Raw genomic sequence first — 56692 nt, 5'->3', positions numbered from 1 at the left:
GAGGGAAATACATTACTTAGCATATTATGATTCTTTAACAGACCTGCCTAATCGCAATTTTTTATATGATTACCTTAAACAAGCATTAATGCGTGCGAGAGAGAACAAACAAATGATAGCTGTTGTGTTTTTAGATCTAGATCGATTTAAAATAATAAATGATACGCTCGGGCATAGCTTTGGTGATCTGCTATTGCAGCAGGTATCTAATAGACTGAAGGAGTACCTCCGTGAAGATGGTATGATTTCACGTTATGGCGGCGATGAATACATTATCATATTGGAAGGTAAAAAGGTGGAGGAGTTATCCAAAATAGCAGAACAAATCATTGATACCTTATCTGTCCCATTTTCCATTTATGGTCGCCAATTGTTTATTTCACCCAGCATGGGAATAAGTATGTACCCAATGGATGGAGATAACATAGAATCACTTATTAAAAATGCAGATATTGCAATGTATCTCGCTAAAGAAAGTGGCAGAAATAACTATAAATTTTATACATCATCTTTAGACGCTATCAATAGCAGGAAAATGGATTTAGAACATGGGATAAGAAGTGCAATAGAAAATAATGAATTTACATTATATTATCAACCTCAAGTTGATCTAGTTACCAATAAGATAATTGGATTAGAGGCTTTAATACGTTGGAAACATCCTGAGCATGGGTTCATTTCTCCTGCAGAATTCATTCCTGTAGCGGAGGAAACAGGACTTATTGTCCCTATTGGTAAATGGATTCTAGAAACAGCCTGTAAGCAAAGCAAACGATGGGAGGAAAACGGCTTTCCTCCAGTTAATATTGCCGTAAATGTGTCAGCTGTGCAGTTTCGAGATAAACATTTTGTAGAAACAGTAGAGCAAGTGTTACGGGATACAAGGTTTGAAACATGCTGCTTAGAACTAGAAATTACTGAAAGTGTCATGCAATATGTAGAAGAATCCATGAACATCATGAAAGCTTTAAAGGAACTGGGCGTCCAACTCTCAGTAGATGATTTTGGCACGGGATATTCCTCGTTAAATTATTTGAAAAATTTTCCTATAGATAAATTGAAAATTGATAAGTCTTTTGTAGATGGAATCAGTAATTACTTAAAGGATGAAATTATTATAAGAACAATTATTGACCTGGGAAACCGCTTGGGATTTAAGGTAATTGCTGAAGGTGTAGAAAATGAAAAGCAAGTATCCTTTCTAATCCAAAACGAATGTTATTTAGGACAAGGGTATTTCTTTAGTAAACCATTGCCTGCAGAAGGAATAGAAGGAATGCTTAGTATTAGATGAACTCTTCTAGCTGCCTTCTCAAAATGAGTCCTATGCAATTTTCCTGATTTTAGAGAATGTGCGGAGGATTTGAATAAAAAATCGTCATACTGCATTCACAGATTTCATCGCTTAGATTTTGATATACCTGAATGATATCTGTAGAGAATGAAGTAGCATCTCCTTTCTCTAACGTATGCGTTTCGCTGCCAATTTCAATGGTTAAGCAGCCTGAATAAACTGTTAAAGATTTTATCGCCCCTATTTCAGCAGGTTCAGAGAGATATCTACAACCCGGCAATAGGCGGATCCGATAGATTTCAACCGGCAGACCGGGCGAGGCAAATGTATTGTAGGCTTCAAAAAGTCCGTTATGTTCTTGGAGCGCTGGTTGTTCCTCTGCCCGAAGAAGTTTGATAGAGGGATTTCTGCCAAAAAATGAAGCGAAGGGAACTTGTAATCCAGCTGCTATTTTCCATAGAATTGCTACAGTGGGATTAGAAGTACCGCGCTCAATTTGTCCTAACATTGGCTTACTCACACCAGTGAGTTCGGAAAGAGCATCTAAGGATAAGTGACGTTGTTGCCTGTAATATCGTAAACGTTGACCAATTTCAATTGATAAAACATTTTTCTCCATGAGAATTCTCCTCGTTTACAATGAATTATGTATAGTGAAAAAGTTTGATAATTAAGAATTTATATGCTATACAATATAGTAAGAATATTATAACATACAAACTTGAGAGATAGGTCGTTTTATTTTTCGCTTGTCCTGCTTGTATTCTCTGAGAATCTCCTGTAGATGTATAAATTAATATTCTGGACTTCCATTTTTTTGAATGAAAGTACAATATCTGTGTTTGTTTTTATATTATGAAATCAAGAAAGAAGGATGTTTAGATGAATTATTCATTTGCGGAACAAACGAAAAGTTTTAAATCATCAGCTGTAAGGGACATATTAAGCGTGATTCAACAAGGGAATGTCATTTCATTTGCAGGTGGACTTCCTTCTGAAGAGCATTTTCCTTTAGATGAGGTGCAAGCAGCATATGAAAAGGTGTTTGCGTCAGGAAAATCATCTTTACAATATGGTTTAACAGAGGGATATAAGCCGCTTAGAGAAGCAATCCAAACAAAAATGGGATGGAAGGGGATCAGTTCGAATCTAGATCGTATTCTCCTGACAACAGGATCCCAACAAACCATTGACCTCTTTTCAAGAGTCATGCTTTCTTCAGGAGACGTTGTATTAACCGAAGATCCTACCTATTTGTCAGCTTTACAGGTATTTCGCTCATATGGAGCGTCTGTAGTGGCTGTAAGCGGGGATGAACAAGGGATGAATCCTGAAGATTTAGAAGAAAAGATGAAAACATTACAGCCGAAATTTGTTTATATTATTCCTACATTCTCTAATCCAAATGGAAAGGTTTGGAGCATAGAGCGCCGTCAAACACTTTTGAACCTTTGCTATAAATACAATGTACTTGTTTTGGAGGACGATCCATATGGAGATATTCAGTTTCATGAAGGCGAGGAATACCCACCTGTAGCATCCTTTGATCAACATCAAAGCCATGTAGTGTATACAAGTACATTTTCTAAGTCTGTTGTTCCGGCTTTAAGAACAGGCTGGGTTACCGGTCCTTCTGAAGTTATTCAGATGATGACACAAGCAAAGCAGATGGCGGATTTGCATTCCAGTTCGATTGATCAACAAGCACTTTATTATTTATTGCGTGATTTTGACCTCAATAACCATATTCAAGTATTGAGAAAAGAATACTATAAACGAATGATTATCATGAGAGATTATTTACATAAGCTGGAGCCAGGATTGTTCACTTGGAAGGAACCAAAGGGCGGAATGTTTATTTGGGTAGAAGGGGCAAAGCATTTAAATACAACTCTTTTGCTGAATAAAGCCGTTGAAAATGGTGTTGCGTTTGTTCCCGGTGCGCCTTTCTACGTTGAGAAACCGGAGCTCAATACATTCCGGTTAAACTTCAGCCACTCCACACCTGAAAATATTAAGCTGGGCATGGATCGGCTGGTATCGGTTTTATTGAATCCTGTAACTGTCTAAACACTTGCCTGTTTCATGATGGATAGGGGTAAAATATTTGTGTTATGAACAAAAGACAGAGAGCTGCAGAATAAGCTCTCTGTCTTTTTGATTGGGAAAAGAAAGCTGCAGTAAGGGACGCCCCTCATATATAGCCAATCACAAATGTAACTAAACAATAGCCATTTATCTTCTGCCTAACTCCTTTAAGGTTTTATCCAGCACATGATACACTACATCCTGCTTTAAAACCTCTACCGATGAAAATTCATTAACGGAGCAATTTAGTGCAATTACTGTCCATAAAAAATTAAAAATAGGAGAATCTATAAACAAAAAGTTTTCATTTAGGATGGAAGTTTATGATGCGTTTAATATTCATTATTTTAATGTGGATAACTGCCTTTTATATAAGTGATTGGAGGGGTTGGGAAAAATTTCATTCCACTATTTTATTCATGATTGCAGGAAACTTCATGATTGGTCTTATCACTTATAATCACACTCTATGGGATTTAACCTCTGAATTAGGCGGACATGTCTTAAATGATTTTTTGCTTTCTTTCTTGTTTTTTCCGCCATCAATACTTGTATATTTTACCCATTATCCAATCAATAAAGAAGTTATTCAAAAATTATTTTATATATCCTTTTGGGCAATATTATATACATTTATAGAGGTGATAGAATATTCTTTGGACAATATCAACTATTATAATGGTTGGAGTATATGGAAATCATTTTTAGTGAATATAGGAATGTTTTTGGTTTTGACCGTGCATAATGTCAAGCCGCTTTTAGCTTATGTTCTTTTTTTCATCGAAGTAATTTTATTAATTTTAATTTGCGGTATTTCAATTGTTGAATTTAAATAATATTTCACGAACGGGTGATGTTAATATAATTACGAATCGAATACAAGAGAAGATTTTTGATCTTGAAATCAGATTATAAATAAAAGTCTGATCATATGGTTTGGTTGGAGTTTTATTTCAAGTAATTTTTCTTTCGCCTGTTTTTTTATTGCTTTGGATTTTTTAAGATTTCTACAAGAAATTTGGCCACAAGTAATGAATCCTACAGTAATTGGAGGTTTAGGAGGAGAAGGAGGCAAGCCAAATCTATTTACTTTTAACAAATTTTCGACTTGCTCGATTTCTTGTTTCATACTCCACATCATATCTTCAAGGAAATTTTCTAAATCCCCATCGCCAGCATGATTATAAAACGTTTAGCATCCAACTAGAAATTCACGATTCAATACTAATTAAAAACTCAAACATAGAGTATTGCATGCAGACTCAATAAAGAGCAGATACGTCTCCTAGCTATCAGCATGCCGTATAAAATATAGATGCCATTTTAGGAATAAACACGTAGCTGGATAGGCTGGTATTGAATACCATGTGTGCCACCCCTTGTATTGTAGAAAGCCTACCTCTACACTAATTCTCTCGATTGCCAGCCCCATGACAGTCCAGAACAGAGCATAGAGAACAAAGGGAGCTTTAGATTTAGGCATAAAGTTTAGACAGATAATTCCGTATACAGGTGTTAAGGTGATCTCAATGAAGATATCGAATACTGAAACACGTTCGCCTCCAGTATAGTCAAATAAATCAAAGGCAGCACCCAATAGCAAATCAACAGTTAAGGTGAGGAGGGCGATAATCGACCAAGAGACATACATTTCTTTTAAGGTAAGAGATTTTGGCATAAGGAAAATGATGAGAATCCCGATCAATAACAGAAAACATGGAAACCAGAACATATAGCACCTCTAAGGGGGGAGTTATTGTAATTTTGCTCAATTTCCTATTGAATTAATCAGCAGTTTCTTTTTTCGTAATAGGTTCCGGTTTATCTTTGACTAGTAGGAAACATGATGAATTTGATTTATGAAAAATGGTCATCAAATCATGAATAAAACCAAACGGATGGAGGAAAAGTAATGTTGACATGAAACCAAAAGGTGTTATATCATTGTAAATGAAACCAAAAGGTTTTATTTTTTCTTAGAAAAGGAGAGAGAATAGTATGGAAGCAAATCATACATTACAGGATATTAAGCAAACTATCGTTTTGGAAGCGCCTATTCAAAAAGTATGGGATACAGTATCAACTTCAGAAGGTATTGCATTATGGTTCATGCCAAATGATTTCCAGCCGAAAGTAGGACATGAATTTTATGTACAGTCGCCTTTTGGCCCATCCCCATGTAAAGTATTAGAAATAGATGCTCCTCATCGACTTTCTTTTGCATGGGATACAGACGGCTGGATTGTTTCGTTTATTCTACAAGAGGTGGGAGACAAGACGGAGTTTACACTTATTCATAGCGGATGGAAACACCCTGAGACGATTCTTCCGAAAGCGAACGAGAAAAGCTCTATTATTCGCGATAGAATGGAACAGGGTTGGGCAGGGATTGTCCATGAGCGGCTTCGAAAGGCTGTTGAGGGTTAAGTGTTATCATCAGCAGTAAAACATGATGTATTTCAAGCTATTGCTGACCCAACTCGTAGAGAGGTACTTCGATTACTTGCTGAAAAAGAATTACCTATTTCAGAAATCACATCCCATTTTCCTATAAGTCGTACAGCCATTGCAAAACATCTTCATATACTTTCAGAAGCAGAATTAGTCAGTGGACGAAAGGTAGGAAGAGAAAAACTTTATCGATTGCAACCAGAGCCCTTAAAAGAATTAAAACAGTGGCTTTCTTTTTACGAACAATTTTGGAATAACAAGTTGTCAATGCTTAAACATGTGGTTGAAAATGAAGCGGGAACAGGATTAAATCTTATTGAAACAAAACTCGATAAACAGGATAAATAAAACATCTTTCCACGAAAGACTTTTTTCCATGTCAATTATAATGATGCAGCTTATTAGGCTAACAGAAGCCATAGTGGGAAACAGGGCAAACTGTATCGTTCGCTCTGTTTTCTCTAATCTTTTTATGGGGTTTAAGTTTAAAACGTTGTTACCTCATACGCTTATTTCGCTTTCCCCAAGGCTTACATACAGAAATCACAAACATTGATGCCAAAGAAAAAATCTGAACCTCGATACCTGCTAATAACTGTAAATGGTTTGTCATAAAATCTGTAGATACTTCATTTGGCAGTACCAACACTTGCTTGACTTGGGAGAAGGTAATCTCTAACAGCATGAGCTGTATCAGGTGTTGTCCTACAAAAAAATGAGCATAATCCGAAGAAAATGGCACTCAAATTTCAATGAGTGCCATCATTGTTTCTATTTATCAACTTTTTAATCGCTGTTTTTTCTAAAGCAAATCTAGTGTAAAAACTTTGTGATTTGTACGGTAACAGGGTCGATGACAATGTTCTTAAAACAACTGCGGCGTATGCTTAACGAGTTGTTGCTTTCGATTAGAAACCGTCTTCGTACGGCGTAAATGGAACTCCTAACCTGTTTTCGAGGGTACGCAGACGTTGATTTAAACGATTTAAGCGGCGAGTGTGACGCTCGACTGTTTCTTGAAGCTGATTCACTTCTCTATTCAGCCGGTTTACTGTTCTAGTCAGTTCGTTATTCCGCTGCTCCAATTCACTCACCCGACGCTCCAAAGCACGCAGCTGCGGCAGCTGTCTGTGGTCGAATTGCTCTGTATGCAAATCAAATTGCGGGTGTGTATATGGATGCTGGTGTTGCACAAATGGATGAAAAGTAACGTATGGATTCATGATGTATCACTCTCCTGGATATGGGGTATTTTACCATACAGACTATGTAGGAAAGAGTAAGGGCGACACAACCAAAAAATAAAGAGATGCCGGGCCATCGGCGGTTTACAGAATTTTACTCGAAAAGAAAGCGCGGGATCAATTAAACAAGATTGCCTATAATCATTGGGTACATGATGATCTATGGAGTTTCAATTGGTGGCTTCTCCTTGTCACCACAATCGTACCTTGGGTAATCTGGTTTAAAGTGGTAGATAGAAACAGGGTGTTTGAGGTTTTTAGCTATGCAATGGGATTCGGTGTTACAGCAACCATTCTGGATGTCATGGGGGTTGATTATGAATTGTGGGGTTACCCAGATAAGCTATTTGCTTCGACTTTTACATTGTTACCTATAGATATAACGATATTACCTGTTTTATTCAGCTTGATTTATCAGTATAGTACAACATGGAAGAAATATGTTTTGTATAGCACCCTTGTTTCAGCTTTGTTTGCTTACGCTCTTGAACCACTTTTGAAAATGATGGAGATATACGAAAATCCACATTTCACACATACTATGTCCTTTTTCGGGTTTATCATTATCTGCCTGATAATAAAAGGAATAATGGAGCTTGTAAAAAGATTTAAAGCGGTTGGAACTTAGTAACCTAAATTTTATAAATGTAAATACTGTTCTTTGTTTTAATTGTTAGGAGATGTAAATAAATGGTGAACGCAATCTATGCTTTTATAGGGTTTTAGCGTGGTTACTTTCTATCGGAGTTATTGTGATTTTGTGGCATACATTTGACTTGACGTTCCTAAAGATGTCTTTAGATAAACAACAAAAATTATTCCTTATTGTGCACTGGTGAGTGAAAAATGGTTATACAAACAATGCAAGTGCATTATATTTAAATAACCTGCAAATCATTGTTAAAGGGCTGTTTTAATAAGAACCCGTTTCTTTTGTTTCTGAATCTAAAAAAATATATATAGTGAAATAAGGATTGTATGCTTATAGATATATACTTAGATATTCCATAATTTTTATTAAGAAATTTCTTGATATTTACAAACAACGATTTTACAGGATTTAACTTTCTATAAGGATGTTAATAATATTAATGATTAGGAAATCGAGTTATCGATAAGAGCCATAGAGAAAGGATAAAGTAAAAGTTGAATGTAACAATTGGAATCGTATTGATATTCATTGCTTGGCGATGGGGAGATTGGAAAAACTGGAGATGGTATTATCCGACGATTGTATATATTGTCGCTTTAAATCTTTTATATAAATACTTCGCTTTAACTAAATTTCATTTGTGGAAATTTAGTTCCGGTGATTTTTTTCTCGAGAACCATACAAGAATTTTTTTGTGGCATACATTCCTTATAAATCCCTTAATTACTTTGATTTATTTATCTAATTTTCCCAAAGGGTTGTTAGGACAAAAAGTTTTATATATTGTAAAATGGATAGCTGTTTTTACTTTATATGAAATGCTGTTATTAAAGTTCGGTCAGCTTTATTACTATCATGGATGGAATGTAGGATGGACAATATTTTTTTACATGGTTATGTTTCCAATGCTATGGCTTCACCATACAAATGTACTATGGGCAATTCCCTTATCGGTGTTTTTTACCTTGTTCTACTTAACCGTTTTTGGATACTTAAAATGAAAGTTAGTAAGGGGCGAACAGTTTAGCTCACGGGATTTTATTCCATGGGTACTTACGTTCTGCCCCATCTCCTTTTTGCTTAAGTGGTGTCAATTATTATTTCATCCCGCTTATTTTTACATCGAATGCGTTTAAAAAGAAAATAATAACAATAATCGATAATCCCCATGCTATTAATGGACGTTTATGATGGATAGGCAGCATGATGAACAAAATGATATCAAACAAAGCCGACCACCACATATTCCAACCATTAAAGTGATCGATAAGCCCAAAAACATGAAGACCTAGAAGTTCACCGAAAACATATATCATCGCCCATAACAAAATATAGAGAATCTGCTTGATTTTCTCTTTTGGAAAGTGAGATAAGTATGTAATGGCGGTAGCAGGATATATCGTTATCATAATCCATAAATTAATTAAGGTATGATTGGGAAAGAGCCAGTCTTTGCTGTAACTCCATGTTGGTTGATTATACGTTAACACGTTATACAATAAATCTCCAATGATGAAAAAAAGAATAGTTGGGTAATAGTTTTTCCAATTTTTCCAATCTCCAAATCTCCATCCAATGAATAAAAACATTGCCCCAGAAATAATGTGCATCATATGAAAAAATCCCCCTGAATCTGTATATAAGTTGTTATCTAAATACATTTTCTTTTCTGAATATTATACCAAACGGAAATCGATTCCAATAAATTTACTGAATTGTAAAATATTTGAAAACGTTTTATGTCGATGATTTTTTGTAACAATATTTTAATGTGACATATGTAAAAAGAACTCGTCTCTTATGATGCGAGTTCTTTTTACATATGTCACGGTGTCAAGTTGTGTCAGTGTCCTAATCCGTTTTCAGGAACTTGAGGTGATGGTTACGGAAGTTATAATTTACAAAAAGAAAAAGACCACAATAAAATGGTCTTTGGCTGCTTATTCAAATACAGGCCGCATGAAACTTCTTTCGTAGCTGAGAATACACTTTGTTTCTTCGGCAAACTTGTACGCTGCTTGGCATTCTTCATCCTCTGCCATTTTCAAGCGGTACTCTTCGTATGCTGTCAGGCTTGGAAATGTGAAGAGAGCATATGCTATGTTATTTGCGCCTTCATGCGGGAGGTAGTAGCCTTGATGTGTGCCTCCTAACTTATTTACCAATCGAATCCACATCTTACCGTATTGTTCAAATTCATTGACTTTGTAAGGATCAATCACATACTTCAAATAACATGTAACCATTTTAAACCTCCATAATATGTATTTGTGATGCTATGTAGCAAACCTCTCCTCATTTTGGAGAAGGGCTTGTTCTCCAATTATTACGTGGTGATCAAGAGATTCAAGATAAAAAGACCGCCGAAGATGCTGCAAAGAATTGCGATGCGGGCTGCTTTACTTTAACAAATATGACATGGGGGTAAATCTAATACCATTCACTGTCTGTTCTTTGTCTGTATCAATAAAACCAAGACGATGATAAAATTCTATTGCATATGGAGATGAATTAACTGTAATCTTGCTAATATGATTCTGGCTTTTACAACTCTCTTCAACTGTTTGAAATAAACTTCTTGCGATACCTCGCCTATGATACTCTTTTTTTACAAACAGCATGCATATATGATTAATTTCTCTAGTTGCTATTACCCCTGTTAAATTATCATTAGCTATGCATCCCCAAAAGAATAACTCTCCTTTATCAAAATTTTCAATGGTAGAATTGTATGATATAAATTTCCTGAATTGTTCAATGCCTTCTTGTGAGTAATCAGGTGCTTCGAATTCTAGAAAAACTGTCCATACTAAATCAAGGGCATTTCTGATATCATTTTTCTGCAACTTTATAATTTCCACACAAATCCACCTGCCTAATAAAATATATTACTTGGCATTTATTACTAAATTGCAGCCTATTAATGATTAGATTATATTTTCTTTTTATTGAACACTGCTTATGTCATTTATAAATTAATTTATATTGATTACAAGGCGGTGATTTAAAGGCATCTAAGGAATTGATATGTTGTTATGCCTCGTATAATGTCAGTATTGATTAGATCAATATCCTGTATGGTTACCATTTATAATATGTTTTCAAAAGGGAGAATTTCAGGAAGGTTTTATGTTAACTAATTATATAAAATATACCAAACACCCTCTTGTTGGTAAAGCAGATAAGAAGGTGTTTAACATTATGGGAAAATTTCAAACTTCAAAGTGTTTGGCCATTATCAATTGTAAAAACTTGGCCTGTGACAGATTCTTGAGTTAATTGAAAAAGAATAGCCTCTGCAATATCATCTGGTGTTGAAATTCTCTTAAGCGGTAAATTGCCCGCAAGTTGATACATCTTTTCTTCATTACCAGACCACCACCTTGTATCAACTGCACCAGGAGATATACTATTCACTCTGATATAAGGTGCCAATGCGATAGCTAATGACCTTGTCATTGTGTGAATTGCTGATTTTGTTGCTGCATATGGGATGGATGAGCCTATTCCGGTCATTCCTGCCACGCTGCCCATATTAACAATCACACCTGATTGCTGCTTCTTCATATGAGGGACAACAGCCTTTACGCAATGAAACATCCCTTTCACATTTACGCTGAAAAGGGAATCCCACACTTCATCTGTTACGGCGTCTAAGTCATCCATATCTATTTGAGCTGTAATACTTGCATTGTTTACTAAACCATCGACTGTCCCGAAAGATGTAACAGTATGGGATACTAAATCATTCACTTCTTTTTCTATCGCTACATTCGCTCTATAAGCGAATGCTGTTCCTCCTAGCTGTGTAATCTTATTAACGGCTTCGTTAGCTTCTTTTTCAGATCGGCTATAATTAATAACAACTTTTGCACCTTCAGCTGCTAATTTCAAAGCTGTTGCTCTTCCAACACCAGTACCACCGCCGGTTATTATGAACACCTTATCTCTTAATTCCATGTTAAGTCCCCCTTACTTTATTTGATTTAATATGTTCTATTATATTTTTATGAGTATGAAGAGTATAATACTGAATAATGAAGAAGGTATCATTTTAAATGATATCAGTGAGAGGGATGTTATTGTTGGAAAGTCATGACTTGTGGATTTTTAAACATGTTGCAGAATTACAATCAGTATCTAAAGCTGCTGAAAAATTGGGCTATGTACAACCTAATGTCAGTCAGCGAATTAAGAGTTTGGAAGAGGAACTAGGTGTCAGATTATTTACGCGTAATAATAGAGGAGTAACATTAACCGAGAAGGGAAAAATTTTATTAGAGTATACAAATCAAATTATATTATTAATGGATGAAGCCAAGTTCTTAGTTAATCCTAAAAAATGGAGGGGATCTTTAACAATAGGAGCATCCCAAACGATTTCTGCAGTTAGAATTCCTCAGCTGTTTTCTTCTTTTTTTAGGGAACATAAAAATATTGATGTAAAAGTAAGAACAAATGATAAACAAACGTTACAAGAAATGCTTTCCTATGGGGAACTTGATGGTGTTTTTATAAATGGTGTGTATAACTGCTCGCAGTTCGAAACCGTTTATAGTTATTTCGAGAAAATCGTACTTATTTCATCTAAACATAGGCATTTTGAAAAGCAACATGACCAAACGTTAATTGTTAATAGTGATACTAATTGCATATATAGAAATAAAATGTTGGATTTTTCCAGGGAGAATAACTTCCATGATCCGGTTATCATAGAGTTTGATTCGCTTGAATCCATTCTGCAAGCGGTTCACGATGGACTTGGTATCAGTATAATGCCGGCAGACGTGGCAAATAGCCGAAAAGAAATACAAGCAATTCAATATAAAGAACTGTCTGAAACAATCAAGATAGATTTTATAATCAAACAAAGAAAACAGCAACCGCAAAGTCTGCAAAAATTTATTCGTTTTTTGCAGAGAACATAATTCAATAATACTTATTGTGCAGCTCAACATGGAACCAATGAGGCAATTTCGGGGAAGAAGAAAATCAAATAGCATAGCCAACAAAAAAAGAAAGCAAACTAAAATCGTGGATGCTGATAATGAAAAAATATCACTACGATATTTTTTTACATGGTGTATTTATAATGTCCGGCATCTTTCAAGGAGTAACTAAATCAAACTATAAGGGTGGTGAAAAAATGGCTAAAAATAAGAATAACCAATTTAAGAGCAATAAAAGTGCTCCACCAAAAGCAGATGTAGAATTTGCGGGAGAAAATGGACTTGAAAAAATAGCATTAAGAGCTCAAAAAAGGCCAAAATAAGTAAACAATACGGGACAGTTAACCTGTCCCTCTACCCCTTAAAATTAATCGGATGTTTTTAGGGATACTAAAAGTAGAACGTCATAAGGCGGTCTTTTTATTTTAGGTAAATATGTGGAACTCACGGATGCTTGAGTTGAAGAATGGGGATTGCTGCGGCGATCCCTTTTTCTTATTGAAGTAACGGGGGAGGTTAGTGCAATAAAAATGATAAAATGAAAGAAATGACAAGATTATTAAAGGAGATTAATAATGAATATTAGAAAACTCAACAAAGGTGAAAAACCTCCAATGGAGTTGTTATTATTGACTGACCTTCGAAAGAGATTGTTGAGGAATATGTTAATAGAGACGAATGTTTTGTAGCTGAAAGTGAACAGCAAATTGTCGGGATTTATGTACTGCTTCCAACAAGACCTGAGACAGTGGAGTTGGTGAATGTTGCAGTTATAGAAGAGCAGCATGGCAGAGGGATAGGGAAAAGGTTAGTAATGAATGCAGTGTCGACAGACGAATAGAATCCGCTTAGGGGCCTAGATTATAAAGATAAGCGTCAAATAATCCCCACCTATATAATCAGGAAGGGATTATTTGATACTTACGGCTATGTGATCGCTTGTTGCTAATTTTACGCCCAGTTCAAAATACAAAACCACCTAACAGTAGATCGTTTTGTACTTTATTATGGTTTTATTCTTTACCTATAGAGAGTTTTATAGAAACCCTACTTTTTGTTGGATTTTTTTGTACTTTTATTTGCTAATTCAGCCTTTTTAGCTAATTCAGCCTTTTTAGCTAATTCAGCCTTTTTAGCTAATTCAGATTTTTTAGCTAGTTCAGCCTTTTTAGCTAATTCAGCTTTTTTAGCTAGTTCAGCTTTTTTAGCTAATTCAGCCTTTTTAGCTAGTTCAGCCTTTTTAGCTAGTTCAGCCTTTTTAGCTAGTTCAGCCTTTTTAGCTAGTTCAGCCTTTTTAGCTAATTCAGCCTTTTTAGCTAATTCAGCCTTTTTAGCTAATTCAGCCTTTTTAGCTAGTTCAGCCTTTTTAGCTAGTTCAGCCTTTTTAGCTAGTTCAGCCTTTTTAGCTAGTTCAGCCTTTTTAGCTAATTCAGCCTTTTTAGCTAATTCAGCCTTTTTAGCTAATTCAGCCTTTTTAGCTAGTTCAGCCTTTTTAGCTAGTTCAGCCTTTTTAGCTAGTTCAGCCTTTTTAGCTAGTTCAGCCTTTTTAGCTAATTCAGCTTGTTTTTTGGCTAATTCAGCTTGTTTTTTGGCTAATTCAGCTTGTTTTTTGGCTAATTCAGCTTGTTTTTTAGCTAATTCAGCTTGTTTTTTAGATTTTGCTTTCTCTATAGCTTGAACGGCTTTTGGATTTTTCACATGAGTAAGTGCATTGTCTAGACCATGCTTTTTATCGATAACAGGAGTCTCTTGTTCTTGAGCAGCTTCTTCTTGTTCAGGAGTAGACTCTTGTTGTTCAGGAGTAGACTCTTGTTGTTCAGGAGTAGACTCTTGTTGTTCAGGAGTAGACTCTTCTTGTTCTTGAGCAGCCTCCTCTTGTTCAGGAGTAGACTCTTGTTGTTCAGGAGTAGACTCTTGTTGTTCAGGAGTAGACTCTTCTTGTTCTTGAGCAGCCTCCTCTTGTTCAGGAGTAGACTCTTGTTGTTCAGGAGTAGACTCTTGTTGTTCAGGAGTAGCCTCTTGTTGTTCAGGAGTAGACTCTTCTTGTTCTTGAGCAGCCTCCTCTTGTTCAGGAGTAGCCTCTTGTTGTTCAGGAGTAGACTCTTGTTGTTCAGGAGTAGACTCTTGTTGTTCAGGAGTAGACTCTTGTTGTTCAGGAGTAGACTCTTGTTGTTCAGGAGTAGACTCTTCTTGTTCAGGAGTAGACTCTTCTTGTTCAGGAGTAGACTCTTGTTGTTCAGGAGTAGACTCTTGTTGTTCAGGAGTAGACTCTTCTTGTTCAGGAGTAGACTCTTCTTGTTCAGGAGCAGCCTCCTCTTGTTCAGGAGTAGACTCTTGTTGTTCAGGAGCAGCCTCCTCTTGTTCAGGAGTAGACTCTTGTTGTTCTTGAACAAACTCTTGTTGTTCTGAAGTAGATAATTCTTCAGCACCTACCACAGAAGTTCCAACAGACAGAGCAAGAAGTAAGGATGCAAATGTTGTTTTTTTCATACGATTTTGATCTCCTTTCGGTAGCTGGCTAGCATAGTCTTCAAGACCTTAGCTCCATAGCTTTGCGTCTCCTAAGTTTCCTCAGGGTTGCCTTTTCGTTTGGATATTGTAAATTTAGTATATATTAGTATATTTAGCGCAACAATAGTAACTAATTCCTATTTTTATATTGAGAAAAATAGGAATATTAATATTTCTGCTTATTTGGATGAAAATGATAAAAAAGTAGAAAAATGGCTAAAGGCTTCTCCAAAGAGAGAGAAAATATTAGTATCAATACTAACTTTAATTGAGTATATTAATTAATATATAGCAGTATTTATCATAAGAAGTTCCGACAAATACCTTAGACGTAAAGAGATATTGTTAAGGCAAAGGGAGGGGTGTTGCCGAAGGTTATTTGTCATCACATTTATTATCCCTTTATTTATGTTACGGTGCTTGAGATAAACAAAGAATGAAATAAAAGAGAAGTTTTATTGATAAAAAAATCCGACCTTATTGTTTGGTCGGATTTTTGCTTAATTTCTCTCACTTATTTTTATATCAAATACAGTTAAACAGCAATCTTTTTAATATGTTTGCAATTCGAACATCTGTGAATATGAATTTTTTTGTACTTAGTGTCGAGCGGGCCTTCAAATAGGTACATATGACCATTCTTAAAATAACATAGAATACTTTTAAACCATTTCATAACAGGATCACTCACTTTCATATATTTGGAGGTTTTAAACATTTATTTTCTGTTTTATGGAATTTCAATGAAATTTTAGGAATTAGTTCAAATAACTTGTGAAGTTTTCTTATATAAAAACTTGCTATTAAAGAAGCTAAAAAGATAAAGTTTTTATGATAAAGCCTTTCTACTGAATGTAAGAATGTTTTCAAGGATGAATGTTCTGGCTTTTTCTGCTCCACGTTTATTAAGTTCTCTAAACAAATTTTTATAATCAGCAGCGGACAATTCGCCGCAAGCGTAACTTTTTTTGAGGTAGTCTAGTAATTCATTTACATGTAATGGTACTCGTTTTTTTACTAGTATAAATTGATGTATGAAGTCTTGTAACAACACTGTAACTCAGCTCCTGGATAGCATGTTTGATATGCAGAATCATAACATGAAATCGGTTACAATTAATTATTTTGAAAATTCTAACTTAAGACACATTTCAACATTGTTCTCGGTTTATTTCAATAAGAAGGAGCAGGTTACTCCTTAAACCACAAAAGACCGATGAAAGCCAGGAAGCGGTCTTTCATCGGTTCATCACTTAGCTAGATGTTAATAATTATCTTTTCTTTAGGAGACATTTGAATCAGTTACATTAGAAGTATTGTTAAGTTTATACGTAATGCGGCCATCAAGGGCGTCTTTCGCACGGTTAATATCTAGTAGTCCTTCCCAGCGTGCAATGATGAACGAGGCAACAGCGTAACCGATAATGTTTACGGTTGTACGATAATTTCCCATGAAACGGTCTGGGGCGAGCATCAGGGCAACTGCCGCGACAGGAATTGAGCCGGTTGCCGCTGCGGTTGCTGACAGTGCAACGAAAGCAGAACCCGGGATACCTGCCATCCCTTTTGAGGTTAATAAGAGAACTCCTAAAATCATGATTTGGTCTGTAAGACTTAGATCAATACCAATCGCTTGTGCAAGAAAGACCAGTGCCAGTGATAGATAAATAGAAGCGCCATCTAAGTTGAATGAATACCCAGTTGGAACTACCAAGCCGACAACAGCACGGTTACAGCCAGCATCCTCGAACTTGTCCATCAGTTGAGGCATGACTGCTTCTGATGATCCTGTTGCAAACGCAAGCATAATCTCTTCTCGAATATAAAGAATTAACTTCCAGAGACTAAGACCGAGAAATACTCGCATGATGATAGCCAATACAAGAAGAAATGCAAGGCATGCAATAGTCATAGCGACAAAAAGTTTACCAAACGATAAGAGTGTGTCAATTCCATACTGACTAACGGCGAATGCCATTGCACCGAATGTAGCTACTGCAGTAAGCTTCATGATATAATCCATAATTTTAAATAAGACCTCATTAAGCTTTTCTAAAAGATCAAGAATAGTCTCCGAAGTACGTCCTCCCACCTGTACGAGTGCAAAACCGAACAAACAAGAGATTAGAAGGACCTGTAACATAGAGTTATTTGTAAACGCTCCAACAGCACTATCTGGAATAATGTTAAGTAAAAATTCCGCTTCACTTGGAAGGTGTGCACCCTGGGTTTTTGCTTCTACTTCTGTTGTTGTTAGACTAGCAGGATCGATATTCATTCCTTTGCCAGGGTTGGCTAAGTTCGCTACAACCATACCGATAATTAATGCAAGTGTGGTAATGATTTCGAAATAAAGAAGTGTTTTTCCGCCTATTCTACCAACAGTTTTAATGTTGCCGACCTTTGCAATGCCCACAACAACAACACTAAAAACAAGGGGTGCAATAATCATTTTAATCAATTTAACGAAGCCGTCACCAATTGGTTTTAATGCCATGCCAAGCGCAGGGAAGAAATAACCTACTAAGATACCTGCAGCTATTGAGACCATAATTTGAAAGAACAGTCCTTTATAAAAAGGGAGGCTTACTTTTTCTTGTTTCATAATTTTTCTCCTTTCGTGTTTGCCTATTCTTAATTGGTTTTCGAAAACTAATAATGTTATAAATGTTAACATTATATGTAACTTAGTTGTATATTAACCTAGAGTGAATCTTTTTTCATTGGCTCTTTTAACTAAAATTAAAAAAAATAATTAGTTATTATATATAATGAATGGTTTGATGTACCTTTTGGATGTAATATAATTTAACATCGTGTTACGTGATATGGTTATGTTGGGAGAAACAAGCAAGATTGTTTACTGACTAAGCAGTAGTTGGAGCAAGGGTGGCATGAACTTAACACAGGCTTTGATGTGAAACGTGAGAACCTACGATTTCGATAAAATGGAAAAGATCAAGTAAAAGGACTTATGAGTGTTTAAAGTAGATAGTACACAGTTTTCTGTAAATATAGATTAAAGAACTTTGTGCTATTTTGTTTTTAGAAAACGAAAATCTATTAATTAACTCGTAATGCAAAGAGGATATAAACGCCTAGGGAGGGATAGGAAATACCTATCTCTTTGTTTATATCGCAGAGGATAGGGGGATATTTTCCGAAGATTATAGCCCTCTTGCTGTGAAAATGGTAGATGGCACGTTAACTCACATAACATGGTGTAAATAAAGTCTGATACAAGATGAATGATTTATGGGACAAAAATTGGTAAATTTAATTTTCGTATTGTAATAAAAGTAAAATAAATGTAACTTTAGTTAATGTAGTAAATATATAAATTTATTGTTTTTTAACAGGGGGGACTAGAATTGCAAAAGTTTATAGGGGTTATTGCTCTACTGCTTTGTTTTGTTTTTGGTTCTGCTGTGCAAGCCCATTCAGGGAGAACTGATAGTAGCGGAGGACATAATTGCAGTGATGCATCTAAAGCAAAGGGACTATGTACAGGATACCATTATCATAATGGAGGTGGTTCGTCGTCGGGCGGCAGTTCTTCGCCGGGTACATCCACGTCTTCAAATTCTAACGCTAGCTATCAATCAGGAGATAAGGATTGCTCTGATTTCTCAAGTTATGATGAGGTAGTTGCATATTGGAACGCTAAGGGATATACAAAGGATAATGATCCAGAACGATTAGATGGTTGGGGCAATGTAGTAGATGACGGTATTCCATGTGAAGCTTTATTTAACTTTGAATTGGCATAATCTTGTAACACTTTAATGGCAATCCCAATTATAAATGACGTTTGAAAAATCTAAGTTTAACAAGTCTTCTTTTCTAATGAAAAAATTAGCTATACCACTATCACCCCACATAATATCCTTATCAAAATCACTATCTATTTGGAGCAATAGAACGTCGTGTCCCGCAAATCTTTCCTCATAGTCCCTTGGATCACTTTGTGTAAAATAAGGGTATCCACCAATCTTGTGACCTTCTCCTAAGAATGTCTCGCAATAAACTTCCCAAAGTTCTTTTTCATCTTCCCCGTCGCTTACGTGAACAGAAAGGTCAACTGTATCACCTAGTAACTCGCTGTATTTGTAGTCCTCGCTAGATACTGGCTCGTAAGCTATACTAAAGGTTAGTGCCAACTCTCGTTGTATTGGAAAATATTCTGTATTAAGTTCGTTCATATACGAAAAATCACTAACTAATAACGACTCATCTTTTTCAATATTGGGATGGAATAAAATCCTAAAATTTTGTTGATTTGTCATATTATCAAGATCAATACCCATAACATCATCCTCTGCTGAAATGAAAAACTGTAATATCCCGTGTTTTGGCATTTCATTCAGTGTAGGAATTTCCTCAAAATTCAATTGGGCTAACAATTTCATTGGTTTATTATTAGCATCCCTTGGGTGTTCCATTGTTTTAGGAAGATATGGGTTACCTGCAAACTTGCTTTGATAAATTTTTGTTCGGCTTTTGGATGTAGATATTTTTACGTATGGTTTTACTGTACTTTCAATTTGCTTTCGATAAACTTCCAATTCATTCGGTAATTTTAGTTTCGGGATTTCACTCATAATTATCCTCCATTTTAAACTCAAATTTAATTTGTAATCCTTTGCTAATTTTTAAATTTAAAACAATTAGCCTTCTATGAGGGGCAGTCTTCGTTATAAAGAATGGTTTTATCTAAAATAAGTAATTTCTTTTAAGGAAAACTGTTTATCAGTTATTCCTAATCATTGTGCTGGCGTAGTAACAACTTCATTCGATTTGAGAGGTAAACCATAAGTTGTAATAGGTTCTAAGGATTGCTATAGCCATTTGGACATATTTAAGGTTAAAGTTTAAATAAATAACGGAACCAGTTAATATGTAATACTGAATCTATAATTAGTATGAATTATACAGTATCACTACACGACGACGCATGTTGTTAAACAATGTAGTTTTAAGGCGTATCAACAGTTTGGTTGATTTATAGTTTTCCTGTCCTTTTATCACTACATTTAGCGATTTTATTACCACCTTTATCACTACATTTGTTAATACATTCATTTAGGTTCTGCCAGACAATAGTGTTGATTTTTTATCAAAAGAAAAAGGACCCTTTTGGATCTTTTTGATTGTTCTTATTCAACTGACGCACCCGTTCGTTAAAGAACCACTTAATCTTCAACCACTTAATCTTCAACCACTTCAATCAATTCAGTATAAATACTAACAAAATAAGTTTCTAATAAATCACCCAATTTCCTATCGAGTTTTTCATATTCATTATCCGCCTTCTTGAGAACACTGATAAAATCATCTTCTTCAATTTCATCATTTTCCAATGCGTTGAATAGTTTCCATAATTCCTCACCATATTCTTTTTCAATTTTGGAATAATCATAAGCGCCAATTTTTTCAAGAATACTTGTAAGTTCCTTCAAGTAATTGGTTATTCCTACTTCCTCAATATGCCATGAGAACCAAGTGAACAAACCTTCGTGACCTCCACTTTCCATTTCTGAATAGTAATTAAAAACAATAAATACTTCATTAGCAATTTGGTTTTCTGTTGGGAAGTCATATTTACCTATCATTTTAATAGTTGCGTTCCAGATATCCTCATTAGTCATTAGGTCTTTTCTTTTGTTTTCTGTCGGCGAGTCATATTCATCTAGTTTTTCGATAAGTAAGTTCCAAATCTCATCTTCAGTCATTTCATCAATCGTTTTATTAGTCACTAGGTCTTTTCCTTTTTTTATATCTTTCACAACACATCCCCCTAACAAAGTACAATTACATTTCCATCTTATCATAAACGTTTTTTAAAGGATTCTGCCCTGTTCTTGCCATTCCTTAAAGAGTGAAGCAGGGTCCCCATAAAATAAAAAAGCCTTACTCCTTACGAAGTAAAGCAATCATTAATTAAATAGAGGGTGTGTTACCGCTTGTTTTTTTATCATCTAATAATCCTCTAATGCTTCTTCATCAAACCAAATATCCTCAATCGTACCATCCTTATAAAATCGAAACCCAAAAGGTAAAGCAAGAAATTTCAATAGTTCGGGTCTTTCAAATGCCACATGATAAAAATGCACAACCATTAGTGAATCAGTATTCCCATCATATAAATCTGTTATTAACCACCATCCAGACATATGTTCAGGAGAAGGATATCTAACGGCATCCACTTTATACCCTTCGTAAACTCCTTTTGATATAACGATTTTTTGATTGAAGTTAGGAAAAACAGGAAAAACATCATATTCATTACACTTATTAATCTGTTCTTGCGTAACTTTTAATACGTAATCAACTCCTTCAACAAAACTCGAACCATCATTCTTAGCTTCCCATATTTCTAAATAATGTGAATCGCTTGTTTGACAAAATTTCAGTACCCATGAATGGTAACCGATAGTTTGGCCAGGTAAAATTTCAGGAGAGTAGTCTAAAACATAGTCTATCAAATATTGTAATACGTTTATGCAACTATCGTCTTGACATAAAATACGGAATTCGCTTCCGATGATTGGTAGCAATCCTTCTGTAATAAAATAACAATCTTCTTTGGATATGGTTATACTTCTGTATATATAAATTGAATTCAACTCTTGGTGAACTTTCTCTTTTTGTGTGGGATTCGCTTTATTCAAAAATCTAGATATTTTATTAATCTCCTTACGCATGTCCCTGCGATCCTCCCAAAAAGTTGTAATACCTTGATTGTAACAGGATTCCTGACATGAATCAAAATCAACAATCATGTTTGAACAGAGACTTATAGTAAGAAATATTCTCCTAACCTTGTAAACATATACACAAAGATACTCAGAATGATGTTCAAAAGACAAATAATGAAGTTTATCAAAATGCATTAAAAGGCGCAGGAATGTTTTACTAAACTCCCATGTAAGAACTGATTTTCTTACATAAAGGAGAAAATGAAAGATGGGTAGTTGAACATCAGACACGTTTAATCGGAACTGAGGTAGGAGTTTTTTCTCGATATATATGTTGTTATATATTGACAGTTTTATCTCACAGAATTTATAATCCATATTAATCATCCATAAGAACCGTTGATAAAGAATAGTACACATACGTGGGAGTGTGCAGAGAGCCAATGGTAGGTGCGAATTGGTCACAGCGTGTGGGGAAGTTACGTCTTTGGAGGTATAATGGCGTGAGTCATTATCGGGTTATACTGTTATCTATAAAGAGTGATTGGCATTTGGTCAATAAGCTGGGTGGTACCGCGAGTAAATCCTCGTCCCGCATGGGATGAGGATTTTTTGTGTTTGTAAAAAACATTTAGATCATAAAAGGAGGAGGACATTATGAAACCAGCGTTAGTGATCTTTTTGGCTGTACTATTTCAATACTCTTGTGGAAATGCAATAAATCCTCTTATGGCACCATTAGCACGCCAAACTGGTATAGGCGAAATACAAACAGGATTGTTTTTTACCTTATCCTCTCTTATGTGGTTAGTAGCTAGCCCATACTGGGGGAGACAAAGCCAAAGAATTGGCAGAAAACGTGTCATGTTAATGGGTTTAGGAAGTTGCTTTTTACTATACATGTTGTTTGCTTTTATCGGTGATTGGGGGTTATCTCACCAAACTCCAACTCTTTTGTTATTCCTATTGTTATTACTCACTCGAATTACCTCTGGAGTATTTTTTTCAACTGTTCCTGTCGCTGCACAGGCTTATATTGCGGATACAACAGAAGGTAAAGAAAGAACTGCTGGTATTACGTTAGTGTGGATGGGCAGTGGGTTGGGATCAATTATAGGACCTTCGTTGGGAGCTCTTTCAGGGAATCATCTTATGACTCCTCTCTACCTTGCATCTTTGTTACCTTTACTTGGTTTTATTATAGTTTGGATATATGTACCACAACCCAAAAATGTATCTCACTCTAACAGTAAAATCAGTATAAAAATTAGTCCATTCGACAGTCGAATCTGGCAGTACCTGTTTATTATTACTTCTCTCCAGGTTTCTGTTCTTGCTATGCAAGTTACTACAGGTTTTTTTGTTAAAGATCATTTCCATGTTTCTCCGAGCGAAACAGTACATACTGTAGGATTCATTTTTATGCTTGCTGGACTTACTTCTGTAGTGTCGCAAATTTTGTTTGTGAGAACGTTAAAATTATCATCGAATACACTCCTTAAAATCGGAACACCCATCATTTTGCTGTCCTTTGTTAGTTTGTTCTTCCAAGATCATATTCAGAGTATTTATATTGCTTTCGCACTATTAGGATTGGGAATAGGAATTGTTTTACCTGGAGCGTCTTCAGGGGCATCCTTATCTGTAACACCTATTGAGCAGGGGGCTGTTGCGGGAATGATTACCGCTGCACAAGGACTGGGAACTGTATTAGGACCTATTGTTGGCACAAGTCTTTACCATTTCAACTCCAGGTATCCATATGTATTTATAAGCATCCTATTTTCAATTGCTACTATTTTGGTTTGGAAAAGGTTACAGCAACATATGCAGAACAGGTCATTGGCAGGCGATGAAGTGGATATATGAATAAAGTGATTTGTTAGTAATGATAAATTATTACTTTCAAGCATGAGTGATTATGTTAACTCGATTTGAATAGAGGATACAATGCATCATTTAGATCCTTCTTTTATTCCAAAACTTGAGGAACTTCCCAGATACATACCAACATTGAACAGGTATCCACTATCCTAACTCACTACCATATTAAATCTGACAAACTAGATGAACATATAAGTAAAGAGCCGTTTAGTGAAATTGTTCAACCAACCCTAGAGCATCTTGCTGACTTATTCCAGGATTATAGAGCAAAGCTTATTTGTTTTGGACATCATCATCCCGTTCATTTATTTCGAATGACCGCTAAAGTCTTTGTAAATCTAGGTTCATTAGGGTGTAATCATGAACTATTAGCCAAATACGGTATTGGCAATTTCAATCTAGGAAGCATTTCTATTGAGCTAAAAGAAGTGCAATATGACAACACGGAATTTCTTAACCAATACAAAAAGTTACAGGTACCAGATTATAAAGCTATTTTAAAGATTTTCTATGGTAAAGATATATAGTTCTTTATGCAAAATAAACTGACTATCTACGTTTTGAGTAAAAATAGAGTAAGAGACAGGAGAGAGATTAGAATGCATATTTTACAAACAAATCGTTTAATTTTACGTTCATACGAGATTAGCGATGCTTCGAGGGCTTAGGAGCTAGGTGGAGATATGGGGATAGCAGAGACTACCTTGATGCCCCATCCGTATACGTTGGAAATAGCCGAAAATTGGATTGAAACTCATTCAAAGATTATTGAAAACGGAGACGCTTATCCATTTGCTATTGTAATGAAAGATGAAAATGTATTGATTGGAACAATGACACTCCGTATTGATAAACAGCATAACAAAGGAGAACTTGCTTATTGGATAGGTAAGGAATATTGGGGAAAAGGTTATGCTACAGAATCAACAAAAAGGATAATGGATTTTGGCTTTTTCGAACTCAATCTAAATCGAATTTGGGCACCTGCAATGAGTAAAAATCGGGCATCAACACAAGTAATGAAGAAAATTGGGATGGCTTATGAAGGGACATTAAAACAAGATATATTGAAATGGGAAACCTATGAAGATGTAGATATTTATGGGATATTGAAAAGCGACTACACGAATCGCAGATAGAACATATATATGTATTTCTGCTTTCGGATGGATGTTGTGGAACCTCTCTTTAGAATAGCGGAAGGGGTTTGTTGTTAGACAATAAGAGGAGGTATGTTATGGAGATTAGGTTAGAAAAAGCAATAGAATCTGATGCACAATCCATCTTTGATATCCAAATAGCTGCATTTATGCCGTTGTTAGAGAAATATAAGGATTTTAATACCAATCCTGCAAATGAGACAATCGATAGAGTAATAAAAAGAATAACCAATCCTTACGGAGGATTTTATAAGATATTTGCTGACAACATTTTGGTTGGTGCTGTATGTATGTTTTGGAGGGAAGGAACAACGCAATTCTGGATTAGCCCTATGTTTATTTCGCCTGCATTTCAGGGACAAGGGATTGCCCAAAAAGTGATACGCCTAATAGAGGAACTATTTCCTCAAGCAACTACATGGGAACTGGCAACCATTTTAGAAGAAGAACGCAACTGTTATCTGTACGAAAAAATGAGCTATGTCAAGACGGGTGTAACGAAACAACTCAACGACAACGCCACTCTTGTTTTTTATAGGAAAATCTGTTAGTGGTAAACTCATTCGCAAATTCACTTTCTATATTAAGACGTTATGTTAACCTCAATGAACGTGATAGAAGAAACCTTATTATGGTAAAAACGGATTATTCCGGTCATTCTAAAAGGTCATCTAAAATGGGAGGGGTTTATATGAATAATCAATACCAGGTTTATATGGCAACTCTCCAAGACATAGACGAGATTACTGGTTTACGAGTAGCTCTTTTGAAAGAAGTAGGGGAAATACAATCTGAACAAGACGAAGAACTTGTAGTAAATGCTACTAGAAAATATTTAGAGGAAACACTACCTAACAATGAATTTATTTCATACATAGCCAAATCAAATGGGGAAGTTGTAAGCATAAGCGGTGTCGTGTTATTTAAAAGACCACCTTACTTAGACAATGTAAAAGGGATCGAAGCTTATGTGCTTAACATGTACACACTTCCTCAATTTAGAGGAAAAGGATTGGCTAAAAGGTTACTTGAAGAGTGTATAAAGCATTGTAAGCAAAAAGAAGTAAAACGAGTTTGGTTACATGCTTCGGAAGATGGAAAACCGTTATATAAAAAAATGGGGTTTACTTTTAAAAACAATGAAATGGAATTATTTTTGTAGACCACATATTCCGCTTGTGGGTACTGTGAAACTTCTCTTTAGAATGGTGGGAGGGGCTTGCTGTACATGTTGTGATAAAAGGATCGGGGGAGAAGGATATTGACCTTTATAATCTCAAATGATTTGTCTGAAATAAATTGGACAGAGATAAAAGCTGTGTATCATTCTGTTGGCTGGATGGAACATGATGAAGACAAAATAAAAGAGATTTTTAGTGCAAGTACCATAGTTGCACTTGCGTACTATGAAGGACGAATTGTGGGTCTTGGAAGGGCGCTTTCTGATGGAGTGTTTAATGCTGCTATCTATGATGTTGTAGTTCATAAACAATTTCACAAGCAAGGCATAGGAAAAATGCTTATAGAGAATCTTCTTGAACATCTTCAAGATATATCCTGTGTCCATTTGATTGCGACTACTGGGAACAACTCTTTCTACGAGAAATGCGGATTTAGGAATGCGAAAACAGCTATGGCACGTTACCTGAATCCTGCATTAGCAAGAGAATACTTAGATTGAACAACTTCCGCTTTGAGCGAGTATGTAAACCTTAAATGAATACGATATGCATTATTCTTTAAATAATTGGCTCTGTTAAATCTTAATGTTGAAAAATTGCATAATTAATAAGGGAAACCCCTTTTATCAGGGTTTCCCTTCGCTTATAAAGTAACGCTCAGCTTAATAAGAGAAAACTTTGTTGAACGTATAAAATTTTTAAACTATATTATTTTTCTGCTGAAATTATTAAGAACATCGGTCTTCGGAGTTCATCTTTCATTTCGGGAATACTCTTTAACATTTCTTCAGAAGGAATCGGTTCCTTGACTTCCCTTATAATAAAACCAGAATTAATTAAGTCATTTATATAGGTCGAAAAAGTCCTATGATATTTTATAACATTCTCAGCAAGGAATGTTGTTTCCCGCAAACCTTCTGATTGGTAATTATCAACTGCCCAATGTAGACGATTCCCTTTATCATCATAATACCAATCTTGTTCATTCCGAGAAGTGAAAATTGGATGTTCAACTGAAAATACAAAAGTTCCTCCAGGTTTTAGATAATGATATACTTTTTTACAAATTTCTTCAAAGGACTTAATATAGTGAAAAGCCAATGAACTAATGACAACATTAAATTGAGAATCTGAAAAATTGATGTCTTCAATTGGCATTTTAATGTATGAAATCGCAGAATCATCTGTCATGTCACGAGCTTTTTGAAGCATTTTTTCAGATATATCAACTCCAATAACAGAACTTGCTTGCTGTTCACGAGCATAACGGCAATGCCAGCCGAAACCGCATCCTAAATCGAGTACACTTTTATTTCGCAGTTCAGGTATCATTTCTTTTAATACGTGCCATTCACCCGCACCTTCAAGTCCTTTAACTGAACGTGGCATTTTTCCATACGCAGAAAAGAAATTAACATCATCATATTTATTTTGTTTCATATATATACATCTCCTATAATTTAAGATAGCCTCCTAAAACTATAACAACATCTATTTTAGGAGGCTATCTATCTCCTCTAACCAATTCTTTCACCTCATTAAAAATAGTTATAAATATTATTACACAAATTCCTTTTAAATTAAACTGACCTTCGAAGAAGAACTATACATTGAATTTTGACAACCGTAAACTATCATAAGTATGTGTCATTTCAAAAACAAATGATGTTAATAAAAATTCTTTGATATTATGCTTTGTACTTTCGTTATTACAACTATCTATAAACAAAAACCAAGCGAGGTAATTGTCAAGATACTTGGTAGCTACACCTTTAAATCGGTCTATCCATTGTTTCAAACGAGAATGGAGACCATTGACGTTTTGAATGTGATACAAGCCTTAATAACGTGTTTGCCATCATCTGATTTAATTCAATAATGCTCTAAACCTTTTTCTTTTGCATAGGTTTTATACGCTCTCCAAGCATCAGTTACAATCACGTTTTCCTTAGACAGTTTAGAACTAATTAAAGAATCGACTTTTTTTATTTAACGTGTGCTAATGTTGAGTAAATCAAATATATTTACTTCCTCTAACGCAAATTATATAAACAAAAGAGAGGATTTTCAGAAATATGGATAGAAATCAGAGGGCTAAAAGACTTTACGAGCTTCTTGAAATAAACAGAAAAAAGCAAAAACCTAATTAGGAAGCTTTTCTTTCCACATAAATAACTTCACATTTAGGAACAATGAATGTAAGGTGATGAATATTGAAAACACTCTTAATGACGTTATTTCTAATAACTATGGGAATGAATCAAGCTTCTGCTAATCCTACAACCGAGATTTTACATTTAACCCAGAAGGATGAGATACAGAATGATGTGCACAAAAACCTTATAATAGACATCTTAGCTCAACCGATGGTTCATGCCCGTTCTAAATATTATGCACAACATTATAAATTTCGTGATCTTGGTTCATCGTATTCAGATGATAAAAGAAAAATATGGATTGTTCCGAGCCATGATGCAGAATACACACATATTATAAAAATACAACTTCGTAACGTACAGGTCGAGTTTGATCATGAAAAAAGAATAAATACAACAGAGACCTATACATATGCTATCAAAGCTGGACAACTCATGACATACTCAAAAAGCAAGAGAGAAGGAATAGATCTTGTAAAATTATTGGATTTTCAATGTAAAGTGAAATAATGATTATAGAGAAATATAACTCCATTTTAAATACAAAGATGTATAACAAAAGTAGTTTATCGTTTAGTTGAAGGAAAGGTACGAACGAACACAATTAGTTAAAGTTCTTGTTGAATTAACAGGGGCAAGAGTTCAAGAGCAGAGGTTGCTACGGCAACCTTTTTTATTATGCTAACGGTGCAAGTTAGTTTGAGTTAAATTAGAAATAAGAATTATTAAAAAGAGGAGATATTAATGGATAGTGATGATGGAGATTTAAAAAGACATCAAACATACTACCACAATTACAATTCTATGTAGAACACAATGAGCTTTTAAATTTACATTGGCACCATACTATTTCTAAAGTAATAAGGCTAATTTAAATATATTTATGAGAAATATGAGAGAAAACATATTTTGATACGTTATATAAGGTATAAGAGCTTTTACAGAAAAAACAAGGGGAGTTGTTGCATGAAATCTAATGATAAAAATTTTATAAAACGATTACAGCGACAAAAGGAGGATGCATTGGAATTTATTGTTGATACATACTTACCTCTAGTAAAAGGTGTCACTTATAAGATTCTTGCACCTATTGGAAACAAAGGCGTTATAGAGGAATGTATTAATGATATATTTCTTTCCGCATGGAACAATGCAAATAAGTTCCATGGAGATGCAGATGACTTCAAGAAATGGATTTGTACTATCGCTAAGTTTAAAGCGTTAGATTATTACAGAAAGGCAAGCAAGAGCGTTGAACTTGTTCCTGCTTGTCTAGACGTAAGTACGGAGAAATCAACAGAAGATGAAATCATCATAAAGGAAAATCAAAATGAACTCATTCAACTTATTAATCTACTAGACCCTGTTGACCAGGATATCTTTATTATGAAGTTCTTCCTTGGTTTCGGAACTGAGGATATCTCCATACAGCTCGGTCTAACCAAAGCCGCCATAGATAATCGCATTTATAGGGGAAAGAAGAAGCTCCACAACAAAGCTGCGAATTTGGATATAGGAGGTAGTATGATATGAAAGATATTTATGAAGTGTTGCGTCACATAGACATAGATGAGAATGAATTTACAGAAATGGAAGTTACCGAGTTGGAGAAAGCAAGAGTCAAACAAGCCTTGAAGAAATCCATACGGGGGAAAGCGACAAAGAAAGGACAGAGAAAAAGGGTTATGGCAGCTTCTGTTCTTATAGGACTGTCGCTCACGACAATTGGATTGACTTTTCCTGTTTCTGCTGACGGCATTCCTGTAATAAGAGATATCTTTCGATTTTTTGATTCAGAAAAAAATGAGCTTCCTAAGAATGTCGATACTAAAAATAATGCAAAAAATGGACTGTATCATGATTACAAGAAATATGCCCAGGGAATTAATATTACAAAACAGAGTAACGGAATTACATTTTCAATACGTGACGCGGTTTATGACGGAAGAACACTATCTCTCACATACTCAATTGAAAGCGATCAAGACTTAGGGAACAATCCCTTCCCTTCAGGAAGGTTACAGATACAAGGCGGCAAAGCTTTAGGCTCCACGGAGGGTATTTCAAGGGTAGACAAACATAATTATGTAGGTTTGTTGACCGTCAGTGATGTAGATGGAAGTATAGGAGATAATGCAACTGTGAAATGGGAAATAGATAGTATTCAAAATCCGGATAAACAGCAAGATATAAAAGGACAGTGGGACTTTGAATTTTCTTTGAAGGCGACAGAAAGAGAAGAAATAATAGTAAATCGTAGCATTGCACAAAATGATGTAACAGTATCAATTGAAAAATTATCTATTTCACCGATGTCATTTGTTATATATTACAACCAAGAAGTTGCTGAGAATTTAAAGAACAAGTGGGATGAGGTACGTGTTGACTTAACTATTAAGGATGATCTAGGAAACATTTATGTAGGACAGGACAACGGGGGGAGAGGGCAAAGTTCTTACGATGTGAACTGGAGTAAAACATTTCAGAAACTAGACCCAAAGGCAACGAAGTTGATTGTAACCCCTCATGTCAACCTATGGAATCATACTCCTGCTAATTACGGAGGGGTAGAAGGAATTGGGAATGTACTTAAGGAAATTCCGATAGAAGAAAAACCCGGTAAGGATAATGAGGAATTTGTATTAAAAGATATTATTATAGATTTGAAGAAATAGTTATTACAAATATTACATCTGTCTTTATTAACAGGTTTTTGAGTTTAGGAACAGGGTTGCTGTGGCAGCCTTTTTTTTTTTTGCTTCCCTAAACTGGTCAATTTAATTCGGCAGCTTTTTTACTCTATCCATTTGTTCAAATGCCCGTCGGATGGGAAGATTAGTTTGTTCATACTAAAAAAGGATTTATTGGTGTATTGTAGAAGTGTGCTGTATTAGAAACTATGAGGTGAATTTCAGTGAGAAGCGAAAAAGAAATGTTTGATTTAATATTGGGAGTGGCTCAAAAGGATGAACGAATTCGAGCAGTGTATATGAACGGTTCAAGAACCAATCCTAACGCTCCTAAAGACATTTTTCAAGATTACGATATTGTTTATGTAGTGACGGAAACAGCCTCTTTTATAAAAGATAAGAAATGGATAAATGTTTTTGGGGATTTGCTTATGATTCAAGAGCCTGATAAAAATGATAAACTTGTGGGTATAGATACGGATTTGGATAAATCTTACGGATATTTAATGCTCTTTACAGATGGAAATCGTATAGATCTTCGAATCCAAACAAAAGAAACTATGATTAGTAAGTATGTCACTGATAAACTAACAATTCCATTATTAGATAAGGACAACTGCCTACCACATATTTCTGACCCTACAGATATTGATTACCAAGTAAAAGAGCCAACAGAACTGATGTTTATGGGTTGCTGTAATGATTTTTGGTGGTGTCTGCAAAACGTTGCAAAAGGAATTTGGCGTGATGAATTGCCATATGCAAAGCTAATGTTTGAATATGTCATAAGGGCTAGACTGGATGAAATGGTTTCTTGGTGGATTGGTACAAAGCATGACTTCCGAGTTTCAACAGGAAAGATGGGCAAATATTTTAAAAAGTATCTTCCTGAATTATATTGGAATTTATATAGAGAAACCTATTCTGACAGCAACTATGACAATGTATGGAAATCTATATTTGTCACTTGTGAATTGTTTCGGATTTTAGCAAATGATGTAGCAGAACATTTATTTTTTACATATCCAATCAATGACGATACCAATATGACGAAATTCCTCAAACATATTAAGAACTTACCAGTTAATGCAACGGAAATATATTAGTTTCAGTGTATTGTTTTCATCATAGAAGAACTTAAATTAATTGAACTAACAACATGACTTCCAATATCGGAAATTATGGTAACTAGAACAGGTAGATAGCTGATTTGATACGGAGGGCTTATCTTATGAAATATAAAGTGCTTGATAAGTATATAAAGTTAATTGAGTCTTTTTTAAAGAATGAGATAAGCATTGAGCAATTTAAACCGATATACTTAAGAACTTTCAAAGATGAGACTGAAGAGTTAGATAACAAGGCAATTTAGCGAGAAAGCTTATCTTTGCACGAACAAGAAAAATTGATAGCAATGTCCTTTGTAGTTTGCTCATGAGTGAATTCTCCTTTCAAATTATCAGGATAGGGTGTATTATTCCCGCTTATCTCAATAATATCTGTACTGCCCATAAGCCATCTTACGGTGCGACAAGAAGTCGCATTCTCACAGTGTAGCTTCCGCTACTAGACTAGATGCAAAGGCTATCTCCATTCGAAACTGCGGACTTGGTAACGAGTCCGTGGGTTGCATGAGGAAATGCGGAAACAGAGGATTAGTACATAATCCAGAACACCGCTAGGAGAAGACAGATACGGTGAACGAGAGTGAAGGCTCATAAGCTTCGCAACGCTTAGCTTGGGATAATGTACAGCTTTGCCCAGGTCTTGATAAGAGGAAAGGTAGATTCATAAGGCTGCCGCGCTGCATCCCACAACTTATCCGGAGTAAAGAGCCCACCTAACCCTGTCGCCTCTGTAGAATGCGAAACTTGGTAAGCCCTATGTCATCTGCATAAGCAGTAGGATGACTGCAAAGTCAAACGACGTGGCAGAGGGTAAAGGATATAAGAGAAAGCAAAAGCCGTTATCTGAAAGGAAACAGGAAAGCATAGGTATATGTATAACTGAGCGGATATTGTCGTCCTCACGGACAAACTCATGACAAGCCCGAAAGGGAGCCCACTTCTTATAGGTCTTCAACATGGAAATACATTTGTAAGTTATCTTCTGACGAATAGGAGCGTGCGGTTATGAATACCTCAGAACGAGCGTCGGCGCACGTCTCGTATACAAACTGGAACACAGTGGATTGGAAAGCAGTCCAAATGTATGTGACGAAGTTACGACAAAGAATTTACCGTGCCGAACAGTTACAACAACAAAGGAAGGTAAGAAAGCTTCAGCGTTTACTTTTAAGAAGCAAGGCGAACTTACTGTTATCAATTAGACGAGTAACACAACAGAATAAAGGAAAGCGAACAGCAGGTGTCGACGAGCAGGTAGCATTGAGTCGTAGAGAAAGAAATCTCCTCTATGAACAACTCAAAAAACGGAACACGTTACAACATCGCCCAAAACCAGCTAAGCGTATATACATCGCTAAGAAAAATGGGAAGTTGAGACCTCTAGGTATTCCAACTATAAAAGATAGGGTTTATCAAAATATAGTGAGAAATGCCCTTGAACCACAGTGGGAAGCTAGATTTGAGGCTATTTCTTATGGTTTTCGTCCTAAGCGAAGTACTCATGATGCCATACGAAGCATCTTCAATAGAATTAACGGGGGCACAAAGAGGAAATGGATATTTGAAGGAGATTTTCAAGGCTGTTTTGATCATCTCAATCATAAATGGATACTTAAACAAACTTCTCACTTCCCAGGAAAAAAGCTATTGAAGCGATGGCTTCAAATGGGATACATGGAGCAAAACCTCTTCACTGAAACGCAAGAAGGAACTCCACAAGGGGGAATTATTTCCCCACTTCTCGCTAACATTGCCCTTCATGGAATGGAAGAAACCTTAGGTATTACCTATAAGAAAAACTATAAAGCAAACGATAGCTATATCATAAATCCTGCCTGTAAGTTTACTCTTATTCGTTATGCAGATGATTTTGTGGTATTGACTGAGACGAAGGAACAAGCACTGTCAGTATATACGAGACTTCGTCCCTACTTAGAAGACAGAGGGCTAGAATTAAGTCCTGAGAAGACGAAGGTTACACATATTGAGGAAGGATTTGAGTTCCTAGGATTCTTAATTCGCCAATATCAAACAGAACAAGGAAACAAACTATTCATTAAACCAAGCAAGAGCAGTATACAGAAGGCTAAGAAGAAGATTGGAGATACTTTGCGTGCCATGAGAGGACAGCCCATCGGGGAAGTCATCCGAGTGCTTAACCCAATTATCAGAGGGTACGGGCAATACTGGAAACACGTTGTTTCTAAGAAAATCTTCGGCGCAATGGATAGCTATATCTATTGGAGAATCCGTAAACATTTTCGACAGCTCCATCCTAAGAAATCGTGGAATTGGATATATGCACGATATTACAGATATCCACATCATGGTGGAAATGATTGGACACCAACCTGTCCGAAAACAAATATTCAACTCCTACACATGTCGTGGATTAAGATTGAGAGACACAACATGGTGAAATTCAAAAATAGTCCTGATAACCCAGCATTGAAAGAATACTGGGAAAAACGAGACCGTAAGGTATTTGATACGGAGAACACAATGGATAGAATGAAACTGGCTAGAAAACAGAGTTACCGCTGTGCTATCTGCAAAATTCCACTGCAAAACGGTGAAAAGGTAGTCGTAAAAGACATGCCTGTTCCGCAAAACCTCATATCGTCTAATCTGAACTTAAAATTAGTTCACTTACCTTGCCTATATTAAAGAGACTGAAGTCGGACAAAAAGAAGGCTTGAGCCGTATGATGGGAAACTGTCACGTACGGTTCTTAGGGGAGTTAGGGGCAGCGATGCCCCTCGCTTACCCGACTTAACTTCTCTTATTTCAAGGGGGATTTTTTTGTAAACTTTGTTCTTGAGCTAATATGGAAGAGAGGTAGGTTTTCCATAATCTATGATACTAGGAAGTACACATGGTTGGCTGATAGTATGATACTTTAATAGCGAAATCTCACTTTTTCTTATTGTACTAACCGGGCAGGATAATTTAACAATAATAGAGAACATAAATATAATCTTTCAAACGGGGTGAAGTGGATGTCTTTCTGTATTGTTCGAAGTAATTAGTTTTCGGGCTGGGAAAAAACGCGTACCAGCCATCAAGGGGAGAGTCTGCCCTTTTTTATGAAAACTAAAACTTAGAACAGTGCAGGAAGTCATTTTTAGTTATGGAACCAGGGCACTGTTATGTGACTTGGTTTTTTACATTTGAAAGGTGGATTTTAAAATGAATGAATTAGAATATAAAAACTTTTATGATAGAGTTGGAGAAATAAATGGTTGGGATTTTAGCAAAATCAAGAGCACTTCAATAGGAGTGCAGTGGAATTTTTATGAAAAAGTGAAACAAGCGTGTAAACCAAATGATATTTTGCTTGATATTGGTACAGGTGGCGGCGAGAATGTACTACGTATCGCATCTTCGGCATTATTGCTAGTTGGAATAGATCATTCTAATGGTATGATGAAAACCGCTAAATCAAATTTTAAAAAATCTCGTGCTACGAATGTTCGATTTATACAAATGGCATCAGAAGATTTACAATTTCCTAACGATTTTTTTGATGTGATTTCCAGTTGTCATGCTCCTTTTATTGCATCAGAAGTGGCAAAGGTATTAAAAGAAGGCGGGACGTTTCTGACGCAGCAAGTAAGCGAAGCTGATAAATTAAATTTGAAACAAGCATTTGGGCGAGGACAATCTTTCGGAGAAGTTGATGGAACATTAAAAGAGAAATATATTCGAGAGTTAGAAGAAGCAGGTTTTACCGAAGTTCACTCTTTTGATTACAATGCTATTGAGTATTATCAAAGACCTGAAGACCTTATATTTTTACTTAAACATACGCCCATCATCCCTAGTTTTGGTCAGGAAAAAAAGGACTTTGATATTTTGAACAATTTTATTGAAAGTAATCGAACGAAAAAAGGAATTTGTACAAATTCTAAAAGGTTTTTGATAATAGCTAATAAGTAATTTTTCTCATTAAACAGATGCGATTCTTGAATAAAGGATCGCTTTTTTCTTTTCTGCTAACGGGGCAGTTTAGTGAAAGGGGATTGATAATAGAGGGTTTATTCATTGCTTTTGAGAATAGTATTTATAGGTAAACACTAATGGTTTTTATAGGAATTAGGAGGAGAAGGAATGGATGCTACATTTAATTTAGAAAAAGCTGTATTTAATTATAGGGTGGCAGCAATTATGATTGAAAATGATCATGTGCTGATACATAAACAAATCGATGATAAACATTGGGCACTGCCTGGAGGAAGAGTAGAAATCCTAGAGGATTCACGGACAAGTATCAGAAGAGAAATAAAAGAAGAATTAGGATTAGATGTTAAGGTTAATAACTTACTTTGGATTACTGAAAACTTCTTTGAATATAATAACAAGAATTTTCATGAGATAGGGTTATATTATGAGGTTACATTAACAGGAGAGAGATTTAATTTTAGTGATGAGGCTTTTTATGGAGAAGAGGGAGAGCACTTGATTTATAAATGGACTCCTATTAGTCAGCTTGATGACATTTTGCTCTATCCTGAATTTCTAAAAACCTCCCTTAAAGAAATACCTTCCACGCCCAAACATCTTATTATTGGAAAGTATAGTATCTAAGGATTTTAACGGGTGCAAGAGTTGAAGAACAGGGATTGCTACGGTGACCCTTTTTATTGTGCTAATGGGACAGGGTAGCACAATAATTAGAGTTTATTTAGTGAGTTAAGTAACGTGAGAGGTGATAGCGCGAATGAAAATATGAAATGTTTAGGGTGTAGTCTAGCCAATAAAATTGCACCTGTGAATGTGGTCTACGAGAACGATTTTGTTTGTTGTATTTTAGACGACGACCCATTTAATGAAGGACACGTTATGATCCTGCCAAAAGAGCATTTTGAAGATGTTGATGAACTTGATGCAGATACCGCAAACGCCATCATACAGGCATCACGATTAATTTCAAAAGCTATAAAGACACTGTATAAACCTGATGGGATAACAATATGCCAAAATGGAGGAATATTTAGCGAATTATCGCATTTTCATATGCACGTTGTACCAAGGTATAAGTATCAGTCGTTTGCTGATTTTTATTTGGAAGCGCCTTTGAATAATGAAAGTATAAAAAATAAATTGTTAGATACAAGGGATGAATTAGTAGAAGTTATTAAAAAAATAATTTAATTTTTTTAAACGAATGGCTGCTGTTGTCTCTTTCTTCTTGTGTTAACGAAGAGGGGCAGCGAAGGAAGGGATTGTTTTCCCTTTAACGAATTTTATTATTTAAGCTATGTTAAATTATGTTGTTGATATTTGATATATGTTGCGAAAGATTTGGGAAGATGCTGATTTTTTCGAGTTTAGGATGATTGCCAATTCCCCTCAGTGCCAAATTAATATTAATTTCTATACAACCTAACTGGAAAGGAAAAAGATACGTTATGGATATTACGCCACAAGAAGAATCCATGATTAAGGCTCTCCGTGAGGCTGCATTACCTCCTTTATTTGTGCTCATACGAATTAGAAATGATATTTCAAATGACACTGTAAATATCGAAGAGAGCCGAAGAGATGACGTCGTAAAAACATTAGAAAAATACATCGGTCCACTATGGAAAGACTATCATGAAGGAAAGAAAACACAATCAACTGTCGACGGTCAAGATTAACTATGATGCAAAATCAACAATGTGGACTATTCGATTCGAGAGTCCGACCATACCGGGTGGCTCATTAGGAAAGCACTCTATTTAAATACTCGATAATTAAATGTGAAGCTAACGTACTCCGTTAGCTCAGTTAACCTAGAATCAACATTAAAGTTGTCCGTATGGCTTCAAAATATTAAAATAGTGCACGATCCTACTGGATTGATGAAAAATGTATCAGAAGAATCCATGGGTTTGTCCTATAAGCCAACTATCGAAGAAGTAGAAATATGGAGAACAAATTTTTTTGCTTATGTTCACGAAGTATATCGGAGAGTAATGAGAAAAGAAATATATTATGCCCTGCACTGTATTGATAACTTACGCTTATCAATGATCACAGCATGGTATATGGAAGCAGGAATACAGCCTGTTATGTCAATTGGTAGTCTCAAATGAGGCTGCCTTTCTTTGTTTTTAGTGTATAAACGTATAAAATCTGTGATTTGTCAGCTGGATCCCTTTATGAAAACAAAAAGTAGCTTATGCACCTGCTCCTTTAATCAGGTTTTTTGTCCTGTTTTGAATTAAAGAGGTTATTTCGGTATCTCCTTTTTCTTATTAATGGGCAGGTTAATTTAACAAAAATGAAGAAGTGTTTCTTATAAAACAGGGGATCATCAGGGGGAGAAATAATGTTTGTATATAAAATTGATGAAGAGGTGTCACTAAAGTTAGTCGAGTTGAAAGATGCAGAAAGAGTATTTGCGCTCATAGATCATTCAAGAGAATATCTTCGTGAATGGCTTCCTTGGCTAGATATGACAACAAGTGTTGAAGATACAAAAAGCTTTATTCAATCTTGTCTAAAGAATTATACGGAAAATAAGGGTATTACAACGTTTATTCTTTATAAAGGAGAGATTGTGGGAACGGCTAGTTATAACAAAATAGATTGGTCTAACAAAGTGGCTTACATTGGTTATTGGTTGGGAAAGGATTATCAAGGTTTTGGGATTATGACGAAAGTGGCTAAAGCTTTGACCAATTATGCCTTTAGTGAATTGAAACTGAATCGGGTTGATATTCGTGCCGCTGAGGAAAATATTAAAAGCAGGGTTATTCCAGAGAGGCTGAGTTTTGTATGTGAAGGAAAAATAAGACAAGCAGAATGGCTATACGACCATTATGTTGACCATATTGTTTATGGAATGCTGGCAACAGAATGGAACTCAAAATAACTAATCCTTGTTAAGTGAATGGGGCGAATTAGCTGAGGAGGGAAAAACATTACTTGGTATTATGTTTATAACTTACATTAAGAAAGGGGAAGTTGGGAATGGGAAGTGAGCCCTGGTTAAAAGAACATTTACGTCAACTGGAAGAGAAATTGTTAGAACCTGAAATTCGTACATCTCCCGAAAAACTTACAGAATTACTTGCAGATGATTTTTTTGAATTTGGAAGTTCGGGTAACGTATGGTACAAGAAGGATGGCATTGGTGAAGAGGGAATAGGTGTAGTAAAAGTAATATTAAGCAATTTTGAAATACACCCATTAGCTGATGATACAGTATTAACTACTTATCGAATATTCAATGAAATAAATTTACAACATACATTACGTAGTTCGATATGGAAACTTATAGATGGTGATTGGAAGATGTTTTTCCACCAAGGCACAAAAACAAGTTCTCTACTTTAACCTCCCGTTCAATAAACGGATGCTATGAAGCTCCTATCTGAACGGAAGAGGTTTGCAAGGAGGTGATTCCTAATGAGAAAAGTTGGAGTAACGCCATATAACGAGCAATGGACTTCAATGTTTAAAGAAGAATCTCGTAAACTGCATAAGATTTTTAGACATGAAATCATTGAAATTTATCATATCGGTAGCACATCTGTAAATAACTTAAAAGCTAAGCCTATCATCGATATCATGCCTGTGGTTAGAGATATTAATCGAATTGATAACTTTAAAACTGTGATGATTTCCCTGGGTTATGAGTTTAAGGGAGAAAGCGGGATAAATGGACGGAGATACTTCCAAAAAGGAGGAGACAACAGGACTCATCATGTACATATTTATGAATTAGGTAATCCTCAAATTGAACGGCACCTTGCATTTCGGGATTACTTGCGGGTACATCCAAATGATTCGAAAAAGTATGGAGACTTAAAAGAGGAATTGTCCCAACGTTTTCCTTATGACATTGACTCCTACATCAAAGGGAAAGAACAGTTAATATCCGAGATTGAACGAAAAGCAATAATTTGGTATCAAAGTTTAAGAATGTAGTTTATTTACTTCCGCTTTCGAATGCTGTGTCGACTGCGTATACGTAAGGAGTAAACATTTGTGGATTATACTTACAATGAGTTTCTTAAAGATTTGGGAATGGGAAGAGAAGTTGAGTTCGTCTATAAAGACGAAAAGTATTACATCAGTAACTGGGGATTTTGGAGATTTTACGATAGTACGAGTGAAGTTTTAGCTGGCGAAGAGGAAAATATATGGAAAAAAGTGAGACTAGATGGGAAGTGTATTTCAGAGGTATGGGATTTAATTGAAATTGCTACTACTTACTAAGAATAACTACCTATAAGACATCTTACGTCTCAATCACATTCTCCAAATTATGCCCAGAGATATTACAAAAAGACAGAAGATTATTAACTATGGAAAAAGAAGCGACTGGATTGCTTCTTTTTCCATAGAGCAGTGATATAAAAAGGAAGCTTTTTTGTTATGATTCTTTCGTCAATTCTTCTTCAAAGAAAAAAGTAGATGGATATTCATTAACAATGTAAGCGTACCTTTTCATATTTTTTATATATTGGTATTTAGAGATTGTTACCGATTCACCAGACGTTTTGATATTTACTTCTTCTCCACTAGTAAACAGATTTTTCTTCATTTTCTCACCCTTTCTGGTATCGGAAATAATTAAATTTTTAATTATGTTTATCGCTTATTTTGAAATCTACCTTATTAAGTATGGCAGGACCTCTTATTTTTATCCAGTTCTTTTGCTGGGTATTTTTATTATGTCCCAACAATCTTAATGATTAAAGGTTAAAGTTGCTGTTTTCGTTTCTTCAGCTTATAGATACTTGAGTTAAACAAGGAGTCGAGTAAAAAAGAGAAAAGAGGGGTTACTTATATCGAAACCGAGTATATGAGAGAGTACGGCAGCTAAGTAAATGTCCCTATTAATAAAGGGAGATGCCTATATGAAGAAGGCTTGTATGAATAACGTTACCAAAAAAAGAACGGTTCTTTTATTTTCTTTTTCGGATGAGCAAAAAAGGGGTCTGGCCTCACAAGGCACATGTACGCCTTGTGGGTCAACCCCTTTTTGTTTATATATTTGATTAAGCTTTTTGTACGTTAGCGGCTTGATCTCCGCGGTTACCTTGAGTAATTTCAAATGTCACTTTTTGGCCTTCTTCTAAAGATTTGAAGCCCTCACCTTGAATAGCTGAGAAGTGAACGAATACATCGTCTCCACCCTGACGTTCAATAAATCCAAAGCCTTTTTCTGCATTAAACCATTTAACCGTACCTTGTAACATTTTGTTACCTCCTAGTGTGTATCTACACACAATTGTAATACTATTCTTGCTCTTAGACATATCAAGATGCAAACTATTTTATACTAGCTATCCTTTATATACCGAACAAAAATAATTCCTTTTTAGAATAACAGGTAACGGAATAAATAACAATGGAGATACTTGTGAAATTCATACAGAGGGATTAATTTTTGTAAATGGACTAATTTTTGCCCCTGTTTTAGTAAGTGATATTTTCTCATCTCCCATCAAATATCAGCTTTGCTGAATGTAATCCCCTGATACGTCTGTTTAATTCTTTTTCCATTTTATTATATAAAGGTTCTAATTCAGCAGGTAAATCCTGATCATGAATTATTTTCACTTCACGTTTCCTTGTATACTTAGCATGCACAGTATATTTTTTGTCACCATCAATTTCGATTGTTGCATGTGCATCTTTAAATTGATAGTTCCCTAATACATGAATTTGAATATCAGTAACATTCATAAGTATCACTGCTCCTGTTTAAGATAAGACAGCATCTTTTTCAAATATCTTCTAATATTTATAGCTAGGTGTTTACATCAGCGTCGAAAAAACCTTCAGGAAAAATGTTTTTTGTGTAATAAAAGGTTAGATCATGTGCTTTCTGTTATCTGTGAAAGATATAGGAGAGGGGAAATTGGGATGTAATAAAAGAAGCAGTTTTGAAGCTGCTGCCACTATTACCAAAATAAATCAACTACTATTTACTTATAAGACTTATTCTATGTGGCTATTCTTTACTATATGCTATTTGCTGTTATGTGTTCTTACCTATATGCTCAAGCATTACAATGAAGTTGATCTATACGTTGTGGAAACATATCCAGTTTGAAATATTTTGCAATTTATGCTAAAATAGTGTAGCAGTTAAATTACGACTGCAAAACTTGGAGGTGGGTAGTTGAATAAGAAAGCTCACGAAGCTAGAACTATGCTAATTACAATGATGCGGACGTACCAGACTAAGACCGTAAAAGAGACGGGAAACAAATTAGTAACTATGAGGAATGAGGTTAAGCAAACTTTACAGACAGGTAAGAACCTCGATGGAAAGGTTGTAACTCCAAGTAAAAAGAAGGAATTGCAAAAGCTTTTATTACACTATAGAAGCGAAATAGAGCAACTGATAATTTATAGTAAGATTTACAAAGAGGAAAAAGGAAACTAAGAATAGAGATACTTTAGGCTAGCGGGGAATCAGAAGTGACTCTCTTTTTTTATTTTCGAGGACTAGGATAAGACTGGTGAGATAGAAGGGTCGGTTCTTTTTATTTAGAGTTCCCCATACTGAGCGATTCCCTTTATCCACAAGTAAGGTGCAGGATGAATTGCGTCTAGGTTTGTCGGAAAAATTATTATTACTACTATCTGATATAATAAAACTACATTACACATAAAAGCAAGGAGATGCCCAAACAGGCACGCAATATGCCTGTTTGGGCATCTCCTTTTTATATGAGGGAACGACGAAAGAGTGATTTTATTTAACAAACGGAGTGGGATTGTTAAAAAAACCGTCTGGCGTTGGAATGATTGGATAGAATTTTGATTTGTTAGAGCAGGATGCATAAAAATATAACATTCGATATGGCAACAATAAGAAAGCAACCAAACTATATGATAATTTGGTTGCTAAAAGCGTCACTCTTTTTACTTGAAAAGGGAAAGCATTATTTTTCTTTTTAGCAGTATAGATCATACTTTAGGAAACCTTATGAATAGAATTAAGAGCCGTTTTTTATATAAGCGAGGTACTATTAGAGGTGATTACAAAGGGTATTTCTATGGAGTTATGCAGAAGAAGTTTAAGGAACGGTACTTTAAGGGTATATGGGAAATAGAGAATAGTTACGCTTAATTTAATGAAATGGCTTCGTTAAAATTCATTGTAGATTTTTGACAAAAGGAAAAGACCAATGTATTGAGGTCTTTGGCTGTTCCCATTCAATTAAAGCACCCGTTAATACAATAAGAATGAGAAAAATATATCGTTCTTATTACTATTACAATGTTTTGGGAACACTAAAGTAGAGGTGATAGTATGGGTAAAGAGGATTTAAAGCTCACATCTTCTGAAATAGGGAGCTTATGGGGGCAGTACGTAAACGGAACTATGACAGATATTGTAAATAGATACATGTTTTCCATTATTGAAGACGAATCAATAAAAGGCGTTTTTGGAGAAGCTATTCAGACGTTTGAAAAGCAAAAGAAACAAATTATTACGCTTATTGAGAAAGAAGGATTTCCTCTTCCAATAGGTTTTACTGATTCTGACCTTAATAAAAGTGCTAAGAGATTATTTACTGATATATTCTGTTTAGATTACTTACATATCATGACTTTACATGGGTTGTTGGGTCATACGACTTCTCTTGGAGTTTCAGTCAGAAAAGACTTGCGAGAACTTTATGATTCTTTTGATAACGATGCAAAAAGAATGTACCATCGTACAATTGAGTTATTGCTTCAAAAAGGAAAATTTCAAAGAGATCCTTATTTCTATCCTGATGAAACCCCTGAATTTGTTTCAAGTCAAAATTTCACTGATGGATTCTTCGGAGAAAAGCGTCCCTTAGCAGCAACTGAACTTATAAGTATTTCGTTCAACCTTAAAAAAAGCATTATGGCTAAAACCCTTTCCATCGCTTTTAGTCAAGTAACTCATTCAAAAGAAGTACGAAAGTTTTTACTAAAATCGGAAGAAACAGCGGATAACCAAATACAAGCATTCGCAAAAATTATGCTTGCTGATAATTTACCAGTTCCGATGTCATGGGAGACGGAAATAACTGCTTCACAAGAATCCCCTTTCTCAGATAAATTGATACTATATCATGTTGGATTCTTGTTTCAAGCTGCACAAACATATCATGGAGCAGGTCTTGCATCAGCAATGAGAACAGACCTCGTATTACAGTATGAAAAAATCATTTTAAAAAATATAATGGTTACCAAAGAATGGTTTAATCTTATGATGCAAAACAGATGGTTAGAACAGCCTCCACTTGCACCTAATAGAAAAGAAATTGCAAAAGATAAATAACGAATAATAGAACCCCTCTTTGGTTTAAAGGGGTTCTATATTTATAGCTGTGCATTTTTACTGCTACCTTTGTCCACTCGTAAGTAAATTCACTCAAAAATTCTTATTGCGCTATCCTGCTCCGTTAGTCATAAGAAAAACAACATAATTCTTTAACAGCTAATGAAAGAAAATGCTACTGCTGAATTTTGTATCAGAAGTGGCATGTCGAATAGATATATGGAAACCTTAGACAACTCCAATAACTCTATTTTTTCTGTATTTTTGGTCACTTTAGCTGTCACTTTTTGTGCTCAAAGCTCCGTCATTTCCACCTTCCGTCCAATCCGTTCAAGCACATCCTCCATTTTCTCAGGCTTCAAAAACTCAATCGGAGAAAATCCCTTCTCAAACAGCAGAGTATCCGCCTCAATCATCAGCACATACCGCCCATTCACCTTCGCAATATGAATCTGCTCCCCAAAGTCCGCAAGCAGCCCCTTCACTGAAATATGATCAGCTTTAAGTGACAGTTCAATCTCAGGCGTATGCTCAACAATTTGAGCCGCTGCTTCCATGACTTCCTCCGTTGTAAAATGCTCCATCAGTTCCCGCTTCGGACTTGCTGACCAAACCTCCATCGCCTGCTCAAACTGCTGGCGCTCTTCTGTGCCTTCTTCAAATGTATCATCGATTTGGTCATATACCATGTTCATGACCTGTGTTTTCACAATTTGCGGCATGGATTCGCCGTATTCTACGAATTTAAGAAAATCTTCGAAGTAGCGGGCGTGGGAGGCTTGATGGATTTTTAATTCGTTTTCTTCAATCATGCCTTCCTCTGGCATGTAGGGGTACATAATGGATTTCATATTTTTTGTTGTGATGGCCATTTCTACGTGGCGAATCAGTGTTGATGCGTCAGAAATAGATGCGACCTTTTGTTCGAAATCACACTTCATGAGAAAGACAAATGGATCATTGAAGTATTTTGGTAGTTTTGCAGTGGCGATAATAAAGGCTCCTCCGCGAACAGCGCTTGCGTGTAGGTACGCTTCTACAAATGCTTCGCTTTGCTCTTGAAATGCTTCTTGTGTGTCTGCAAAACGCAGCCGCTGCAGCATGTTGAAGTTCGGATTGGAGCTTGGATCATGTCCAGGTTCTACAATAAAGCGTCCGATTTTTGTTGGAGCTTCCTCTGTTTTCGGGTGGCGGTCCACCTTTCGTTTAGCGATTTTTGTGAATTCACCGTCCAAAAATGTTTTTAATGTGCTATCTTCATAGTCTTCTTCGTCCAATGTTTGAAAATGTCGATACGTTTTATCAAGCTGTTCGCCTTTTCCTTTTACCTCAACGACATAAAATGATAAAAAGCCGATTTGAAAGTCCATGTTCATCCCCCGTTTCCTTTCATTTTTTTAGTATAGAAAGGGAGGAGGCATTCGTCAATCGGGATGTGAGTGTATGAAGAACTGAGAGAATAAGAAAGAGCACCTGATATACAAAGGCGCTCTTTTTTATTCCTTCGGCTCTACACTTAGGCGGCGAACAGATACAGTGCTTGCGACTGTCATATCTGCATCAATAGGGGTAACTTGAACAACGTCAAAATACTCTTGCTCTGTGTCGACGAGAAAGATGTACTCTTCTCCATTTGTTTGTACTAAGGCGATGTTATTGGCGGTTAGCGGGTGCTCGAATTTTTCGTAGTGAATTACGAGCGCCTGCAGCGCATCTACATAGCCATCTAAGAAATTGCTTTCCTCGTAGGAATCATATTGGCAGGATTGCGGGAAAATTGGGTTCATTAGCATGGTCGTCAGCTCCTTTACAAGCATATTGTGACCGCGTTGTATGTTTCTATTCATTTCCTTCTTTGTACCCGCTTCATCAAAAATGTATAGTATGGGAAAACTTCATACATAAACATCCTTTTCGTACATCACAATAAAGTCAGTATGAAGGAGGGATTTAGCATGTCCTGTACACCTGACAGCAATCAGGAGAAGAGTGGGAAGGATTTAAAGTGGTGGCAGCTGTCTCTTATTGGGGTAGGCTGCACAATTGGGACCGGTTTTTTCTTAGGTTCTAGCGTAGGAATTAAAATTGGCGGTCCGTCCATTATCATTGCATTTGTTTTAGCTGGTCTCGGTACGTATATCGTATTTGAGGCACTTGCAAAAATGACTGTTCAAGACCCGCAAAAAGGTTCATTCCGTACATATGCAAGAAAAGCATTCGGTCATTGGGCCGGCTTTAGCAATGGTTGGGTTTATTGGTCTTCCGAGCTATTGATTATGGGGAGCCAGCTTACAGCCCTTGGTATTTTTTCTCGGTACTGGTTTCCAAAGATACCTCTTTGGATGTTCGCAGCTGGATACGGCGTGTTAGGGCTGCTTGTGATTTTTATTGGAATGAAGGCGTTTGAACGCTTGGAGAATATTTTTGCGGTATTGAAGATAATTGCGATATTTGGGTTTATTGTCATTGCTTTATTAGCTATTTTCGGTGTCATTGACGGCGGAGAAGAGTATAAACCAAACGTTCCAAATCAGATGGCGGAGCTTTTTCCGAGCGGGATGAAAGGATTGTGGTCTTCCTTTATTTATGCTTTCTACGCTTTTGGCGGCATTGAAGTAATGGGCTTGATGTCGATGCAGCTAAAGGATCAAAAGGATGCGCCGAAGTCTGGAAAAGTAATGCTTCTTATTTTGACTGTTATTTATGTTACATCAATGGTACTGGCATTAACGATGGTGCCGTGGAAAGAATTTAATACAAAGGAAAGTCCGTTTGTTATTGCACTGCATGATTACCATCTGCCGTATATTCCGTTTATTTTTAACTCAGTTTTAATTGCGGCTGGATTTTCAACGATGGTTGCATCGCTTTTTGCGGTTACCAATGTGATGATGAATTTAGCGGAGGACGGGGATGCGCCTGCCGTATTTGCGAAGAAGGGGAAACGAGGCATTTCTTTTCCTTCCTTAGCGCTCACAGCCGGAGGGCTTATTGCTTCGATTATTGTTGCGCTGTTATTGCCAAAAGAGATTTATGAGTATTTAACAACTGCAGCGGGGTTAATGCTTCTGTATACATGGTTTTTGATTCTTCTTTCCTTCAGGCGCTTAGTTGATCAGAGCGGGTGGAGCAAGGTGAAGAGTTTGGTTGGCATGCTGCTTATTGTAATTGCGATTAGCGGCACACTTTGGAAGTCAGAGACGAGACCAGGTTTTTTTGTGAGTCTTTTATTCCTTGTCATTATTGGATTAGCCACTTTAAAAATGCGTTCTATTTGGAAGAAAAAAGGGGAGAAGGATTCTCCCGAGCCAAAGCGTATGTAATTTCTCTTATTGAAAGAGCAGTGTATATGCTTGAAATCCAAAATACAGCCCAAAGCCGATGAGTGAAAGGCCTGATATGATCGAGATAAAGGCAAGAAGAGCAGTCGTTAGAAATCTTCGAAAGCTGCTGGCGATGGCGGCCATCGTCAAATCCCACAGTAAGATACCAGCGATCATGGCGCAGCTGTACAGCATGAGCTCATTTGTGCTATAGGAAGCAGCTGTTTTAGCGAGGATGGAGCCGTATATACCGAGCCAGAAGAGAATGGTTAACGGGTTGGACAATGACATAAGAAATCCTGAGACAAATGACTTAAAAAGAGATTCATCGGCCTTTTTTTGGTTTGCTGTAATTTTACCTGCACTGAGGACGCTTTCTATACCGGTATATGTTAGAACAAAGCAGCCGAATAGCCAGAGGAATGTTTTCATAAAGGATGTATTTAAGAAGTGAGCGACTCCTAGGTAAACTAGCATCATGTATAAAACATCTGCAAACATGGCTCCTACACCAACAAGCCAGGCGTGCAAAAAACCGCTTTTAATTCCTTTATCTAATTGCGCTGCATTAATAGGGCCGATTGGTGCTGATAGTGATAGGCCTAAGAGGACATAACTAATTAATATGCTCATATACGCAACACTCCCATGTTCTCATTCGTTCTTTCTTAATTCATATGCTCGTACACATTGTATTCAGCAAGCTGCATTCGTACAACCTATGAAAGCATTTTTGTGAAAATAAGAAAGCGTTTCTATTCTAGCTAACGCGGCCGGTATACCCGCAAAAAAAGAAAGCCTCTTACATGAGGCTTTCTTTTTTTGTATCATCAATTAGGTTTTCGATTAAGTACTCTACTTTTACCGGATCTTGCAGACCTACCTTGTTTTCGTATGAACGGTAAGAGAATAAGCTTTGACCGAGCGAGCGGATTTCTATTACTAGAATTCGTTCCCCATTTACTGCTTTCTCCTCGTGCTGGGATACGGCCTTCGTTTCCATGTAGAAGCTCATATTTTCTGCATTCAGGCGATATGTGCGGTACGTAATATGCAGAAGAATTTGTTCTGAAATAACGGAATCGGGATGTGTTTGGATCATCTCGGCTATATCAGCCACTTTGACTGTACGCAGCTTTAAAATTTCTTCTAGCTTTTCCCTTATTGTTTGTGTTGTTTGCCCGACGCTGTCCCTCAGCTTCATGTAGAATGAGTGCAGGGTATGTTCCATATGCAACCTCCTGATGTTTGTATGGTCTTCGTTAGTATGCTACCGAGAAGAGAGGAATATCATCGCTGGCTGGATGTTTTTAAAGCGGTTGTGAATGGGGAGAAAGAAAAGGATTTGTGTGAATGCAGTGTTTAATTTTTCTCTGTTTAGGAAAATTAATAAGGAACCGTTATATTAAAAAGAAGGGTGGGAAAATCATGAATAAGAACAGAACAACCGACACAAACGACAGCATGCAGCAGCAAATGAACAAAAAGCAGAATGAAAAAGATATGGAGAAAGCGCCTGGTTTTGGGGATAAGAAACTAGAAGGACCAAATAAGCCTTCTGTATAAAGGAAACGGTCTAGAGCAATAAGTGTCTCCATAAACGCTTATTGCTCTTCTTGAATTCAGCAGGAGTATTAGACAGAACCACATAATCAAAAAAATCCTTTCAGTTCGGAAAGGATTTTCATTTTCAATATATAAGCGGGTATGTAGCATCCCGCTCTGCCGTAGCTCTGGTGTTTCAAAACCTGCTCTCACAGGTGGGTGTTCTCATTTTTGCTTTCAAAGTCCCGAATCAAAGCGGGCATGTTGTTGGCAAAAAGTTATTGAACTCCCTTACATTCATCATAGGTTTGAAACATCAAGGAGCATACGCACATCGCAGGTATGTAAGCCTGTGAATGACAATTTGTTTTGTCTGTCTTGCTATACATAATATACTGCTTTGCTTATGCGGTCTCAATAGTGAACTATTTCCAAAGATTCCATTACGCCTAGTTGATATGAAAGCCGTGCTGTTGGAGTGTAATAACAATTCGTTCTTCTGATACCTTTGTTTCATCAAATTGAATTTTGACTTCTCCGTCCTCTACATCGACTAATGCCCGTTCAATGCCGTCCATTTCTGCCAGCATCGTTTCTAGCGTTTGAATTGGTTGAGCAGAGATTGCTTCTTTCACAAAAAACGTTGTTTCTGCCATTTCCCTCATCCTTTCCAGATTTTTAACACAAGGGATAGTATACCCAGCTATTTTGTATTTCATTTCGCGGTATACATAGCCCCTTCATCATTTTCATCAAGATATGTGTGAAGTATGAGGGGAGGATATAAAAGGAGTAAGAGTAGCTGATGTTTTTGGACTAGACAAAAAACATACTCTCTGCGATACTATGGAGCTTCCTTGGAGACTCGCACCTTGTCCGTATTTTCTACCGCGCGCATACATATAAAGAACCATTCGCCACTAAATCCAGATGCCACCACCATTGCTCGAGCGGCTTATGCATGCACCGTCCTTGTATGCGCGGTGAAGAAGCTTGATGAAGCAACAGCGAGTCATATACGAACAACTCTTCTTTTTCTGCTTCTGTCAATTTATTATAGACATGGAAAATACGTGTGCGCAGCTGCTGCATAAGTGGGAGAATGTCAGGGCGTACAGGTAGAACAAACACGAAATAGCCATACTGCTTCGTTAGAACACTCATGATCGATACCTCTTTCTTAATACTGTATACAGACACTGTAGCAAAGAAAAGGGGGTGACACAAAAGCAGGAAAGGGAGAAATATATGAAGAAAAACGAAGAGGCCAGAAGATGAAATAGCGAAATATAGCAGGGGATATTCATTTTTTATAGAATCGTTATTCTTTATTTGTGTTCCGCTGCATAAGATTCATCTTCTGTGATCGTCTTTCTTCTACTCCGTTTCCAGAATGAAATCTGGTGTTACTTGAACATCTGTCTCAAGATGCTTTGTGCTTCCAAAGAATGCCCAGCTTTTGGATGATAAAAACTCATTAAATGCCTGGAGAAAAACAGCATGATCCACAGCGCCGGATCCATCATTTGACATAACCATCCCTCGAAGCTCCACACCAGCTTGGCTTGATTCCATATGATACAGCTCCTTTTTTGGTTGTATTATGGTTAGTATGGACTTTTTTTATGTATTTATGATCTATAGCCGGGTTCTAAAATTTCAATCACCGTAGTGTGATAAAAATCATTAAAGGATGAGTGGTAAGAGCATATATATATTTGTATTATAATTTCATTCACCATATTGAGAGGAAAAATGAGATATACATTCTAGATTTAATATTGTCCTCAAAAAACGATCAGAGAGCTATGTTCCGCCGGAATCATGCAAATATTGCTTTGGTGTACCGTAGTATACAATACGACTGAAGTCGGGATAGACGGATTCAAAATAAATATAAATATGGGCATTAAGCAGGGAGGGGAAATACGTATAAAATTGCTTGTCTCCGTTGACGATTGCTTTTAAAGCAGCAGGCATTTCTTTTTGAAGCATGTAAAAACGCTCACCCGCTGTTTTTTCATCAAATTCTCCGCCGCTTATATATGCTTTTCCAAATAGGACAAGCTCTTTATTCTTGTTCGTCCATTGAGCGATTACTTCATTTCTAAGATGGGGGTTAATAGTATGAGTATCGTATATATATCCGATGCTTAAAAACAGATCCCCAGTTACATCTGAATGAGTTAGTGTATATTTGCGATCTACAGCAGGCTCATACAGATTTGCGGGAGGAAGGAATGTCACAGACAATTTTGCTAGGTCAAAGTTTGACAAGCCAAACACTCCTTTCTTTTACCATTCATTACATACGATATTATACGTAAATGGAGGATGTATGTGATGAGTTGAAGAGTCTAACTAATTACAACAGTTATAATAAGTATGGGATAATTTTCAAAAAGTGCCAACATTAAATATTTGAATAGTCAGAAGATTTTGAGTACAATATAAAAAAGACAAGGAGTTGATTTCATATGAACCAGTTTTATCTTAATGCACCTCAACAACTTGAGCCGTACGCTATAGATTCTTTACTTGCTGAACTATTCTTAGAACAAGCAATTCGTAATTTTAGAAAAGAGCAAATTCATAAAGAAATCGACCGGTCATTACGAAATAGGGATAAGGCAGCATTTATGCGCTTAACAGAAGAATTAAAGAGTCTTTCTTGAAAAATCTATATTAAATAGAAGAAACAATTAGACATAAAACAATCTGGCAATATGAGGGGACGAGAGGAAGAGCTGCAATTTGTGATTTTAGCAGTGTTGAACTAAGATTTGAGTTTAAGAGCAATTTAAATATTCATTCTAATGTTTGAAAAGAAATCCTTGCATACAATTATATGCAAGGATTTTTTGTATGGCTTGCAAGTTATTACATGTTCAGATGGGTTAAACAGAGAAAATTTACATTGTTTTTTGAGAATTCGCAGTTACGCAGTATAACAAGCTAGGCAGAGATTATATTCCTACATTTACCAAATCGTTTTTTGTATTTTCGGAAAAATAATTCTACCTAATATTTGTATCTTCTATTAAAATGGTATTGATATATATTCTAATTAAATAGAAGGATGTGAAATTATGGATGATTCTAGGATCCGTGCTGCAGTACCAAGGAAATCCCTTTTGCTTCTAGCGATTGCATTTGTTTTTTATGTGTTTCCTTTCGTACAAACAGTGAATGCAGCAACGACACCATTTATACAAGGGAAGGGGTATCAGCAAGGGGCTTATGAAAGGTATGCTGATCAGCCAACTTCCTTGAACTGGGATCGACAGTCTAGGTTTAAGGGGAGCGCTGTTCCGGCGGTGAAGTGGACATTTAAAACAAGCGATGATATTTCAGCTTCACCTGTGGTCGGGAAGGACGGCACGATCTATATTGGTTCTGAAGATACATATTTGTATGCAGTTGCTCCTGATGGAAAAATAAAGTGGAAGTATAAAACACAGGAGGCTATTTCTGCTTCGCCTGTGATTGCTTCAGATGGAACGATTTATGTGACTTCCGGAATGACGTTATATGCGGTTAGTTCTAGTGGAAAAGGTAAATGGTCGTATACAATCCCAGCGGAGAACTATTCTTCCTTATGGTTGAATTCACCGCCGGCAATTGGCAGTGATGGGACGGTATATGTAGGGGTATCCGGCTTTTTCGAAAATGGAGGGGCTACTGTAGCAAAGGGAAGATTGCTGGCTATTGGTTCTAATGGAAAATTAAAATGGGAATATAAAGGAAATGGCAGTAAGAGCACGGCGAGCATTGATTCTACGCCAGCTATAGCCGCAGATGGCACCATTTACGTGACCGATACATATTACTCAAGCTATGGTGATTTTGTGTCCCTTTCTGGCAGCATACATGCAGTTACGCCGGCGGGGAAACAAAAATGGGTATATGAAATTGGCAGCTATACCGACGCATCCCCTGTAATTGGCTCAGATGGAACAGTGTATGTAGGATCTGAAGATGGTTATTTATATGCATTTTATAAGAGTACTGGTCTTGTGAAATGGAAGCTGAAAACAGGCGGGGATATTGTCGGAGGAGCAGCGATCGATAAAAACAATATGATTTATGTAGGAAGCCGAGATGGAAAGCTGTATGCAGTCCAGTCGAAGGACGGCAAGGTGCAATGGACCTTCCAAACACAAGACGGTATCCAATCGGCGCCTCTTATTGACGCAAATGGGGTTGTTTATTTTGGCAGTGACGATTCCTATTTTTACGCGCTCGATTCAAAAAAGGGTACCCTAAAATGGAAAGCAGCAACAGGCGGAGCAGTTGTTGCATCTCCTGCTATCAGTGAAAAAGGAGATATTTATATCTCGTCACGCGACAGCCGCTTGTATGCGTTCAATATGGCAGGTAAGTCTCGCTATTCTGTCAGTGGACAAGTGCTCGACAGCAAAACGAAAAAACCGATAGCTAATGCTACGGTGACTATTGCAGGTCAAAAGAAAACAACAGATGTAAAGGGACGTTTTACTCTGCAAGGCATTCCGGCGAGCAGTTATGTGGTTACAGTTGAAAAGAAAGGATTTTATACGTACACAGACAACAGCTTTGTTGTATCTAAGAATGTAAGCAATAAGTCCTTTAGTCTAATGCCGGGAGGAAAACTAACCGCTGCGCCAAGCGAAGGCGTTGCGCATACAAAGGTTACAGTAGCCGGGACAGGGTTTCCGATTGATGAATCTGGCAAGGTATTTTTAGATAAAAATAAAAATGGATCTTTAGATGAGGATGAAGAATCCATTTATGTAAGAACAAGCATGACAGGTTCCTTTTCGGATGTTTCTATCATAGTTCCAGATCTTAAAGCAGCGCAGTATCCAATTCTCTATACATCGGATACTGTAGCCAAAGACCCGATTAGTGTAGCCCCGGCTTTGTTTACAGTACTTCCTTCAACTGCAGCCATGAAGGCAAATGTAAAAGAAGCGGCTCCGCATGAGAAAGTCATCATTAGTGGAAGCGGATTTGCAGCAGGAGAAAGAGGAAGAGTATATTTTGATACAAATAAAAACAAGAAATTTGATTGGGAAGAACCGTATCAATATGTAGAGATGGAAAAAGGAAATTTTTCTAATGTTTCTCTTTCTGTCCCGAATGTAAAACCAGACACATATCCAATTGCTTATGAATCAAGCATTGGCCCTTTAAATGTCCGAACACTTTCACTTACAGTAAAACCAACACCTGCCAAACTTGCGGTAACACCGGCAAGCGGCTCTGCAGGTAATACTTTTACAGTAAGCGGCGCCTCTTTTCCAGCAGGGGAGTCAGGATCAGTGTATCTAGATGTAAATAAAAATGGAAAATTTGATTATTCCACAGATCCGTATACGTATGTGACAGCGGACGACAATGGGAAATTTACGAGTTCATCTCTTTCTGTGCCGGATGCGCCAGCAGGAAGCTATAAAGTATTGTTCCAAGCGAGCTCAGATTCCCTGAATGCAGCACCAGCTATATTTAAAATTACACCAACGGCTGCCAAAATGACGATTTCACCAGCACAAGGCGGTCCGTTTACTAGCATTAAAGTATCAGGAACCTTATTTCCGCCTAGCTTTAGCGGATATGTATATTTTGATACAAATAAAGATGGAACGCAGCAATATACTGAACCGTACACATATGTATACACGAGCAGCGGCGGAACATTCGAGGGTACGTTAAACGCTCCATCAGCAGCGGCAGGCACATATCCGATTCGTTTTCAAGCGAGCAGCGGAACACTATCTGTTCCGAGTGTAATCTTTACGTTGGAGAAATCGAGCGCGGCATTGACTATTTCCCCAAGCACAGGTGCCCCGCATTCGACAGTCACCGTGACAGGAACAAAGCTGCCGGCAAATGATTATGGCAGAGTATATGTAGATACTAACAATAACGGAAACTATGATTATGACGCAAATGAGACGTCTGTCTCTGTATCTGCGGACAGCAACGGAGCTTTTAGCGGGACTTTAGGAATTCCTGACGCAGCACCAGGGAAATATAATGTGCGCTATAAGTCAGACAGATATGATTTGCAGCTCCCGCCGGCTATTCTAACGATTACATCCTCGGCGGCAAAGCTGCAATCCTCGTCTGCGGCAGTTAATAGAAATAGCAGTGTAACAATAACGGGAACAGGATTTCCAAAAGGAGAGCCAGGATTTGTATATGTCGATATGAATGGAAATGGAAAGCGGGACTATTATGATCCTTCTGAGCCGGCAAGCTACTACGTGTCTGCTGATGCTAACGGAGGTTTTCAAACAACATTAAATATCGGACCAGATATTACCCCTGGAAAGTATGTCGTTTGTTTTGAATCATCTTCTAGCTATGGTCCTTTAAAGGTTCCTTCTATTCCTTTGCAAATCAATTAAGCGAAGCATGGAAAGTAGGCCTTCTTCTCTCTTAGAGAAGAGGGCTTTTTTGTACATAAAATTCCCGAACTTAAGCACGCTACATATAGGAGGTGCTTAGAATGGAGCCAAATCAGCCTGGAAATAAGGAAATGCCGGATTTTAAGGAGTTAGGCGACCGCGTGATTGCGGAGCCTACACATTCCCCATCTCTTGTGATTCAAACGAATCTAGATCCAACAAGTGTGAAGGAAGACAATCCTTATTATCGGAATGAAGAGCAAACAGATGATAAGAAATTTAAGGAGTATTTTGAAGGAAAATGACGGAGTGAATCCGTCGTTTTTTCTTTCTGTACGTTCCCTGCCTGTTTTAGAAAGAAGTTTGTTTTATCAAGAAAAAAGTCGGGGAAAATATGGATACTATAAAGATAATAGTCATTTACTAGGAAAGAGGAAGCGTATGCCTGATTGGATTGAAACCATTTTACGTACAGTTGCTATTTTCATACTGCTCATGATTATAACAAATTTACAAGGAAAACAATTAAGCTCTCATACGTTATACTATAACCTTGCTTTATGGATTACTCTTGGTTCGATAGCTGGCAATGCTGCATTTAATACAAATTTAGAGTTCTTCCCGATGGTCATCTCTGTTATTACAATTTGTCTGATGGCTTATTTGTTTGCTTTTCTCTCATTAAAGAACAGAAAGCTTAGGAAATGGACTTCTGGTTATCCGACTGTGATTATTGAAAAAGGATTGATTTTAGACGAAAACATGAAAAAAATGAAATATTCTTTAGATGATTTAAAGGAGGCTTTGAGGGAGAAGGATATTTTCAATATTGAAGAGGTGGAATATGCACTGTTGGAAAGTAATGGTGCGCTATCAGTTCTGAAAAAAGAACTGTATCGACCTTTAACGAAACAAGATTTGTCTATCCCTGCCTCTCAACAAATAAATATGCCGATCGAATTTATAATGGACGGAGAAATTATAAGGGAAAATCTAAACTATCCGTATACGATGGATTGGTTATTGCAGGAGCTTAAGAAAAGAAATGTAACGGTCGAAGATATTTATTATGCTGT

General features: G+C 36.4%; 64 protein-coding genes, 1 other RNA gene, 2 pseudogenes, 1 riboswitch and 1 other annotated feature (2 of these 69 running past the window's edge). Of the genes and pseudogenes, 39 read left to right on the top strand and 28 right to left on the bottom strand.

Annotated elements, in window-relative coordinates; translation table 11 throughout:
* Positions 1–1294 carry the 3' portion of a sensor domain-containing protein gene (locus AC6HZ4_RS15905; RefSeq protein ID WP_497490584.1) on the top strand. 740 nt of this gene lie to the left of the window's left edge, so 1294 of the gene's 2034 nt are visible here — the last part of the coding sequence; the start codon falls outside the window, past its left edge; it ends in the stop codon at positions 1292–1294.
* Between the two features lie 49 nt (positions 1295–1343).
* Here AC6HZ4_RS15905 and AC6HZ4_RS15900 read toward each other — a convergent pair whose 3' ends face one another.
* Positions 1344–1913, bottom strand: coding sequence for a helix-turn-helix domain-containing protein (locus tag AC6HZ4_RS15900; protein ID WP_497490583.1), 570 nt, complete (start codon positions 1911–1913; stop codon positions 1344–1346).
* Between the two features lie 263 nt (positions 1914–2176).
* Between AC6HZ4_RS15900 and AC6HZ4_RS15895 the strand changes: the two genes are divergently transcribed.
* The gene (locus AC6HZ4_RS15895; RefSeq protein WP_497490582.1) at positions 2177–3364 is read left to right on the top strand and encodes an aminotransferase-like domain-containing protein; all 1188 of its coding nucleotides are present in this window, start codon (positions 2177–2179) and stop codon (positions 3362–3364) included.
* 341 nt (positions 3365–3705) lie between these two features.
* Entirely contained in the window at positions 3706–4218 is a 513-nt protein-coding gene (locus tag AC6HZ4_RS15890; protein ID WP_497490581.1) for a CBO0543 family protein, read from the top strand.
* Positions 4219–4286: 68 nt separating this feature from the next.
* Here AC6HZ4_RS15890 and AC6HZ4_RS15885 read toward each other — a convergent pair whose 3' ends face one another.
* Positions 4287–4511: a hypothetical protein gene (locus tag AC6HZ4_RS15885; protein ID WP_497490580.1), complete on the bottom strand. Its 225-nt coding sequence runs from the start codon at positions 4509–4511 to the stop codon at positions 4287–4289.
* A gap of 156 nt (positions 4512–4667) precedes the next feature.
* Positions 4668–5114 (bottom strand): CBO0543 family protein, encoded by a 447-nt coding sequence (locus AC6HZ4_RS15880; RefSeq protein WP_497490578.1) that lies wholly within the window; start codon positions 5112–5114, stop codon positions 4668–4670.
* 266 nt (positions 5115–5380) lie between these two features.
* On the opposite strand from AC6HZ4_RS15880, the gene AC6HZ4_RS15875 reads away from it, so the two are divergent.
* A complete protein-coding gene (locus AC6HZ4_RS15875; RefSeq protein WP_497490577.1) occupies positions 5381–5809 on the top strand; it encodes an SRPBCC family protein in 429 nt (142 codons plus the stop codon).
* Positions 5810–6181: an ArsR/SmtB family transcription factor gene (locus tag AC6HZ4_RS15870; protein WP_497490576.1), complete on the top strand. Its 372-nt coding sequence runs from the start codon at positions 5810–5812 to the stop codon at positions 6179–6181.
* Between the two features lie 560 nt (positions 6182–6741).
* Here AC6HZ4_RS15870 and AC6HZ4_RS15865 read toward each other — a convergent pair.
* Positions 6742–7056 (bottom strand): SlyX family protein, encoded by a 315-nt coding sequence (locus AC6HZ4_RS15865; protein WP_497490575.1) that lies wholly within the window; start codon positions 7054–7056, stop codon positions 6742–6744.
* A 265-nt stretch (positions 7057–7321) separates the two neighbouring features.
* Here AC6HZ4_RS15865 and AC6HZ4_RS15860 point away from each other — a divergent pair, with 265 nt between their 5' ends.
* Both AC6HZ4_RS15860 and AC6HZ4_RS15855 read left to right on the top strand, forming a co-directional pair.
* Positions 7322–7705 (top strand): CBO0543 family protein, encoded by a 384-nt coding sequence (locus tag AC6HZ4_RS15860; protein WP_497490574.1) that lies wholly within the window; start codon positions 7322–7324, stop codon positions 7703–7705.
* A gap of 518 nt (positions 7706–8223) precedes the next feature.
* Complete coding sequence (locus tag AC6HZ4_RS15855) at positions 8224–8730, top strand: CBO0543 family protein (protein ID WP_497490573.1); 507 nt, start codon at positions 8224–8226, stop codon at positions 8728–8730.
* A gap of 96 nt (positions 8731–8826) precedes the next feature.
* Here the strand turns inward: AC6HZ4_RS15855 and AC6HZ4_RS15850 are convergent, their stop codons facing one another.
* The 4 genes from AC6HZ4_RS15850 to AC6HZ4_RS15835 all read right to left on the bottom strand — a co-directional run bounded on the left by AC6HZ4_RS15850 (position 8827) and on the right by AC6HZ4_RS15835 (position 11689).
* Complete coding sequence (locus AC6HZ4_RS15850) at positions 8827–9342, bottom strand: CBO0543 family protein (protein WP_497490572.1); 516 nt, start codon at positions 9340–9342, stop codon at positions 8827–8829.
* A 327-nt stretch (positions 9343–9669) separates the two neighbouring features.
* Positions 9670–9975: an NIPSNAP family protein gene (locus tag AC6HZ4_RS15845; RefSeq protein WP_497490571.1), complete on the bottom strand. Its 306-nt coding sequence runs from the start codon at positions 9973–9975 to the stop codon at positions 9670–9672.
* Positions 9976–10128: 153 nt separating this feature from the next.
* Positions 10129–10590 (bottom strand): GNAT family N-acetyltransferase, encoded by a 462-nt coding sequence (locus AC6HZ4_RS15840; protein WP_497490570.1) that lies wholly within the window; start codon positions 10588–10590, stop codon positions 10129–10131.
* A gap of 358 nt (positions 10591–10948) precedes the next feature.
* Positions 10949–11689 carry an SDR family NAD(P)-dependent oxidoreductase gene (locus AC6HZ4_RS15835; protein ID WP_497490569.1) on the bottom strand — a complete coding sequence of 247 codons (741 nt, stop codon included), beginning with the start codon at positions 11687–11689 and terminating at the stop codon, positions 10949–10951.
* A 125-nt stretch (positions 11690–11814) separates the two neighbouring features.
* Between AC6HZ4_RS15835 and AC6HZ4_RS15830 the strand changes: the two genes are divergently transcribed.
* From AC6HZ4_RS15830 to AC6HZ4_RS15820, 3 genes and pseudogenes are all read left to right on the top strand, one after another.
* Positions 11815–12657, top strand: a complete 843-nt coding sequence (locus tag AC6HZ4_RS15830; RefSeq protein WP_497490568.1) for a LysR family transcriptional regulator — start codon at positions 11815–11817, stop codon at positions 12655–12657.
* A gap of 119 nt (positions 12658–12776) precedes the next feature.
* Positions 12777–13001 carry a hypothetical protein gene (locus AC6HZ4_RS15825; RefSeq protein ID WP_497495852.1) on the top strand — a complete coding sequence of 75 codons (225 nt, stop codon included), beginning with the start codon at positions 12777–12779 and terminating at the stop codon, positions 12999–13001.
* A gap of 252 nt (positions 13002–13253) precedes the next feature.
* Positions 13254–13504: pseudogene (locus AC6HZ4_RS15820) on the top strand (GNAT family N-acetyltransferase); the annotation flags it as partial.
* A gap of 221 nt (positions 13505–13725) precedes the next feature.
* Here the strand turns inward: AC6HZ4_RS15820 and AC6HZ4_RS15815 are convergent.
* Positions 13726–15168, bottom strand: a complete 1443-nt coding sequence (locus tag AC6HZ4_RS15815; protein WP_497490567.1) for a hypothetical protein — start codon at positions 15166–15168, stop codon at positions 13726–13728.
* Between the two features lie 16 nt (positions 15169–15184).
* Positions 15185–15270, bottom strand: a riboswitch (cyclic di-GMP riboswitch).
* On the opposite strand from AC6HZ4_RS15815, the gene AC6HZ4_RS15810 reads away from it, so the two are divergent.
* On the top strand, positions 15268–15474 hold the full coding sequence (locus tag AC6HZ4_RS15810) for a hypothetical protein (RefSeq protein WP_497490566.1): 207 nt from the start codon (positions 15268–15270) through the stop codon (positions 15472–15474). (Overlaps the previous riboswitch by 3 nt.)
* Before the next feature lie 544 nt (positions 15475–16018).
* Here the strand turns inward: AC6HZ4_RS15810 and yppF are convergent.
* Entirely contained in the window at positions 16019–16243 is a 225-nt protein-coding gene (yppF, locus tag AC6HZ4_RS15805; protein WP_497490564.1) for a YppF family protein, read from the bottom strand.
* Positions 16244–16471: 228 nt separating this feature from the next.
* Positions 16472–17794 (bottom strand): C4-dicarboxylate transporter DctA, encoded by a 1323-nt coding sequence (dctA, locus tag AC6HZ4_RS15800; RefSeq protein ID WP_497490562.1) that lies wholly within the window; start codon positions 17792–17794, stop codon positions 16472–16474.
* A gap of 766 nt (positions 17795–18560) precedes the next feature.
* Between dctA and AC6HZ4_RS15795 the strand changes: the two genes are divergently transcribed.
* Positions 18561–18959 carry a YHYH domain-containing protein gene (locus AC6HZ4_RS15795; protein ID WP_497490561.1) on the top strand — a complete coding sequence of 133 codons (399 nt, stop codon included), beginning with the start codon at positions 18561–18563 and terminating at the stop codon, positions 18957–18959.
* Between the two features lie 12 nt (positions 18960–18971).
* Here the strand turns inward: AC6HZ4_RS15795 and AC6HZ4_RS15790 are convergent, their stop codons facing one another.
* The 3 genes from AC6HZ4_RS15790 to AC6HZ4_RS15780 all read right to left on the bottom strand — a co-directional run bounded on the left by AC6HZ4_RS15790 (position 18972) and on the right by AC6HZ4_RS15780 (position 21893).
* A complete protein-coding gene (locus AC6HZ4_RS15790; RefSeq protein ID WP_497490560.1) occupies positions 18972–19790 on the bottom strand; it encodes a YwqG family protein in 819 nt (272 codons plus the stop codon).
* Positions 19791–20396: 606 nt separating this feature from the next.
* Positions 20397–20975, bottom strand: a complete 579-nt coding sequence (locus AC6HZ4_RS15785; RefSeq protein WP_497490559.1) for a DMP19 family protein — start codon at positions 20973–20975, stop codon at positions 20397–20399.
* 192 nt (positions 20976–21167) lie between these two features.
* Positions 21168–21893 (bottom strand): immunity protein Imm33 domain-containing protein, encoded by a 726-nt coding sequence (locus AC6HZ4_RS15780; protein WP_497490558.1) that lies wholly within the window; start codon positions 21891–21893, stop codon positions 21168–21170.
* Positions 21894–22277: 384 nt separating this feature from the next.
* Positions 22278–22485, top strand: a binding site (T-box leader).
* Positions 22486–22544: 59 nt separating this feature from the next.
* Between AC6HZ4_RS15780 and AC6HZ4_RS15775 the strand changes: the two genes are divergently transcribed.
* The 5 genes from AC6HZ4_RS15775 (at position 22545) to AC6HZ4_RS15755 (ending at position 26612) form a co-directional block, all read left to right on the top strand.
* On the top strand, positions 22545–23756 hold the full coding sequence (locus AC6HZ4_RS15775; RefSeq protein WP_497490557.1) for an MFS transporter: 1212 nt from the start codon (positions 22545–22547) through the stop codon (positions 23754–23756).
* A gap of 698 nt (positions 23757–24454) precedes the next feature.
* On the top strand, positions 24455–24910 hold the full coding sequence (locus AC6HZ4_RS15770) for a GNAT family N-acetyltransferase (RefSeq protein WP_497490556.1): 456 nt from the start codon (positions 24455–24457) through the stop codon (positions 24908–24910).
* 98 nt (positions 24911–25008) lie between these two features.
* The gene (locus AC6HZ4_RS15765) at positions 25009–25482 is read left to right on the top strand and encodes a GNAT family N-acetyltransferase (protein ID WP_497490555.1); all 474 of its coding nucleotides are present in this window, start codon (positions 25009–25011) and stop codon (positions 25480–25482) included.
* 140 nt (positions 25483–25622) lie between these two features.
* Entirely contained in the window at positions 25623–26093 is a 471-nt protein-coding gene (locus AC6HZ4_RS15760) for a GNAT family N-acetyltransferase (RefSeq protein WP_497490553.1), read from the top strand.
* A 99-nt stretch (positions 26094–26192) separates the two neighbouring features.
* Positions 26193–26612: a GNAT family N-acetyltransferase gene (locus tag AC6HZ4_RS15755; protein ID WP_497490552.1), complete on the top strand. Its 420-nt coding sequence runs from the start codon at positions 26193–26195 to the stop codon at positions 26610–26612.
* A 208-nt stretch (positions 26613–26820) separates the two neighbouring features.
* Here the strand turns inward: AC6HZ4_RS15755 and AC6HZ4_RS15750 are convergent, their stop codons facing one another.
* A complete protein-coding gene (locus tag AC6HZ4_RS15750; protein ID WP_497490551.1) occupies positions 26821–27552 on the bottom strand; it encodes a class I SAM-dependent methyltransferase in 732 nt (243 codons plus the stop codon).
* Between the two features lie 163 nt (positions 27553–27715).
* Positions 27716–28095 (bottom strand): annotated as a pseudogene (locus AC6HZ4_RS15745) (IS1595 family transposase); the annotation flags it as partial.
* Between the two features lie 230 nt (positions 28096–28325).
* Here AC6HZ4_RS15745 and AC6HZ4_RS15740 point away from each other — a divergent pair.
* The 14 genes from AC6HZ4_RS15740 (at position 28326) to AC6HZ4_RS15675 (ending at position 40296) form a co-directional block, all read left to right on the top strand.
* The gene (locus AC6HZ4_RS15740; RefSeq protein ID WP_497490550.1) at positions 28326–28778 is read left to right on the top strand and encodes a hypothetical protein; all 453 of its coding nucleotides are present in this window, start codon (positions 28326–28328) and stop codon (positions 28776–28778) included.
* Positions 28779–29234: 456 nt separating this feature from the next.
* Positions 29235–29801: a sigma-70 family RNA polymerase sigma factor gene (locus tag AC6HZ4_RS15735; protein ID WP_497490549.1), complete on the top strand. Its 567-nt coding sequence runs from the start codon at positions 29235–29237 to the stop codon at positions 29799–29801.
* Complete coding sequence (locus AC6HZ4_RS15730) at positions 29798–30943, top strand: DUF4179 domain-containing protein (protein WP_497490548.1); 1146 nt, start codon at positions 29798–29800, stop codon at positions 30941–30943. Before AC6HZ4_RS15735 ends, AC6HZ4_RS15730 begins: the two co-directional genes overlap by 4 nt.
* A 239-nt stretch (positions 30944–31182) precedes the next feature.
* Positions 31183–32064, top strand: a complete 882-nt coding sequence (locus AC6HZ4_RS15725) for an aminoglycoside 6-adenylyltransferase (RefSeq protein ID WP_497490546.1) — start codon at positions 31183–31185, stop codon at positions 32062–32064.
* A gap of 125 nt (positions 32065–32189) precedes the next feature.
* Entirely contained in the window at positions 32190–32330 is a 141-nt protein-coding gene (locus AC6HZ4_RS15720; protein ID WP_497490544.1) for a colicin immunity domain-containing protein, read from the top strand.
* A gap of 760 nt (positions 32331–33090) precedes the next feature.
* Complete coding sequence (gene ltrA / locus AC6HZ4_RS15715; RefSeq protein ID WP_497490542.1) at positions 33091–34752, top strand: group II intron reverse transcriptase/maturase; 1662 nt, start codon at positions 33091–33093, stop codon at positions 34750–34752.
* A gap of 522 nt (positions 34753–35274) precedes the next feature.
* A complete protein-coding gene (locus AC6HZ4_RS15710; protein ID WP_497490540.1) occupies positions 35275–36024 on the top strand; it encodes a class I SAM-dependent methyltransferase in 750 nt (249 codons plus the stop codon).
* A gap of 171 nt (positions 36025–36195) precedes the next feature.
* Positions 36196–36672, top strand: coding sequence for an NUDIX hydrolase (locus tag AC6HZ4_RS15705; RefSeq protein ID WP_497490539.1), 477 nt, complete (start codon positions 36196–36198; stop codon positions 36670–36672).
* A gap of 141 nt (positions 36673–36813) precedes the next feature.
* Entirely contained in the window at positions 36814–37239 is a 426-nt protein-coding gene (locus AC6HZ4_RS15700) for an HIT family protein (RefSeq protein ID WP_497495734.1), read from the top strand.
* A 257-nt stretch (positions 37240–37496) separates the two neighbouring features.
* Positions 37497–37727: a hypothetical protein gene (locus AC6HZ4_RS15695; RefSeq protein ID WP_497490537.1), complete on the top strand. Its 231-nt coding sequence runs from the start codon at positions 37497–37499 to the stop codon at positions 37725–37727.
* A 674-nt stretch (positions 37728–38401) separates the two neighbouring features.
* Positions 38402–38947: a GNAT family N-acetyltransferase gene (locus AC6HZ4_RS15690; RefSeq protein ID WP_497490536.1), complete on the top strand. Its 546-nt coding sequence runs from the start codon at positions 38402–38404 to the stop codon at positions 38945–38947.
* Positions 38948–39045: 98 nt separating this feature from the next.
* Positions 39046–39411: a nuclear transport factor 2 family protein gene (locus AC6HZ4_RS15685; protein WP_497490535.1), complete on the top strand. Its 366-nt coding sequence runs from the start codon at positions 39046–39048 to the stop codon at positions 39409–39411.
* A gap of 72 nt (positions 39412–39483) precedes the next feature.
* Positions 39484–40005, top strand: coding sequence for a GrpB family protein (locus AC6HZ4_RS15680; RefSeq protein ID WP_497490533.1), 522 nt, complete (start codon positions 39484–39486; stop codon positions 40003–40005).
* A 60-nt stretch (positions 40006–40065) separates the two neighbouring features.
* The gene (locus tag AC6HZ4_RS15675) at positions 40066–40296 is read left to right on the top strand and encodes a hypothetical protein (RefSeq protein WP_497490532.1); all 231 of its coding nucleotides are present in this window, start codon (positions 40066–40068) and stop codon (positions 40294–40296) included.
* A gap of 157 nt (positions 40297–40453) precedes the next feature.
* Here AC6HZ4_RS15675 and AC6HZ4_RS15670 read toward each other — a convergent pair whose 3' ends face one another.
* The 3 genes from AC6HZ4_RS15670 to AC6HZ4_RS15660 all read right to left on the bottom strand — a co-directional run bounded on the left by AC6HZ4_RS15670 (position 40454) and on the right by AC6HZ4_RS15660 (position 41772).
* On the bottom strand, positions 40454–40624 hold the full coding sequence (locus AC6HZ4_RS15670) for a hypothetical protein (protein ID WP_497490531.1): 171 nt from the start codon (positions 40622–40624) through the stop codon (positions 40454–40456).
* Between the two features lie 457 nt (positions 40625–41081).
* Complete coding sequence (locus AC6HZ4_RS15665; RefSeq protein ID WP_497490530.1) at positions 41082–41282, bottom strand: cold-shock protein; 201 nt, start codon at positions 41280–41282, stop codon at positions 41082–41084.
* A gap of 238 nt (positions 41283–41520) precedes the next feature.
* Complete coding sequence (locus tag AC6HZ4_RS15660) at positions 41521–41772, bottom strand: hypothetical protein (RefSeq protein ID WP_497490529.1); 252 nt, start codon at positions 41770–41772, stop codon at positions 41521–41523.
* A 439-nt stretch (positions 41773–42211) separates the two neighbouring features.
* Between AC6HZ4_RS15660 and AC6HZ4_RS15655 the strand changes: the two genes are divergently transcribed.
* Together AC6HZ4_RS15655 and AC6HZ4_RS15650 are read left to right on the top strand one after the other, a co-directional pair.
* Positions 42212–42478, top strand: coding sequence for a hypothetical protein (locus AC6HZ4_RS15655; RefSeq protein WP_497490528.1), 267 nt, complete (start codon positions 42212–42214; stop codon positions 42476–42478).
* An 873-nt stretch (positions 42479–43351) separates the two neighbouring features.
* Positions 43352–44356, top strand: a complete 1005-nt coding sequence (locus AC6HZ4_RS15650; RefSeq protein WP_497490527.1) for a DUF3231 family protein — start codon at positions 43352–43354, stop codon at positions 44354–44356.
* Between the two features lie 293 nt (positions 44357–44649).
* Here the strand turns inward: AC6HZ4_RS15650 and AC6HZ4_RS15645 are convergent, their stop codons facing one another.
* Entirely contained in the window at positions 44650–45726 is a 1077-nt protein-coding gene (locus AC6HZ4_RS15645) for a DUF3900 domain-containing protein (protein WP_497490526.1), read from the bottom strand.
* A 126-nt stretch (positions 45727–45852) separates the two neighbouring features.
* On the bottom strand, positions 45853–46203 hold the full coding sequence (locus tag AC6HZ4_RS15640; RefSeq protein WP_497490525.1) for a DUF3992 domain-containing protein: 351 nt from the start codon (positions 46201–46203) through the stop codon (positions 45853–45855).
* Positions 46204–46311: 108 nt separating this feature from the next.
* Here AC6HZ4_RS15640 and AC6HZ4_RS15635 point away from each other — a divergent pair, with 108 nt between their 5' ends.
* On the top strand, positions 46312–47679 hold the full coding sequence (locus tag AC6HZ4_RS15635) for an amino acid permease (RefSeq protein ID WP_497490523.1): 1368 nt from the start codon (positions 46312–46314) through the stop codon (positions 47677–47679).
* Positions 47680–47685: 6 nt separating this feature from the next.
* Here AC6HZ4_RS15635 and AC6HZ4_RS15630 read toward each other — a convergent pair whose 3' ends face one another.
* Both AC6HZ4_RS15630 and AC6HZ4_RS15625 read right to left on the bottom strand, forming a co-directional pair.
* Complete coding sequence (locus tag AC6HZ4_RS15630; RefSeq protein ID WP_497490522.1) at positions 47686–48312, bottom strand: LysE family transporter; 627 nt, start codon at positions 48310–48312, stop codon at positions 47686–47688.
* Positions 48313–48481: 169 nt separating this feature from the next.
* Positions 48482–48910 (bottom strand): hypothetical protein, encoded by a 429-nt coding sequence (locus AC6HZ4_RS15625; RefSeq protein WP_497490521.1) that lies wholly within the window; start codon positions 48908–48910, stop codon positions 48482–48484.
* A gap of 197 nt (positions 48911–49107) precedes the next feature.
* Here AC6HZ4_RS15625 and AC6HZ4_RS15620 point away from each other — a divergent pair, with 197 nt between their 5' ends.
* Entirely contained in the window at positions 49108–49245 is a 138-nt protein-coding gene (locus AC6HZ4_RS15620; protein ID WP_497490520.1) for a hypothetical protein, read from the top strand.
* 145 nt (positions 49246–49390) lie between these two features.
* On the opposite strand, the gene ssrS is transcribed toward AC6HZ4_RS15620, so the two are convergent.
* The 5 genes from ssrS to AC6HZ4_RS15595 all read right to left on the bottom strand — a co-directional run bounded on the left by ssrS (position 49391) and on the right by AC6HZ4_RS15595 (position 51501).
* Positions 49391–49570, bottom strand: a non-coding RNA gene (gene ssrS / locus AC6HZ4_RS15615) — 6S RNA.
* Positions 49571–49673: 103 nt separating this feature from the next.
* A complete protein-coding gene (locus tag AC6HZ4_RS15610) occupies positions 49674–49880 on the bottom strand; it encodes a heavy-metal-associated domain-containing protein (RefSeq protein ID WP_497490519.1) in 207 nt (68 codons plus the stop codon).
* A gap of 229 nt (positions 49881–50109) precedes the next feature.
* On the bottom strand, positions 50110–50388 hold the full coding sequence (locus tag AC6HZ4_RS15605) for a hypothetical protein (protein WP_497490517.1): 279 nt from the start codon (positions 50386–50388) through the stop codon (positions 50110–50112).
* 213 nt (positions 50389–50601) lie between these two features.
* Positions 50602–50799 carry a hypothetical protein gene (locus AC6HZ4_RS15600; protein WP_497490516.1) on the bottom strand — a complete coding sequence of 66 codons (198 nt, stop codon included), beginning with the start codon at positions 50797–50799 and terminating at the stop codon, positions 50602–50604.
* A 231-nt stretch (positions 50800–51030) separates the two neighbouring features.
* Positions 51031–51501, bottom strand: coding sequence for a staygreen family protein (locus AC6HZ4_RS15595; RefSeq protein WP_497490514.1), 471 nt, complete (start codon positions 51499–51501; stop codon positions 51031–51033).
* A gap of 200 nt (positions 51502–51701) precedes the next feature.
* Here AC6HZ4_RS15595 and AC6HZ4_RS15590 point away from each other — a divergent pair, with 200 nt between their 5' ends.
* From AC6HZ4_RS15590 to AC6HZ4_RS15575, 4 genes are all read left to right on the top strand, one after another.
* Positions 51702–51899: an IDEAL domain-containing protein gene (locus tag AC6HZ4_RS15590; RefSeq protein WP_497490512.1), complete on the top strand. Its 198-nt coding sequence runs from the start codon at positions 51702–51704 to the stop codon at positions 51897–51899.
* Positions 51900–52313: 414 nt separating this feature from the next.
* Positions 52314–55616, top strand: a complete 3303-nt coding sequence (locus AC6HZ4_RS15585) for an outer membrane protein assembly factor BamB family protein (protein WP_497490511.1) — start codon at positions 52314–52316, stop codon at positions 55614–55616.
* Between the two features lie 101 nt (positions 55617–55717).
* Positions 55718–55921: a hypothetical protein gene (locus tag AC6HZ4_RS15580; protein WP_497490509.1), complete on the top strand. Its 204-nt coding sequence runs from the start codon at positions 55718–55720 to the stop codon at positions 55919–55921.
* Between the two features lie 136 nt (positions 55922–56057).
* Positions 56058–56692, top strand: the 5' portion of a protein-coding gene (locus AC6HZ4_RS15575; RefSeq protein ID WP_497490507.1) for a DUF421 domain-containing protein. 73 nt of this gene lie beyond the right edge of the window; the window shows 635 of its 708 coding nt (coding positions 1–635); the start codon lies at positions 56058–56060; its stop codon lies off the right edge, out of view.

Source organism: Ectobacillus sp. OTK (assembly GCF_059698935.1).
The sequence above is the reverse complement of the archived record's forward strand: the minus strand, read 5'-3'. Positions and strand labels throughout refer to the sequence as shown.

Coding starts and splice junctions, on each gene's coding strand:
- AC6HZ4_RS15885 (WP_497490580.1), bottom strand. CDS start 4,511: ATGAAACAAGAAATCGAGCAAGTCGAAAATTTGTTAAAAGTAAATAGA.
- AC6HZ4_RS15760 (WP_497490553.1), top strand. CDS start 25,623: ATGAATAATCAATACCAGGTTTATATGGCAACTCTCCAAGACATAGAC.
- AC6HZ4_RS15880 (WP_497490578.1), bottom strand. CDS start 5,114: ATGTTCTGGTTTCCATGTTTTCTGTTATTGATCGGGATTCTCATCATT.
- AC6HZ4_RS15620 (WP_497490520.1), top strand. CDS start 49,108: ATGAATAAGAACAGAACAACCGACACAAACGACAGCATGCAGCAGCAA.
- AC6HZ4_RS15705 (WP_497490539.1), top strand. CDS start 36,196: ATGGATGCTACATTTAATTTAGAAAAAGCTGTATTTAATTATAGGGTG.
- AC6HZ4_RS15590 (WP_497490512.1), top strand. CDS start 51,702: ATGAACCAGTTTTATCTTAATGCACCTCAACAACTTGAGCCGTACGCT.
- AC6HZ4_RS15635 (WP_497490523.1), top strand. CDS start 46,312: ATGTCCTGTACACCTGACAGCAATCAGGAGAAGAGTGGGAAGGATTTA.
- AC6HZ4_RS15665 (WP_497490530.1), bottom strand. CDS start 41,282: ATGTTACAAGGTACGGTTAAATGGTTTAATGCAGAAAAAGGCTTTGGA.
- AC6HZ4_RS15660 (WP_497490529.1), bottom strand. CDS start 41,772: ATGAATGTTACTGATATTCAAATTCATGTATTAGGGAACTATCAATTT.
- AC6HZ4_RS15580 (WP_497490509.1), top strand. CDS start 55,718: ATGGAGCCAAATCAGCCTGGAAATAAGGAAATGCCGGATTTTAAGGAG.
- AC6HZ4_RS15670 (WP_497490531.1), bottom strand. CDS start 40,624: ATGAAGAAAAATCTGTTTACTAGTGGAGAAGAAGTAAATATCAAAACG.
- AC6HZ4_RS15680 (WP_497490533.1), top strand. CDS start 39,484: ATGAGAAAAGTTGGAGTAACGCCATATAACGAGCAATGGACTTCAATG.
- AC6HZ4_RS15710 (WP_497490540.1), top strand. CDS start 35,275: ATGAATGAATTAGAATATAAAAACTTTTATGATAGAGTTGGAGAAATA.
- AC6HZ4_RS15850 (WP_497490572.1), bottom strand. CDS start 9,342: ATGATGCACATTATTTCTGGGGCAATGTTTTTATTCATTGGATGGAGA.
- AC6HZ4_RS15765 (WP_497490555.1), top strand. CDS start 25,009: ATGGAGATTAGGTTAGAAAAAGCAATAGAATCTGATGCACAATCCATC.
- AC6HZ4_RS15625 (WP_497490521.1), bottom strand. CDS start 48,910: ATGGAACATACCCTGCACTCATTCTACATGAAGCTGAGGGACAGCGTC.
- AC6HZ4_RS15775 (WP_497490557.1), top strand. CDS start 22,545: ATGAAACCAGCGTTAGTGATCTTTTTGGCTGTACTATTTCAATACTCT.
- AC6HZ4_RS15790 (WP_497490560.1), bottom strand. CDS start 19,790: ATGAGTGAAATCCCGAAACTAAAATTACCGAATGAATTGGAAGTTTAT.
- dctA (WP_497490562.1), bottom strand. CDS start 17,794: ATGAAACAAGAAAAAGTAAGCCTCCCTTTTTATAAAGGACTGTTCTTT.
- AC6HZ4_RS15845 (WP_497490571.1), bottom strand. CDS start 9,975: ATGGTTACATGTTATTTGAAGTATGTGATTGATCCTTACAAAGTCAAT.
- AC6HZ4_RS15610 (WP_497490519.1), bottom strand. CDS start 49,880: ATGGCAGAAACAACGTTTTTTGTGAAAGAAGCAATCTCTGCTCAACCA.
- AC6HZ4_RS15650 (WP_497490527.1), top strand. CDS start 43,352: ATGGGTAAAGAGGATTTAAAGCTCACATCTTCTGAAATAGGGAGCTTA.
- AC6HZ4_RS15605 (WP_497490517.1), bottom strand. CDS start 50,388: ATGAGTGTTCTAACGAAGCAGTATGGCTATTTCGTGTTTGTTCTACCT.
- AC6HZ4_RS15815 (WP_497490567.1), bottom strand. CDS start 15,168: ATGAAAAAAACAACATTTGCATCCTTACTTCTTGCTCTGTCTGTTGGA.
- AC6HZ4_RS15895 (WP_497490582.1), top strand. CDS start 2,177: ATGAATTATTCATTTGCGGAACAAACGAAAAGTTTTAAATCATCAGCT.
- AC6HZ4_RS15720 (WP_497490544.1), top strand. CDS start 32,190: ATGAAATATAAAGTGCTTGATAAGTATATAAAGTTAATTGAGTCTTTT.
- ltrA (WP_497490542.1), top strand. CDS start 33,091: ATGAATACCTCAGAACGAGCGTCGGCGCACGTCTCGTATACAAACTGG.
- AC6HZ4_RS15735 (WP_497490549.1), top strand. CDS start 29,235: ATGAAATCTAATGATAAAAATTTTATAAAACGATTACAGCGACAAAAG.
- AC6HZ4_RS15690 (WP_497490536.1), top strand. CDS start 38,402: ATGTTTGTATATAAAATTGATGAAGAGGTGTCACTAAAGTTAGTCGAG.
- AC6HZ4_RS15730 (WP_497490548.1), top strand. CDS start 29,798: ATGAAAGATATTTATGAAGTGTTGCGTCACATAGACATAGATGAGAAT.
- AC6HZ4_RS15640 (WP_497490525.1), bottom strand. CDS start 46,203: ATGAATAGAAACATACAACGCGGTCACAATATGCTTGTAAAGGAGCTG.
- AC6HZ4_RS15600 (WP_497490516.1), bottom strand. CDS start 50,799: ATGGAATCAAGCCAAGCTGGTGTGGAGCTTCGAGGGATGGTTATGTCA.
- AC6HZ4_RS15685 (WP_497490535.1), top strand. CDS start 39,046: ATGGGAAGTGAGCCCTGGTTAAAAGAACATTTACGTCAACTGGAAGAG.
- AC6HZ4_RS15875 (WP_497490577.1), top strand. CDS start 5,381: ATGGAAGCAAATCATACATTACAGGATATTAAGCAAACTATCGTTTTG.
- AC6HZ4_RS15865 (WP_497490575.1), bottom strand. CDS start 7,056: ATGAATCCATACGTTACTTTTCATCCATTTGTGCAACACCAGCATCCA.
- AC6HZ4_RS15835 (WP_497490569.1), bottom strand. CDS start 11,689: ATGGAATTAAGAGATAAGGTGTTCATAATAACCGGCGGTGGTACTGGT.
- AC6HZ4_RS15890 (WP_497490581.1), top strand. CDS start 3,706: ATGATGCGTTTAATATTCATTATTTTAATGTGGATAACTGCCTTTTAT.
- AC6HZ4_RS15645 (WP_497490526.1), bottom strand. CDS start 45,726: ATGGACTTTCAAATCGGCTTTTTATCATTTTATGTCGTTGAGGTAAAA.
- AC6HZ4_RS15630 (WP_497490522.1), bottom strand. CDS start 48,312: ATGAGCATATTAATTAGTTATGTCCTCTTAGGCCTATCACTATCAGCA.
- AC6HZ4_RS15585 (WP_497490511.1), top strand. CDS start 52,314: ATGGATGATTCTAGGATCCGTGCTGCAGTACCAAGGAAATCCCTTTTG.
- AC6HZ4_RS15695 (WP_497490537.1), top strand. CDS start 37,497: ATGGATATTACGCCACAAGAAGAATCCATGATTAAGGCTCTCCGTGAG.
- AC6HZ4_RS15770 (WP_497490556.1), top strand. CDS start 24,455: ATGGGGATAGCAGAGACTACCTTGATGCCCCATCCGTATACGTTGGAA.
- AC6HZ4_RS15825 (WP_497495852.1), top strand. CDS start 12,777: ATGAAAAAATATCACTACGATATTTTTTTACATGGTGTATTTATAATG.
- AC6HZ4_RS15780 (WP_497490558.1), bottom strand. CDS start 21,893: ATGCGTAAGGAGATTAATAAAATATCTAGATTTTTGAATAAAGCGAAT.
- AC6HZ4_RS15900 (WP_497490583.1), bottom strand. CDS start 1,913: ATGGAGAAAAATGTTTTATCAATTGAAATTGGTCAACGTTTACGATAT.
- AC6HZ4_RS15700 (WP_497495734.1), top strand. CDS start 36,814: ATGAAATGTTTAGGGTGTAGTCTAGCCAATAAAATTGCACCTGTGAAT.
- AC6HZ4_RS15750 (WP_497490551.1), bottom strand. CDS start 27,552: ATGAAACAAAATAAATATGATGATGTTAATTTCTTTTCTGCGTATGGA.